52 protein-coding genes, 1 tRNA gene and 1 pseudogene (1 of these 54 running past the window's edge) are annotated in these 57,671 nt (G+C 37.4%); 16 read left to right on the top strand and 38 right to left on the bottom strand.

Annotated elements, in window-relative coordinates; all coding sequences use genetic code 11:
• Positions 1–280: 280 nt before the first annotated feature.
• Both BUA53_RS12125 and BUA53_RS12130 read right to left on the bottom strand, forming a co-directional pair.
• Positions 281–1,384: a DegT/DnrJ/EryC1/StrS family aminotransferase gene (locus BUA53_RS12125; RefSeq protein WP_072835654.1), complete on the bottom strand. Its 1,104-nt coding sequence runs from the start codon at positions 1,382–1,384 to the stop codon at positions 281–283.
• A 21-nt stretch (positions 1,385–1,405) separates the two neighbouring features.
• The gene (locus BUA53_RS12130) at positions 1,406–1,882 is read right to left on the bottom strand and encodes an acyltransferase (RefSeq protein ID WP_072835655.1); all 477 of its coding nucleotides are present in this window, start codon (positions 1,880–1,882) and stop codon (positions 1,406–1,408) included.
• 294 nt (positions 1,883–2,176) lie between these two features.
• Between BUA53_RS12130 and BUA53_RS12135 the strand changes: the two genes are divergently transcribed.
• The gene (locus tag BUA53_RS12135; RefSeq protein ID WP_072835656.1) at positions 2,177–3,661 is read left to right on the top strand and encodes a hypothetical protein; all 1,485 of its coding nucleotides are present in this window, start codon (positions 2,177–2,179) and stop codon (positions 3,659–3,661) included.
• 146 nt (positions 3,662–3,807) lie between these two features.
• Here the strand turns inward: BUA53_RS12135 and BUA53_RS12140 are convergent, their stop codons facing one another.
• From BUA53_RS12140 to BUA53_RS12220, 17 genes are all read right to left on the bottom strand, one after another.
• Positions 3,808–4,911, bottom strand: a complete 1,104-nt coding sequence (locus tag BUA53_RS12140; protein ID WP_072835657.1) for a Gfo/Idh/MocA family protein — start codon at positions 4,909–4,911, stop codon at positions 3,808–3,810.
• A 2-nt stretch (positions 4,912–4,913) separates the two neighbouring features.
• A complete protein-coding gene (locus BUA53_RS12145) occupies positions 4,914–5,978 on the bottom strand; it encodes a sugar transferase (protein ID WP_072835658.1) in 1,065 nt (354 codons plus the stop codon).
• A 177-nt stretch (positions 5,979–6,155) separates the two neighbouring features.
• Positions 6,156–7,463, bottom strand: a complete 1,308-nt coding sequence (locus BUA53_RS12150; RefSeq protein ID WP_072835659.1) for a nucleotide sugar dehydrogenase — start codon at positions 7,461–7,463, stop codon at positions 6,156–6,158.
• Positions 7,464–7,482: 19 nt separating this feature from the next.
• Complete coding sequence (locus BUA53_RS12155; protein WP_072835660.1) at positions 7,483–8,517, bottom strand: DUF354 domain-containing protein; 1,035 nt, start codon at positions 8,515–8,517, stop codon at positions 7,483–7,485.
• Positions 8,518–8,635: 118 nt separating this feature from the next.
• Positions 8,636–9,577, bottom strand: coding sequence for a glycosyltransferase family 4 protein (locus tag BUA53_RS12160; RefSeq protein ID WP_072835661.1), 942 nt, complete (start codon positions 9,575–9,577; stop codon positions 8,636–8,638).
• Between the two features lie 126 nt (positions 9,578–9,703).
• Positions 9,704–10,834: a hypothetical protein gene (locus BUA53_RS12165; RefSeq protein WP_072835662.1), complete on the bottom strand. Its 1,131-nt coding sequence runs from the start codon at positions 10,832–10,834 to the stop codon at positions 9,704–9,706.
• A gap of 66 nt (positions 10,835–10,900) precedes the next feature.
• Positions 10,901–12,019 (bottom strand): glycosyltransferase family 4 protein, encoded by a 1,119-nt coding sequence (locus tag BUA53_RS12170; protein WP_072835663.1) that lies wholly within the window; start codon positions 12,017–12,019, stop codon positions 10,901–10,903.
• A gap of 75 nt (positions 12,020–12,094) precedes the next feature.
• Entirely contained in the window at positions 12,095–13,207 is a 1,113-nt protein-coding gene (locus BUA53_RS12175; RefSeq protein WP_072835664.1) for a glycosyltransferase family 4 protein, read from the bottom strand.
• Between the two features lie 55 nt (positions 13,208–13,262).
• Positions 13,263–14,525: an O-antigen ligase family protein gene (locus tag BUA53_RS12180; protein WP_072835665.1), complete on the bottom strand. Its 1,263-nt coding sequence runs from the start codon at positions 14,523–14,525 to the stop codon at positions 13,263–13,265.
• Positions 14,526–14,602: 77 nt separating this feature from the next.
• Positions 14,603–15,412, bottom strand: coding sequence for a hypothetical protein (locus BUA53_RS12185; protein WP_072835666.1), 810 nt, complete (start codon positions 15,410–15,412; stop codon positions 14,603–14,605).
• Between the two features lie 42 nt (positions 15,413–15,454).
• A complete protein-coding gene (locus BUA53_RS12190) occupies positions 15,455–17,035 on the bottom strand; it encodes an MATE family efflux transporter (RefSeq protein ID WP_072835667.1) in 1,581 nt (526 codons plus the stop codon).
• Between the two features lie 125 nt (positions 17,036–17,160).
• A complete protein-coding gene (locus BUA53_RS12195; protein WP_072835668.1) occupies positions 17,161–18,714 on the bottom strand; it encodes a nucleoside/nucleotide kinase family protein in 1,554 nt (517 codons plus the stop codon).
• Between the two features lie 171 nt (positions 18,715–18,885).
• The gene (locus tag BUA53_RS12200; RefSeq protein ID WP_072835669.1) at positions 18,886–19,986 is read right to left on the bottom strand and encodes an NAD-dependent epimerase; all 1,101 of its coding nucleotides are present in this window, start codon (positions 19,984–19,986) and stop codon (positions 18,886–18,888) included.
• Positions 19,987–20,022: 36 nt separating this feature from the next.
• Positions 20,023–20,583, bottom strand: a complete 561-nt coding sequence (gene nusG, locus BUA53_RS12205; protein WP_072835670.1) for a transcription termination/antitermination protein NusG — start codon at positions 20,581–20,583, stop codon at positions 20,023–20,025.
• Between the two features lie 140 nt (positions 20,584–20,723).
• Positions 20,724–23,060, bottom strand: a complete 2,337-nt coding sequence (locus BUA53_RS12210; RefSeq protein WP_072835671.1) for a GumC family protein — start codon at positions 23,058–23,060, stop codon at positions 20,724–20,726.
• Between the two features lie 30 nt (positions 23,061–23,090).
• The gene (locus BUA53_RS12215) at positions 23,091–23,879 is read right to left on the bottom strand and encodes a polysaccharide biosynthesis/export family protein (protein ID WP_072835672.1); all 789 of its coding nucleotides are present in this window, start codon (positions 23,877–23,879) and stop codon (positions 23,091–23,093) included.
• Positions 23,880–24,177: 298 nt separating this feature from the next.
• Positions 24,178–25,371 carry a hypothetical protein gene (locus BUA53_RS12220; protein WP_139256419.1) on the bottom strand — a complete coding sequence of 398 codons (1,194 nt, stop codon included), beginning with the start codon at positions 25,369–25,371 and terminating at the stop codon, positions 24,178–24,180.
• A 463-nt stretch (positions 25,372–25,834) separates the two neighbouring features.
• Between BUA53_RS12220 and BUA53_RS21040 the strand changes: the two genes are divergently transcribed.
• The 4 genes and pseudogenes from BUA53_RS21040 to BUA53_RS12230 all read left to right on the top strand — a co-directional run bounded on the left by BUA53_RS21040 (position 25,835) and on the right by BUA53_RS12230 (position 28,733).
• Positions 25,835–27,220: a hypothetical protein gene (locus tag BUA53_RS21040; RefSeq protein ID WP_139256420.1), complete on the top strand. Its 1,386-nt coding sequence runs from the start codon at positions 25,835–25,837 to the stop codon at positions 27,218–27,220.
• A gap of 12 nt (positions 27,221–27,232) precedes the next feature.
• Positions 27,233–27,433 (top strand): annotated as a pseudogene (locus BUA53_RS21655) (alcohol dehydrogenase catalytic domain-containing protein); the annotation flags it as partial.
• A 156-nt stretch (positions 27,434–27,589) separates the two neighbouring features.
• A complete protein-coding gene (locus BUA53_RS21660; RefSeq protein ID WP_262494400.1) occupies positions 27,590–28,174 on the top strand; it encodes an MDR/zinc-dependent alcohol dehydrogenase-like family protein in 585 nt (194 codons plus the stop codon).
• A gap of 10 nt (positions 28,175–28,184) precedes the next feature.
• Positions 28,185–28,733, top strand: a complete 549-nt coding sequence (locus BUA53_RS12230) for a hypothetical protein (RefSeq protein ID WP_217652992.1) — start codon at positions 28,185–28,187, stop codon at positions 28,731–28,733.
• 97 nt (positions 28,734–28,830) lie between these two features.
• Here BUA53_RS12230 and BUA53_RS12235 read toward each other — a convergent pair whose 3' ends face one another.
• The 10 genes from BUA53_RS12235 to BUA53_RS12280 all read right to left on the bottom strand — a co-directional run bounded on the left by BUA53_RS12235 (position 28,831) and on the right by BUA53_RS12280 (position 37,966).
• Entirely contained in the window at positions 28,831–29,106 is a 276-nt protein-coding gene (locus BUA53_RS12235) for a c-type cytochrome (protein ID WP_072835674.1), read from the bottom strand.
• Positions 29,107–29,116: 10 nt separating this feature from the next.
• On the bottom strand, positions 29,117–30,244 hold the full coding sequence (locus BUA53_RS12240) for a hypothetical protein (RefSeq protein ID WP_072835675.1): 1,128 nt from the start codon (positions 30,242–30,244) through the stop codon (positions 29,117–29,119).
• Between the two features lie 2 nt (positions 30,245–30,246).
• Positions 30,247–30,651 (bottom strand): c-type cytochrome, encoded by a 405-nt coding sequence (locus tag BUA53_RS12245; RefSeq protein WP_072835676.1) that lies wholly within the window; start codon positions 30,649–30,651, stop codon positions 30,247–30,249.
• Between the two features lie 189 nt (positions 30,652–30,840).
• Positions 30,841–31,128 (bottom strand): T9SS type B sorting domain-containing protein, encoded by a 288-nt coding sequence (locus BUA53_RS12250; RefSeq protein ID WP_072835677.1) that lies wholly within the window; start codon positions 31,126–31,128, stop codon positions 30,841–30,843.
• Between the two features lie 24 nt (positions 31,129–31,152).
• Entirely contained in the window at positions 31,153–32,166 is a 1,014-nt protein-coding gene (locus BUA53_RS12255) for a hypothetical protein (protein ID WP_072835678.1), read from the bottom strand.
• Positions 32,159–34,696 (bottom strand): Hsp70 family protein, encoded by a 2,538-nt coding sequence (locus tag BUA53_RS12260; protein WP_072835679.1) that lies wholly within the window; start codon positions 34,694–34,696, stop codon positions 32,159–32,161. The genes BUA53_RS12255 and BUA53_RS12260 overlap by 8 nt, the downstream gene beginning before the upstream one ends.
• 3 nt (positions 34,697–34,699) lie before the next feature.
• Entirely contained in the window at positions 34,700–34,957 is a 258-nt protein-coding gene (locus BUA53_RS12265) for a hypothetical protein (RefSeq protein WP_175546072.1), read from the bottom strand.
• Between the two features lie 324 nt (positions 34,958–35,281).
• Complete coding sequence (locus tag BUA53_RS12270; protein ID WP_072835681.1) at positions 35,282–35,914, bottom strand: hypothetical protein; 633 nt, start codon at positions 35,912–35,914, stop codon at positions 35,282–35,284.
• A gap of 315 nt (positions 35,915–36,229) precedes the next feature.
• Positions 36,230–36,940: a LytR/AlgR family response regulator transcription factor gene (locus tag BUA53_RS12275; RefSeq protein WP_072835682.1), complete on the bottom strand. Its 711-nt coding sequence runs from the start codon at positions 36,938–36,940 to the stop codon at positions 36,230–36,232.
• Complete coding sequence (locus BUA53_RS12280) at positions 36,941–37,966, bottom strand: sensor histidine kinase (protein WP_072835683.1); 1,026 nt, start codon at positions 37,964–37,966, stop codon at positions 36,941–36,943.
• A gap of 165 nt (positions 37,967–38,131) precedes the next feature.
• On the opposite strand from BUA53_RS12280, the gene BUA53_RS12285 reads away from it, so the two are divergent.
• A complete protein-coding gene (locus BUA53_RS12285) occupies positions 38,132–40,528 on the top strand; it encodes an outer membrane beta-barrel protein (protein WP_072835684.1) in 2,397 nt (798 codons plus the stop codon).
• Positions 40,529–40,599: 71 nt separating this feature from the next.
• On the opposite strand, the gene BUA53_RS12290 is transcribed toward BUA53_RS12285, so the two are convergent.
• From BUA53_RS12290 to BUA53_RS12305, 4 genes are all read right to left on the bottom strand, one after another.
• Positions 40,600–41,325 (bottom strand): hypothetical protein, encoded by a 726-nt coding sequence (locus BUA53_RS12290; protein ID WP_072835685.1) that lies wholly within the window; start codon positions 41,323–41,325, stop codon positions 40,600–40,602.
• A gap of 69 nt (positions 41,326–41,394) precedes the next feature.
• Positions 41,395–42,066: a hypothetical protein gene (locus BUA53_RS12295; RefSeq protein ID WP_072835686.1), complete on the bottom strand. Its 672-nt coding sequence runs from the start codon at positions 42,064–42,066 to the stop codon at positions 41,395–41,397.
• A 710-nt stretch (positions 42,067–42,776) separates the two neighbouring features.
• Entirely contained in the window at positions 42,777–43,502 is a 726-nt protein-coding gene (locus BUA53_RS12300) for a hypothetical protein (protein WP_072835687.1), read from the bottom strand.
• Complete coding sequence (locus BUA53_RS12305; protein WP_072835688.1) at positions 43,486–44,124, bottom strand: RNA polymerase sigma factor; 639 nt, start codon at positions 44,122–44,124, stop codon at positions 43,486–43,488. The genes BUA53_RS12300 and BUA53_RS12305 overlap by 17 nt, the downstream gene beginning before the upstream one ends.
• Positions 44,125–44,252: 128 nt before the next feature.
• On the opposite strand from BUA53_RS12305, the gene BUA53_RS12310 reads away from it, so the two are divergent.
• From BUA53_RS12310 to BUA53_RS12325, 4 genes are read left to right on the top strand one after another with little or no spacing between them, the layout of a single operon-like run.
• A complete protein-coding gene (locus tag BUA53_RS12310; protein WP_072835689.1) occupies positions 44,253–44,588 on the top strand; it encodes a DUF2604 domain-containing protein in 336 nt (111 codons plus the stop codon).
• A 9-nt stretch (positions 44,589–44,597) separates the two neighbouring features.
• Complete coding sequence (locus tag BUA53_RS12315) at positions 44,598–45,167, top strand: putative metal-binding protein (RefSeq protein ID WP_072835690.1); 570 nt, start codon at positions 44,598–44,600, stop codon at positions 45,165–45,167.
• Positions 45,168–45,668 (top strand): MPN domain-containing protein, encoded by a 501-nt coding sequence (locus tag BUA53_RS12320; RefSeq protein ID WP_139256422.1) that lies wholly within the window; start codon positions 45,168–45,170, stop codon positions 45,666–45,668.
• Positions 45,668–47,200: an E2 ligase fold family C protein gene (locus tag BUA53_RS12325; RefSeq protein WP_072835691.1), complete on the top strand. Its 1,533-nt coding sequence runs from the start codon at positions 45,668–45,670 to the stop codon at positions 47,198–47,200. Before BUA53_RS12320 ends, BUA53_RS12325 begins: the two co-directional genes overlap by 1 nt.
• Before the next feature lie 773 nt (positions 47,201–47,973).
• Here the strand turns inward: BUA53_RS12325 and BUA53_RS12330 are convergent.
• From BUA53_RS12330 to BUA53_RS12340, 3 genes are all read right to left on the bottom strand, one after another.
• Positions 47,974–48,055, bottom strand: a tRNA-Leu gene (locus tag BUA53_RS12330).
• Positions 48,056–48,093: 38 nt separating this feature from the next.
• A complete protein-coding gene (locus BUA53_RS12335) occupies positions 48,094–49,023 on the bottom strand; it encodes a DMT family transporter (RefSeq protein WP_072835692.1) in 930 nt (309 codons plus the stop codon).
• A 33-nt stretch (positions 49,024–49,056) separates the two neighbouring features.
• Positions 49,057–49,869, bottom strand: coding sequence for a 2,3,4,5-tetrahydropyridine-2,6-dicarboxylate N-succinyltransferase (locus BUA53_RS12340; RefSeq protein ID WP_072835693.1), 813 nt, complete (start codon positions 49,867–49,869; stop codon positions 49,057–49,059).
• A gap of 66 nt (positions 49,870–49,935) precedes the next feature.
• Here BUA53_RS12340 and BUA53_RS12345 point away from each other — a divergent pair, with 66 nt between their 5' ends.
• The 5 genes from BUA53_RS12345 (at position 49,936) to miaA (ending at position 54,866) form a co-directional block, all read left to right on the top strand.
• Positions 49,936–51,075: a glycosyltransferase family 4 protein gene (locus tag BUA53_RS12345; protein WP_072835694.1), complete on the top strand. Its 1,140-nt coding sequence runs from the start codon at positions 49,936–49,938 to the stop codon at positions 51,073–51,075.
• On the top strand, positions 51,072–51,647 hold the full coding sequence (locus BUA53_RS12350) for an L-threonylcarbamoyladenylate synthase (protein ID WP_072835695.1): 576 nt from the start codon (positions 51,072–51,074) through the stop codon (positions 51,645–51,647). The genes BUA53_RS12345 and BUA53_RS12350 overlap by 4 nt, the downstream gene beginning before the upstream one ends.
• A gap of 203 nt (positions 51,648–51,850) precedes the next feature.
• The gene (locus BUA53_RS12355; RefSeq protein WP_072835696.1) at positions 51,851–53,272 is read left to right on the top strand and encodes a CCA tRNA nucleotidyltransferase; all 1,422 of its coding nucleotides are present in this window, start codon (positions 51,851–51,853) and stop codon (positions 53,270–53,272) included.
• A 45-nt stretch (positions 53,273–53,317) separates the two neighbouring features.
• Positions 53,318–53,887 (top strand): IS1096 element passenger TnpR family protein, encoded by a 570-nt coding sequence (locus BUA53_RS12360; protein WP_072835697.1) that lies wholly within the window; start codon positions 53,318–53,320, stop codon positions 53,885–53,887.
• Between the two features lie 67 nt (positions 53,888–53,954).
• The gene (miaA, locus tag BUA53_RS12365) at positions 53,955–54,866 is read left to right on the top strand and encodes a tRNA (adenosine(37)-N6)-dimethylallyltransferase MiaA (RefSeq protein ID WP_072835698.1); all 912 of its coding nucleotides are present in this window, start codon (positions 53,955–53,957) and stop codon (positions 54,864–54,866) included.
• Here the strand turns inward: miaA and BUA53_RS12370 are convergent.
• On the bottom strand, positions 54,839–56,623 hold the full coding sequence (locus tag BUA53_RS12370; protein WP_072835699.1) for an ATP-binding protein: 1,785 nt from the start codon (positions 56,621–56,623) through the stop codon (positions 54,839–54,841). The genes miaA and BUA53_RS12370 overlap by 28 nt on opposite strands.
• Positions 56,624–56,775: 152 nt before the next feature.
• On the opposite strand from BUA53_RS12370, the gene BUA53_RS12375 reads away from it, so the two are divergent.
• A complete protein-coding gene (locus BUA53_RS12375) occupies positions 56,776–57,648 on the top strand; it encodes a hypothetical protein (RefSeq protein ID WP_139256423.1) in 873 nt (290 codons plus the stop codon).
• Here the strand turns inward: BUA53_RS12375 and BUA53_RS12380 are convergent.
• Positions 57,645–57,671 carry the final stretch of an OmpP1/FadL family transporter gene (locus BUA53_RS12380; protein WP_072835701.1) on the bottom strand. The gene runs 1,515 nt beyond the window's last position, so only the last 27 of its 1,542 coding nucleotides appear in the window; its start codon lies beyond the right edge, outside the window; it ends in the stop codon at positions 57,645–57,647. The two genes, BUA53_RS12375 and BUA53_RS12380, sit on opposite strands and share 4 nt — an antisense overlap.

A 57,671-nucleotide genomic window follows, 5' to 3' on the forward strand; every position in this document is an offset into this window, starting at 1 on the left:
TGCATAGGTCCACACCTTTGACTGCGGATTGTCACTAGTATTAAATACTATGGGCAATGAAGTCAGGTTGGTTACAGATGAAAAACCAGGTTGAGCAAATATTCTATATGCTGTTAGGATGGCGCATAGAAAAAAGAGTGAAATGTTTTTCATAACAAGTTTTTATTAACAGAGATTCTGAGAAGTGATATAATCGAATGCAGAGACAAAGCATTCTTATTTAAACGGTATTACTCTGTTTATATTCAGCAGATTAATGTAGCAAAAAACAGTTCCTTTCTTATTTATAAAAACTAAGTATTGATTCAGCTATATAACTAATTTGATCGTATTTGAGTTCGGGGTAAAGCGGTAATGAAAGTATTTGTTCCTTATAATGATAACTTACCGGGAAGTCCTTGCGTTTGTGTTGCAAATAACTATATGCTTCTAAAAATGGCAACGGACTGGGATAATGAATTGCTGTTTCTATACCTTTTTTACTGAGGTAATTTTGTAAGTCATTTCTTTTTTTTACGCGAATTACATATAAATGGAATGAATGTACCGAATTGTCGCGTACTAATGGTGTTATTACATGATCGTTATTTTGAAAGATCTGAGAGTAGCAGGCAGCATTTTCTATTCTCTTTGCTGTCCATTCTTCAATATGATCAAGTTTAACTGAAAGAATTGCTGCCTGCAATCCATCCAGTCTCGAATTAATTCCTTCCATCTTATGTTTGTGTTTGACAAGGGCTCCATGGCGGGCAAACATTTTGCACTTCAGTGCCAGTTCGTCATCATCAGTAATTAAACCACCGGCATCACCATATGCTCCCAGATTTTTACCAGGATAAAAACTAAATGAGCCGGCAATTCCAAATGTTCCAGCTTTCTTGTTTTTGTATTTTGAAAAATGAGATTGAGCACAATCTTCAATTACATGCAAATTATACTTGTCTGCTATTGATTTTATCTTTTCAATTTCACACATTTGTCCGTAAAGGTGAACAGGTATGATTGCCTTGGTTCTTGATGTAATTTTTTCTTCGATCCTGGTTTCATCAATTGTATAGTAATCAGGATCAATATCAACAAAAACAGGTTTGGCTCCGCATTGTGTAATCGTTTCAGAAGTAGATATCCAGCTATTGGCAACGGTTATTACTTCATCACCTGGTCCAATACCCAATGATTTCATAATTATATAAAGCGAATCTGTGCCATTAGCTGTAGATACAAAATGTTTGACTCCATATTTCCTGGCGAACTTTTCTTCAAATTCAATAATATATTTACCACCAATAAAAGCCGTTTCCTCAATTACATTACCTATTGCAGTGTCAATAGAGACCTTCAAATTCTTATACTGAGTTTTTAGATCTACAAAGGGTATTGTCATAATGCTTGTATTTATTTGTTCTTAGAAACTTGTATTAATAGTTCTTAGAAATTTGGCTGGATTGCCAACATAGATGCCTGGCTTTTCAATATTCCTTGTTACCACTGCTCCCGCGCCAATGATTACATGATCGCAAATGATAACTGGTAAAATTGTTGCATTACTGCCAATGGAAACATGGTTTCCGATATGGGTTTCTTTCCATAGCTCTTTATTTCCCCCTGCAGGGCCCCCTTTTTGGAACAGGTCATTTATAAACATAACACCATGGCCAATGAAGCAATTATTACCAATGGTGATTAATTCACATATGAAAGTATGTGATTGTATTTTACAATTATTTCCAATGGATACGTTTTTTTGTATTTCCACAAATGGACCGATAAAACAATTATTACCGATAGTACAACCGTAGAGGTTAACAGGTTGCACAATATTTACATCTTTACCTAATTGAACATTATTGATTGATACAATTGATAACGCTGGACTTTCCATGAACCAAGAGTTGTAATGATTGTATAAATAACGGAACGGATTTTTCCTTTAGTTGATTAAAATCTATATTTTGAAATAATATTTATCCTAAACTGTTAATGTGGAAGCAGTTAGCGAAATACACGAATATTTTCAAGGGATGCTTTAAGGGAAATGGCACAATAGTTGAAAAGAAATGTGAAATTTAAAAAGTTGAGTCTGGTTTAACTTACCAGTCTAAAAAAACTAAGTAACTATTAAAAAAGAACTTCTGTTATTTATTAATTCCTATTAAAAATCTTAAAAGCATTTCCAATGAAAAACCTAACTGGGGTATTTTACACACCTAGCATTATGTCTATTAGCCTGATTGTACTTATTACTTTATTTTCTTGCAGCAAAACGGATACGCTGAGATCTGGAGAATCCGGGATGTCGCAAGAAAGTTTGATGAGTGCAAGTGCTTCGAGCAAAGCAAATTTATCTTCTTTAACTTTCACAGGAACGAAACTTGCTTTCCCCGAGGCAACGGGTTTTGCTAAAGAGTCAAGAGGCGCCTATGCAAAATATGAACAAACGGGCAATACAGCCGACCTTCCGAAAGTTTTGTATGTCGATAATTTAAATAATTCAGGAACGGGTTCATTGAGAACAGCTTTAACAGCAACCTATCCTCGGATTGTGATTTTTAGGGTAGGGGGCACCATTGCTTTATCCTCCACTATATCTATTACATCTCCTTATATAACAATTGCTGGATATACCGCTCCAGGTGGTGGAATATGTATAAAAGGAGCAACCATTTGGGTTATGACTTCTGAGGTTATTATAAGAAATATAAGAGTTAGAAATGGGGTTTGGGCAGCTCCCGATCATGGAACAGACGGGATAAGTATATCGGCACAAGGAACGAAGATTAAAAATGTAATAATTGATCATTGTTCTGTTTCATGGGCCTCCGATGAACAAATTGGTATAAACGGAACTAAAGGAGGAATTGAAAATGTTACTGTTCAAAACTCCATCCTTGCAGAAGGCTTTTTAGGACATGCATTTGGCATACTTTGTAATGGTAAATTAGGCGATACTTATCACATAACGAATGTAAGCATTCATAGGAACCTCTTTGTCAGTACAGAAGGCAGAACTCCAAGATTTGGTGAATATGTTACCGGGACTGTCATAAATAATCTGGTGCATAACTGGGGATCAAAAGCAAGTGAATATGTTGACGGCACAAAAGGCGATATTCTCTACAATAAATTTAAACCTGGCAAAAACACTTCTTCCGGTGGATTGAAGAAAACCATTGAAATCATATGGGATGGCTCTACCCAAAAATCGGCTGTATATGTTGCCGGAAATGGTAGCGTACCTCCCTTACTGTATGGATATCCCTCAGGATCAACACTTGCTAACTCGTTAGCTAACAGTGCTTATTACAATAGTTCAATTTATGGATTTACACCTATATCAGATTTGTCTTCCCTTGAAAGCAATTTACTGCCAACAGTTGGAGCTTTCCCCAGAGATGCTGCAGATGCCAGATTTGTCAGTCAATATATAAATGGTACTGGCTCGATTCCCACTTCTGCAGGCACATATCCTACATTGAAAAGTGCTGTTTATCCAGCCAATAATTCCGGAATACATACAGCATGGTTAGTGAAAAAAGGTTATGCAGCTAGCGAAACTGCTGCAAGTGCATTAACCCAGTCTTATCTGATTAATCCAGCTAACGGAAAGAACGGCTATTCAATTTTGGAAGAGTTTATGAATGATGCAGCTTTGTATAATTGATTAGTGAGTGCTACACTGCCAGTGGCAATTCAAGAATGATTTCGTATTGTAAATGTGAATAGTGTATTAGGATAATTATTTTAATGCACTATTCATTTTTCATTTTAAAAAAATATTTCTACTTATCATAACAACCAGTAATAAAATTATGGCCTAACTATTTTGACACTTGGTGTTTCTTTTAGGATATCAATACCAGATTTACCGAAGATCATTTTATGGTTGCTATTTAACATGAATTCTTCCCTTTCAATGCTAGCATATATTTTTTCAATAAAGTCAACAGTTTTTATTGCTTCATTACCATCGACTGCAATTGTTCCATTGCGATCAATTACATCAAGTACATTTTCTATTATCTTATCATGATTTGACATAGATCCCTGGTAGTCTCCATAGTTATTGGCGGGGTTTCCCATGGGAATATCATCTATTTTATAAAAATCAATGTTTTGGTATTCCAATTCATTTAAATATTGCCCACCAACTTTAATTGTACCTTTTTCCCCAAATAATGTAATGCTTCCTTCCATATTTTTATTAAAGGAATTGATAGTAAAATTCATAGTTCCTATTACACCTGATTCGAAACTGGCAATTGCTGTTATAGTGTCATCAAATTCTATTGTTTCCCGATGATGAAAATTATTTGCATATGCTCTTACAGCTTTGGGTTTTCCAAGAACCCACAAGAACAAATCAATAAAGTGAGAGAATTGAGTATATAAAATTCCTCCATCCAAATCTACTGTGCCTTTCCAATCTGAATTATTGAAGTATTTTTTGTCCCTGTTCCAGAAACAATTCAGCTGCGCAGAATATATTTTACCCAACAGGTTTCTATCCAGGACTTCTTTTAATTTAATAATTGGTGGATTAAATCTGTTTTGTTTAACAACAAATAGATGCCTGTGAAATTTTTTTGCCACAGAAATCATTTTGTGACAATCAATTGTTTTAAGCGCCATAGGTTTTTCAACAACAACATGCTTTCCTGCCTGCAGGCATTTTATTGCATGTTCACAATGAAACCCATTTGGAGAACAAATATTGATCACATCCGATTCAAAGTCGTTCTCTAATAAGTCATTAATAACATAAAATTTCTTAACATTCGGAAAGTCATTCGCAAAGCTTTCTAATGCTGCTGGGTTATTGTCGCATACAGCAACAAGTTCCCCATTTTTAATAATATGCTCAGCATGCCTATGGGCGATTCTTCCAGCCCCAATTAAACTAAACTTTACCATGATTAAGCGCTTTTAATTTTGTTAGTAATTATATTGCTAAAGGCTTTAAATAGGTAGTTTATATCTGTAGAGAAGGGATGTTTTTCTTTATCTTCTAAATATATTTTTTCTGATTCTATGTATTGCTTTACTTCCTGTTTAAGCAAGGCTACATACGGGGGGACACATCCTGGTTTGTACTTTAGCCTCTTTTCTTTTAAATCCTGGGGGTATTCTGCCAAAAACCTTGTACTTAATGGACGTACGCCAACTAAACCCATTTCACCTTTTATTACATTTATAAGCTGAGGTAGTTCATCTAACCAATACCTGCGCATAAATCTTCCCCAGGAAGTAATTCTGAAATCATGGGCAGGCTTTCCAATTTCTGAATAGCCATTTAGCTTTAAAATATAGTCTTGCAAATATTCAGCATAGGGATGCATCGTTCTAAATTTATACACACCGATCACTTTCCCATTCTTTCCGATTCGTGGCATTTTATATAAAAGGCTATAGCTTGGTTTCATATCAAAGCTTGGCTCTTTTATTTTTTTTGTCACGATATAAGTTAACCCATTAATGTTTTGATGGTCTACGATTTCAAAACCGCAACATACTATTCGTCCCAGTGCTTCTGCCTTAGAAAGTAATCTTCCTTTTCCTTTTGTAATGGCAAAGTATATTTTTTTAAGTCCCTTTATTTTCGGGCAAGCTCTCAGGAATATAAATTCCAGGGCGAAATATATGTTTCGGATAACCGGAACTTTATTAATAAACATTTTCTGTCTCCTGACGGTAAATGTCTCTACGCAAGCAATGAATATGTCACCATTTTTTAATTTGGCATTTACCCCATCAAAAAACTTATTGATATATCTTATATCGTTGATCCTGCTAAGGTTAACTATTGCGTTTACTTTTGGACTGTTCAATATTTTAGAAATATTCGTTGTCGAGATAAGCAGCGTGTTATCTGATCTTAAATCAACAAATTTTGAGATGTAAGTGTATTCTTCACATCCCCTGGACTGTGCAATCTTTATATTTTGATACTGGGTATGCGCAGTTGAATTCTGATAATTCATGAAACCTCATTAATTTTTAATTAATAAAGCAGATTTCAGGTTGATCTTTTTCGTAAGCGTATGCTTCAGTCTTTTTATAACCTTGTTTTAATAGGAAAAGGACAATATATAATGGTATACAAATAAGAGCTGATTATATTTGAGATACGAACTACAAAAGGAGAAGTGGGATTTTGATTACCAGCAAATGCCTTCATAATTAGGCAATGTTTCCATTTTATTTATTCTCATTAGATCTATGACGGTATGTTTTTTCTCTAATAAATGGTAATATGCATCTGCGTCAAAATCTCTGTGGTTTATTACAACAACATCATTTGATTTTATTGTCATTTCCAGATCATCGCTAATTAGTTTAGACAGGTGGGGCAGGCGCTCATTTATAAATGACTTGTTGGCACCGATTAATTTAGACAGGTGAACATTTTCATCATAAATTGTCAACCGATAACCTTTTCCGATCAACGTTTCTGCTAAATCTACACTAGGACTATAGCGTAAATCGTCTGTACCTTCTTTAAAACTTAACCCAATAAAGCAAATATTCTTTTTTCCCGTTTTCGTAATTAGATCATAAGCAACTCTTTTTTGATGTTCATTGGAAGCCTCTATACAAGCCAATATTGGGGTGGATACATAATGGTCATGTGCTATGGTAGCAAAACCTTTTAAGTCTTTGGGGAGACAGGAGCCACCATAAGCAAATCCAGGTTTAAAATAGGCACAGGAAATGTTAAGCTTGTTGTCTTTACAAAACAAATCCATTACTTTATGAGAATCTATTGAGAGTGCCTTGCACACATTTCCTACTTCATTAGAAAAAGCAATTTTTAAAGCATGAAAGGAATTGTTTACATATTTAATTACTTCCGCCACTTCAATATCAGTAACTTCAATAGGGGCATCAAGGCAACTGTACAATGAAGCGACTTTTTCTATAGCTAAATCATTGTCTCCGCCAATAACTGTAATGGCTGGGTGGTAATAATCGCTAACCGCAGACCCTTCTCTTAAAAATTCCGGATTGGAAACCACAGAAAAGTCTTCTCCTCTTTTTTTATTGGAGCGTTGTTCTATTATTTTTCCGATCTTTTGATTGGTGCCGGGCAATACTGTACTCCTGATAACCACAGTATGAAAACTGTTTTTTAAATTAATACAATCCCCGATTTCTTCAGCAGTTTTGTATATATATGATAAGTCTAAATGTCCATGATGTGAAGAAGGCGTCCCTACGCAAATAATGCTTAGCTCTGAATTCAATACGGCTTTTTTAGCGCAAACTGTAGCAGAAATATTTCCTTTTTCATATTCTTCTTTTATGATTGTGTCAATGCCCATTTCTAAAATGGTGGCTTGGCCTTTATTGATTTGATCAACCTTAAATGGATTTACATCAACACCAATTACCTGGTGACCGTTTTTGGCTAGGCAACCCAAACTGACACATCCTACATAACCTAATCCGAAAATTGAAATTCTCATAGCATCATGTTTAAATGGCTCATTTACTTCTTTTATATTTTTTTATGCTTTCTTTCATAAATAGTACCATATCATCCCATCTTTCTAAAAGTTGATTTCGAACTTTTATCTGTTTTAATTCATCGAATTTTTCATCTATTGTTTGATTGATAACAGGTAAAGCTGTTTTTCCAGGTAAGTGTTTTAAAAAACCAATCTTTACTAGAATTTCATTGGCTTTCATTTTCCTTATTCCGCAGTATATACTTGGCACACCCAACATAGCGCCTTCTCTGGCCATGCTATCTCCCGAAGAGATTACTAATTTTGAGTAGAAGATTAGGGAATGGATGTTTTCTACCGGTTCATCCAATATAAGCCAATGACTTGGAAATTGTTCAGCAAGACATTTATCTTCCAGTGATAAAACTACTTTACAACTAGTTGATATTTCTTTTGAAAAATTGCAAATGATGGCATTTGCCTGGTTAAAATAATTGAACGATTTATTACTGACTTCTCTTACAAAAAGATATTCATAAGGAATTAGTCCGTACTTAAGAGGAATATTTATATCAGGGTTAAATCTCTTTGGACTTAAATAGCTCCATTCTTTTAAGCAATTGAAAATTGATATCTTGCTATTGGCTTTAACAATAGGCGGGAAAAATAGTTGATCTGAAAACCTGGCATTTAGCTGGTTGATTCTCCTTCTTTCCGGATCATCGGAAAATTGTATTATAGGAGTTCCTGAAAATTTGCAGGCGAAGGCTAAAGGAATACTACTTACAGCTAAGCATAAATTGTACTTATTTTTCCTGATGAGATTAAAGAAAGCAAGGCTTCGTTTTATATTTCCATTCCAAAGTATAGACCATCTGCTACCATTGCTGCTTCCTACCGGAATGGTATTAAATCCCGTATATTCAGATTGTATTATTTTCGCCAGCCTGCCTCTTTTTAAATAGCAAATGGTTATGTCCCAGTCTTCCTGCATTAACTCCTTTGAAAGACCTTTAAAAAGATTTAATTGTGCAGGGTGCTTAATATCGATCAGAATTTTTTTTCCTGGCATACCATAAAGTTTTATTGCCTATCAAAAAGGCTTGTATGGCTTTGGTATTGATACCCATATTAGTAATTAGTCTACCGATGCTAGGTGTCAACGATTTGAAGTTGTTTAAACAAGGAATCTAACATTCATTTAAAACCTCGCTGTAGACGCCAAAAATCTTTTTAGAGATGATGTTGTTATCAAACTTCTCAATTACAGGAAATCTATTTTGAATTCTTGCATTAGCTTGAGAAAGGAATTTAAGGCAGCGGACATACTCAGTTACAGTTTTTTGGATTATATAGCAATTATCAACTCCTGAGCAAATTAATCTTACTTCTCCCACATCATTGGAAATAACAGGGAGTGAGTTTAATATGGCCTCTTTTATAACCTGGGGACTTCCTTCAGTAAAACTGCACATAAGCATGACATCAGCAGCCTGCATAATATTTGTCACCTCGTTGCGGGTAAAACCTTTCATTTCTATAAACCTGACCTTCCTTTTAGTAACATTTGAAAATGCTTCTATTACTTTAAATGCAAATTGAGGGTCTTTTACTTTTCTATGAAAACCTGCTGAAAAAAGAATTACAAAATCGTTCTTTTCCCATCCTTTTTCAATCCTCGTATTTTCCCTCGAATCTAATTTTATATTCGTCTCTATTCCGCAAGGAATTATCGAGTATTTCTTTTTAAAGTATTTCAACATTTTTTCTGACACTAAAATATTGTGCGAAGAAAACTGCGCTGCAAATAATGAATACTTCCGTTCCTTTGGTATATTGATATCACTTCCATGAAAAGTAATGATAATTTTAAGTTTTTTGAAAAACAGGTATTTATATAAAACTGCTACTAACGCCGATAGTCCACAGTGCACATGTATCAAGTCGACTCTATTTTTCCTGGTAAAATCAAACAATTTGATTACAGCTTTCAGGTAGCTACTAACCCCTCCGTGAGCTACCAAAAAATGACTGATTTCAACATTGTAATTTCTAACCAGTGCATCGGCCTGCTCTTTTACATAGGGATATGGGTAACCTGTGTTGGACCTGCTGACAAATACAATCTTCATTTCAGAAAAAATTTGTTTGCCTGTTATTTGTAAACTCTTTGATATAAAATTATTCAGGCTAACATCTCAGCGGTAAAAAAATAAATATGGAAGTGGCAAAATATCTGCTTTTAGATTTATTGGACCTTAATAGTAATTTACCCTTGATCCTGAAGATTCTTCAAGAAAGGCTAATACACGGGCATCAATTTCAAGGAATGACATTTTATATTCATGAATTGCTCTCTGCACAATAGGAATGTAGTTTGTTATATTGCCTAACACACAATCTATGGTTTCTGTCAGATTATTGCCATCCCAATCTACAGGGATATATGTTTTATAATTTTTATAGACATCTGGCCATGTTTCGATATGATCCATGTTGGGCTTAATAAGTACGCTATTGTTTATAATAGCCTCAAAATCTCTAAAGCAAATTTCACCCCATCCAAAAGGGCTTAATACTGCTGCAACATTTTTTATTTCCCTATTATAAGCCCGGGGACTAATGCTTCCCATAATCACTTTTTCATGCTGTTTGCATCTTTGTAAAAAGGTTTTTCTTTGGTAGTCAATTGTGTTTGGCAAAGAATTATTTCCAAAACGGGCATGAATTTTTATTAACCTATTATCATAATTTGTAGGCTGGTCCATTAACCTGATCATTTTATTATAGCTATGAACATACCATGGCTTTAAAAATCTGGAAAGCCCGTGTCTGGTTATTTCTCTTGCAAGGCGTATCAGGTTTAAATGAGGAACAGGGTATATTCCGCAACCTAAATTCCATGAAACTCTTAGTTTATTTAATACCGATGGATCGCTTGGAATATCCCTTATTTTTACCTTATCATCATTGATACCATAATTTTGATTATAATAGTTTGTAAACAATTGGTTGCCGTACATTGGTTTTAAATAGTTACATCTTTCTTTCAATAATTTTCCTTTGTAATATAAATCCACAAGATCCATGTATTCAAAATGAAGGCTGTCACTTCCTGCTCCATCATCCAGCATTATAACCCTGTCAAAGCGTTTTTTAAAGTCTTTAATTAGTTCTCTTTTTTTTTCGTCCTCGCCTATAAAACATCTATTTCCTTTAAAAACCCGAACCAGGATAGCGCATTTTCCTTCTGCATGCATGGCTTCTTTTGAATCCTTATTCAAAAAATTGATATGATTGCTGAATTTGGAAACTAACAAAGGAAACAATGTATAAAGAGATTCGATTTTAGAGTTTGAATGAACTACATATATATCGTTTTTTGGCATAAACCCAGTTAGCAAGATTATTCAAAACATATATTGGCCTGTTCAAAAAAATTGCTTTTTATCCTATCAGTTTAATGCATCTTCATAAACCCTTTCAAAAGCTTTACCCATACTTTCCAGGGAAAAAGACTCTTCAACTATTCTTTTACTTAATTTTCCAAATGCTTCATATTTTTCCCGGTTGTTAATCAGGCCAATGATCAAATCGGAGATTTCTTCTTCGGTTTGATTTATAATCAAGTAGCCGTTTTCGTTATTTCTTATAATTTCTTTTGTGCCCCCAGCTGCGGTAGCTATAACAGGCTTGGAGAGACTCATATATTCAATGATAGAATTGGAAATGCCTTCGCCATTTACAGAGAATAAAACACCAATTGTGCATGCATTTACAAGAGCTTCCACGTCATCAATTCTTTCCCGGATAAGAATTCTGGGATTTTGTGCGCTTAGCCGCAGCATTCTCTTATATTCAGCATCACTTTTTTCATATCCTCCTGCTCCTATAAATGTTATATCGTTTCTTAGTTTTGTAACATGATTTGCTACTCTTAAAAAAAGGTCATAGTCTTTATATGGTGTAAATGATGCTGCCATTAGTACAGCAAAAGGAGTATGTATATTATACTTAGCCTTTACTTGTTCAACATCTGGTAAATTGTTGAACCTATTCATATTAATACCATTATAAATCACCTTACTTTTATTTGCCGGTGGATTAAAGCTTTCCATACCGGCTTTGGAGTTGGAAAGGACAATCCTGGAAAAATAAAAATTAAGCTTGTCTATTAAATTTAAACGAAACCATTTTGGTCTTTTCGTTGGAGCTCCTGTAATTTGGCTATTAACCAGGGGTATTTTTTGCCAGACTACTGTCGGTAGAGTATAAAACGACTGCATGCGTCCCCAGGTATGAATGAGGTGAGGCTTAAAATGTTTGCAAACCTTGTAAAATTGAAAAAATACTGTAGGATCTTTTTTCTTCCATTTCTTTTTTAGGACCAGGTAAGGTATGTCTAATGTATAAAAACTCTGGTATTGAATTTCGTCCTTTGTTAATACTACTAAAAACTCAAAATCTGTTTTCTTTTTAAAATAAGTTAATAACTCTATTAACCTTCTTTCTTTTCCTCCGGAGCGCAAACTACCAATAAAAATTAGTACACGGATTTTAGTGTTTTTATGCATGGTTTAATAAATTTATCAGATCTTATTAAAAGCAACATATAATGAATGTCCTGCTGCAATTCAATAGTTTAACTGCTAATTCTTACTGAAAAAATTTATTAGTCTTTCTGACAAAATTCGGTAATCGTGTTGCTGAGCAACATAATCAAAAGCGTTGCATGACATTGCTTTATATGCTTCCGAGGTTAAGTGAAAATATTTTTTTTGCAGGTCCAAAGCGTCCTTGTAGACTATGCCAAGGTTATATTTTGTAATAATTGAATCAGGGTTCACGTTCTGACTTGATAGAATAGGTGTTCTGACTGACATAGCTTCGAGAAACGTATTGCTAAAACCTTCGTAATGCGAGGTATTTAATAAGAATTTTGCTTTTGATAAAAAAGGTAAGACCTGATCCCTGTGCAAAAATCCTATAAATTTTACATTGGGTAGTTGTTTAAGCTTATCCAGATAATACTGCGTTTCCTTGTCACAATTACCCAACTCTTGACCTGCAATTTGAAATTGCTCTTCTTTCAGCAAATAGGCGATCTCGTATAATTGTTGAATATTTTTCTGATATTGATAAAGGCCCAGCCAGGCTATATATTTCCTTGCCGAATCATCACTTGAATTAAAATCATTTTTCAGGAAGATTGGGTTAGGGATCTTAATGGCTACTTTCCCCGGAAATTCTTTTTTAATGATGCTTAACTGGTAATCATTTTGGCATAGAATACAATAAGTTGAGTTAATTCCCATCCTTTGAAAAAACCGGTGCATGATGGAATAATTCCTGTAAAAGCGGTTATCTAATAAATAATCATTAGAGATCCGCAAGATGTATTTAATATTTAATTGTCGGCAAATTAAACCTAGTAAAAATGAGGTCCACCCTGGAATCCCCTGGTAAAGGTAATCTGGGTGCGTGTGCTTTATTTTTTTGTAGATATATGGAAAACGATAATAGATCCATCTCAACCATCTGATGCCTTTTTGTTGGTCATACAATGGCACGAGATTAATATCATTGCATTCTTCCTTTAAAGGGCCATTATGTTTTATATTTGTCATTACATAAATATCCTGGCCTGCTTCTGAAAGACCTTTTATCCATCCGTAAGCTTGAACTGCTGCACCTCCGGAAGGTTTCTCCTCCTGTAACAGTAAGTTTATAATTTTATCGTCGTAAAATAAGAATCTTGCCATTGTTAAGAAAATTAGTAGCTTGTTTGTAATTGAACTGCCAAGCCTGTCTGGATAATTACCCAGTAAATGCAAGAGTTTTCCCTGTGTCCTCTACTTCTGCGTGATTAAATTCCTCTTTTGTTAAAGGCAGTTTGACTGCCAGAAATAAAAGTAGCATACATCCAATTTGTGTGTATCGGCCAGTTAAAGTGTATGCAACAAAGGTTATCAGGCCAAACAAGATAATTAACCTATCAGCCTTTGTTTCTGCAGATTTCAAAGAACTATAAAAAACATTAAGGATCATTAGCAAATAAAGGACGACACCTAAGATACCACTTGAGTGGGCTATGCTTGTTAAATCTCCATGAAGACTTCTGTCGTAAAATTTCCCATTGCCATAGTTACCTGCACTATTAAAAAGTCCAAAACCAAACCAGGGACTGTATCTTTTATAAATGAACATATCTTCATATAAAAGATTATATTCAAAAATCCTTTTTTCATCATCCAGGCGGCGCTCATCTAAATTTCTAAGCTCGTATCTTTCATTAAAAGTTGATACAAAGCCGGTTTTAAGTAACACAAATGCTCCTAACAAAATGGCTAATCCGCCAAAAGCTAAAGCTTTCTTTGCATTTTGACTCAGCAGGATCAGCATAGCAATGACCACGCCTAATACGCTTAGGCTTATGACTGAACGTCTCACAGAAAGACCTATAAATGATAAGGCGATTATAGCTGCAATTAAATAAAGAAGATTATTTGCTTTCAATCCATTAAGAAAAACAATAAAAATTGCAATGGCAAGTATGTTGAAATCTGTGGCATAAAGATTTCCATATAAAATACCACTGGTAATTCCATACATCGAATAAGCATTGTAGTGGAATAATGAAGATAGGACTACGTTTAATATAAAAATTATAAGTATGATAAATGCAGATTGAGACAATTCTATAAATATGATTTCTCTGGAATATTTTCTATATATAGAAGGAATAAGTGAAATTGTAATAAAAAGCCACATTACGTTAAACAGGTCTTGCCTGATCATTTGCAGATTTTCGGACTTGGTCATCAGAATAAAAAAATACACTAGGAGGTAAAAAGCAAACATGTTGTTTTTAAAGAAATCAATATTCTTCCTTATAAATTGTAATATCAGAATGGAGATGATCCCGTAATAAACAAATGTTGAGATAATATGGGTGGTAATGACAGTGTCTATAAAAAATAGCACTGGTAAGTAAACAATTCCCAACTCTTTTTTTATCACAAAGATGTAAATGGCAAATGCATAAAGGAAAACCTCTAACAATAAAAAGAAAGTATTCATTCTTTAAGGTTTAGAATAGATGATAAGCGTAAGTAAATAATTATATTAATGAAACTTTGGTGTTTCTTATAGGTGTTTTAACTCAACACAGAATTTATATAGCGAACATTTTCATCTATAGGTCTTTCTCCATCAATACAAAGTACTGGAATATTATTGCGGGTAAGTTTTTCAATAATAATGCTAAATAAATACTGCCATTTTTCAGTTTCTGCAATTAATTCATTCTTATCTTTTCTGAAATGAGAGGCAATGATTTTTTTGCGATTGCAAATCCGATCAATTATAATATTTGCATCAGTGGTATTAATGTAAATAACTGAAGAGGGTAATGGAATCAAATGTAAATATTCAGTAACTATTTCTGCCATCAACTTTTCATTGTCTTGAAGGAGAAAAGATTTTTGCAAAAAGCCTTCATCTATTATACATGGCTTGCTGCTTATGCTATCAAATATTGCCTGATACCTGCAAAAATCTTTAAATAAAAAATAAGCTGACCTGAAGGATTTACCAATTTCTTTATCCATGCAAGAATTTATTCCTGAAAGGTGATTCCAAAAAAATAGACCTAATTCTTTATGATCTTCTACGAATCGCAAGCCATAGTCTACCGGAATATCCCTGTTTCCATCTTTATTTGCAATCATATGGAATTGATATTGCAGCCAGATTTTAAATTCTGAAAGCTTTGGTTTGGGTGGGGCTAAAAGCCTGTTCTGATACACCCAATTTAAATTATTGTTCCAGGTTTTACATAATGACTTGTAAAATGTTGATTTGCCAATACCAGGTGGGCCTATAATTTCTATTGTCTTGGTTTTATGATTTATTGGCACTATTGGAGGCGACTTTAGATTCATTTTATGATTAGCAAGGCCAGGCATTTAGTTTCTTTTATTTAGAGATTTTTATCCAGCATAAAAAAGTTATTTCATTCTCATTAATTTAATCCGGGACAGGACATTCCAGGTTTCTTTTCTCATTGTTGGCTCCATACCCGTGAACCAAAATAAAACGGCGCTAAGAATTAAAGAAATACTGCCACCGCATAATAAATACAGCCAATTTGATATAAATATATATTGTCCCGCATAAGTTGCCAGGGTAAAAAACAGTATTAAAATCAACAAAGGCTGAATTAATTGCCTGGTGAAAACAGGGGTATCATCTTTCATTTGCTTTTTCAAAAGCCTTGGGAATCCAATAGTGTAGAACATCCTGCCAAGCAAGGTGCTTATACATAATCCTACTATATAAAATTTGTTTACAAGTAAGAATGATAACAATATAGTAAGGGCAGAAGCACAGGCAGATAGCAATACTTTACTTTTCATGTTCAATGTGGCACTAATAATAAAACTATCTAATTGAAAAAAAACAACCTGGATAGAGATAAGGAGTATCAAAAGGTTTTCTATATTACCTGCATAGTGCTTTGTACCTACCCATAAGTGGATAAATGATTTATTAAGAAGCAATATTGCTACGCCTACAGATACCGACAGGAGCCAAACTATAGAAATCATTACCCTTCTCGCTTTTTTAACCTTATCATATTCTCCTTTTCCAAAGAGGCTGCAAATACCTGGAGTCATTCCTGTGATAACTGCAACCAATGCACCTTGCACGGCCAGGGATGAAAACATGGTAAGTGCATACTTTGAAACATAAACTGTACCTGCTAAATAACCCAAAATAATTTTATCGCTACTTAAGAGAAACATCTTTATTGTTGTGAAGACCATAAACCAACCGCTTAGTTTACCGAAAGATTTCACTTTTGAAAGATTGGTTTTACCAAGTGAAAACCATGGAATATTTTTTTTAAGGATAATATAGAAGGAGTATCCGGTTACTATTGAAACAAGGATCTGAACGCAGGACAATCCGATTAACCCAAATCCCCTGGTGATAGCCAAAACTTTCAAAGCACCCCCAAGAACAATAATTGCCGCACGTAGACCCATCCGTTTATACCCTAGGTTCATTCCACCTAATATCGCTTCAAACAGACCAAAAAACTTGTTTATTATTAAACATGAGATTAACAAGGCACAGGTAATCCTTATTAAACTATAGTATTTTTCATCTGCCTGGGTAATATAAGGTGAATACCATGAAATGGCAGCTCCAATAATCAATGAAATAGGGAGCGTAATGGCTGTAACAATTAGAGCGGTTGTTATGTCAGTTTTAAATTCTTCTATCTCAGCTACATCTCTTTTATTTGCAAGAGTCCACTTTAATACCTGGGTTGCTCTTGTGTCAACTATCTTTGTATAGCCAGTCATTTGCCCTAACATCTGCCATACACCATACATTGAGCTCCCAAGGCCCCTCACTATAAAAGGATTAATGATAAATCCTGTTATCTGGGCTCCCGCATAATCAATTATACTGGATAAAGAATTAAGATAGGCACGTTGCTTAAGGTCTTCCTTTTTTTTTGGTTGCACTATTTTGTGAATGTCTTCCCCAGGTCGTAGAGCAATAGTTTCATTAATCATTTAAAATTTATCCTTTAACATTATATATAAAAAGAGTTATGGAATGTTTTAGGATAGGATTTTTTAAAATCGGTTTCATCTTAATGTGAGAGCGATAAAAGTTATTTGATATTTGTAAATTCAAGTCAGGGCAAAGCATTCCATATTTCTTTTTTAATTGTTGAAAGTAGTTTTTCAAGTGGTTGTGCAGCATCCATTGTAATCACCTTGCAACATTCTGCCCATTGTATTTTTTTTGTACTTTCAATCTTTGCCTCTAGTATTTGCATTGGTGTTCCATTTGGCTTGCGTTCATTTAGCAATCTGGCATCTGCAATTAATTTAAATAGAATATCAGGAGGATTATTAGTTGCGAATTGATATGATCTTGCTTCTTTCTTTGCAATAATTCTTAAAACCATATTTTTAGAAAAAGAAAGATGTTGGAGTAATGGGCCATCATTATAACCCATTATTTGATTTTGAGGAAATCTGTCACAAATAACCAGCATTCCATTTTTTTTTGCTGCTTGCATCAGCTTTAAATTCTTTCTCTTTTCGCTGGCTATAATAAGTGCATCAATAAATTTTAATACGCTTGATAGGAAGCCTTTTTTCTTTTCAGCTTGACTTTTCTTTGATTCCACCCTTTGTTTCGGGATTTTTGGACGTAGTATAGTTTTTTTTAGGTTAGCTATTATTTTTCGCATCCATGATCTGTGGCCGTCGCCACTTCCAAAGTATATATTGTAAACATCTATCTTTTTTCCAAACGCAGATTCGATATTGGCAATAATAGTTGACTTTCCTGATCCATCTGCGCCGACAACTGCCACAATAAGACCACCCCTGGGGTTGATGCGCTTCAAAATTATTGGAAGATGCAAAAGAGAGAAACACTTTTTATAAACTTTCAATAGGATCTCTCTTTGCCAACGTAATATATTAGCATGTAAAGAAGAAACTGATCTTTGATTTTTAAATTCCTTTTTTATGAAACCTGAAAGCTTTAAAATTTCCATTCGGTTAAAATCTTTCATAAGTATTTCATAGACAGGGAAGTAATCATAAAATATTTGTTTTAATACAGCTTTAATTTCCTCTTGTGTGCATCTTTGCTTTAGCCAATTGTATTCATTTAAAGTATTTCCTGTGTATAGTATTTCATTTGTTAAATACATTTTTAAAATATCCCTGTTCCTTAATTTTAAAGCCAGTCTGACATAAAGAAGTGTAAGCTCAAAAGCTGGTGCAATACGATAAATACCAAATGTTTTATCAAAAACACGGCTGCTCAGAATCGTATCCTCCAGGTTTAATTGATAACTTTTGAGGTAAACTTCCCCGAGAGTAAGCTTGAAATGGGCGTGCAGGTGAATGATTTTACCAGACGAAAAATCAAGCGCAATGAAATCTTCTATATCCTTGTAATGTTTTTGTTTGGGTGCCTTAAATAATTTAAATCCAAGCCTTTTTAAAAGCGGCATCAATATTTCTATTTGTTTCTGACTAAACAAAACATCTAAATCTGTATCTGCAGTCATGGAAGCATATAAGTGCTCATTACTTTTCCAATGGCAATATTTGATTCCATACTCATGAAGTGCATCAAAAAGCTTTTGGATCAATGCTAATTTCGACCCTGGTGTAATAGTTTCAATTTGCCTTTTTGAGGACGGCCCAGACGTCACTTTTTCCATTCAGTTATAATTTATTTATTATTTCATTCGTGTCCTATTTACGAAAAGAAAACTTCAGTTGTTGAATATTGAAAAGGCATAGAAGTTTAATGATCATAAAAAAGTAGTTCATACAATTTTATGTAATCCTTGAAATGCTATTTGCTACAGGATAATAATAATTTTTACTTATTATAGAGTAGTTATGTCTGTTTCCATACCTACGGTTTTTTTCACTTTTTTAATTCCATAATATTTTTTATACCAGGTAATAAAATTTTTTAGTCCAGATTGTATTGTGGTATCCGGCCTATAGTTAAATTGGCTCGCCAAATCATGAATATCGGCCCATGTAGCCGTAACATCGCCAGGCTGCATACCTTCTAGTTCAATAATTGCTTTTTTGCCAAGGTTTCTTTCAAGCTCGTGTATAAAACTCATCAAATCAACCGGTTTATTGTTACCTATATTATAAATGCGATAGGGTACACATGAACAAGAAGGATCAGGTTGTTTGCCGTTCCACTCAGAGGATTTATAAGCAGGTTTTTCCAATACTTTTATTACCCCTGCTACAACATCATCAATATAGGTAAAGTCCCTTTTCATTTTACCATTGTTAAATACATGGATAGGTTTGTTAGCCATGATAGCATTCGTAAAAATAAAACAGGCCATATCCGGTCGGCCCCACGGGCCATAGACAGTAAAAAATCGAAGTCCAGTAGTTGGTATGTTATATAGATAGCTATATGAATGAGCCATCAATTCATTTGCTTTTTTTGTGGCTGCATATAACGATACAGGATGATTTACATTATGCTTAACAGAAAAAGGTATTTGTTCATTTAAGCCATATACACTTGAAGAACTTGCATATATTAAATGGCTGATTTTATAATTTCGGCACACTTCCAACACATTTAAAAAGCCAACAAGATTAGATTGTACATATGCATCTGGATTAAGTATGGAATACCTGACTCCAGCCTGGGCAGCTAAATTAATAATGGCATCAAAATTAATTCTTTTGCAAATTGCCATTAGCTCCTGCTTGTCTTCAAGGTTTAACCTTACAAAACTATAATGATCATACTTGTTGCTATGTACTTCCTTATTCCAGCTAATTTTGATACGCTCAATGCCACTTTCAAGCAAACGATGGTATTTCAGGTTAATATCATAATACTCATTGATGTTATCAATGCCCAATACTTCATGCCCTTGTTTTAATAAGGCAATAGTTACATGAAAGCCAATGAATCCGGCGCTGCCTGTAATTAATATTTTCATTTGGAAATCACCCTATTTGGTGTGGTAAGAAAGGTATTACGAGTGAGTCTTATTAGCATCTGTTATTTTCGAGTATCTAATATGTGAATTGTTACTTTTTTTCACTACTTCAAGATTAGATTTCTCAACTTCTACAGTCATCATATAGCCCAGAGAAGGAAGGATTACTTTCACTTTGTTTTTCCTCACCTCCGAAATGCTTCCCTGGTATTGCATGAATGGACCCGAAGCAATGCGAACTACATCATTTATTCCTATATCTGTTCTTTCTAATTGAACATTCATATGTTCGCTCAAAAATTTTTTTATTGCTTCTATTTCTTCGTCTCTTATAACTGCAGGCTTATTAAGCCAATAAACAAATTTTATAACCCCATCAGTTTCCTTCACCTTAATCATTTCCTCAATAGCTATTTGTACAAATACATAACTTTTAAACAATGGTTCATGCACAATCTTTTTTCGATCGCTCCATTGGTGTGATACCCTGTTAAGAGGGCAATAAGTAACAACATCTTTCTGAACCAAGGCTCCGGCTATTTTTTTTTCCCATCGAGGCCTTGTATAAATAGCATACCATTTTTTACTAAGTATCATATGGAAAGCTTGAGAAGTGTTATTTTAAGTCAGGCTTCGCCCAACTCAGTTACATAGTATAACTGAAACAGATTTTTGTAAAACTTTTTTGGGAAACGATTTAGGATTTTTTTATAGGAATAGGTGCTGGAGAAAATGTTTTATGTATTGTTTACCATGCTTCCAACCTTGTAAGTTTTCTTTCCATAGATATTTTTGCTTCCATATCCAAATCCATATCCATAGTTTTTATTTAAAAAACCTCTGGGCTTAATACCATTGAAAATAATGGATATATTTTTCAGTGTACCACTCTTATTGCTTTCATCCAATGATTCTACCATGCCTTTTGTAGTAAGTCCGTGCCTTATCACAAACAAAGTGGAATCTGCGTATTCTGATAATATATAAGCATCTACAATTGGATCAATAGGGCTTGCATCCATAATAATAAAATCAAAGTTACTATCCAGATATTCAAACAAGTTTTCAAGGTCTGCATTTAGCAATAATTCTGTTGGATTAATTGTTGAAAAACCAACTGGTATGATATATAGCTCGTTATTACCCGTATGATAGATAATTTCATTTAGCGGTTGTTTGCTATTTTCCAGGAATTGGGATATACCTTTTTCTCCTGTTAGCTTATACAATGCTGAAGTTTTGGGATTGCGCAAATCAAAATCTAAAAGCAAAACTTTTTTTCCTGATCCTGCAAGGCTTAAAGCGAGATTATTGGATATAAAACTTTTCCCTTCACCCGCAATGCTTGACGTAATTAAGATCTTTTTATTTTTCTGATGCCTTCCATTTAAGCCACTTGAAATCCTGAGCTGGCGAAATTGTTCTATACAACCTAATTGCCTGTTATTGTTATTACTTAAAATTATCGGATTTCCACCCTTGATATTCATTACCTCACCGACTATAGGAATTGTAGTTAAGCTTTCAATATCAGAACGAAAAAGAATTTTATTGGTTAGATGTTCTCTTCCGCTAACTATACCAAACCCAATAAATAAGGCCAATGTAAGTGCCGTTAAATAAACGAGCATTTTTTTGGGACTTATGGGCTCAAGTGAAGCACTTGCGAAGTTAATTGTTTTGCTGTCAGGTATAACTGCCGTATAGGTTAATGCGGCTTCTTCTCTTTTTTGTAATAAAAACGAATATGCAACATTTTTAATAGTTTGCTGACGGCTTATATCTAATAGCTCTCTTTCTTTTTGAGGAATGGTCTGGAGCATAGAGACATACGTACTTGTTCCAGAGTTGAGATTAGCTTTACTTGCCTGTAAACTCATCCTTTGATTTTGTATATTCTCTAAAATTGCGGGGCGCATATTATCAATTTCCGCTTCCAAGGAAAACATTGCAGGGTTACCCCCAGGGATAGTTTTTTTTAACCGTTCATATTGCATTTGAGAATCGTATAGCTTTTGCAATAACGAAGAAAGAAGTGGATCTTTAACACCCACTACTGATGGCACTATGCCTATTTGATTATTTTTAGAAAGTACGTATTTTTCAACCTCATTCAGCATCGCCAGTTGCATGTTAATATCTGTCATTTTACGGTCATTATCGCCTACATTTTGTAAATAAAGCTTTCCTTGTTCGCTTAAATCAACAACACCTTTTTGATTTCTGAATTTTTGAAGGCGGTTCTCTATCGAATCCAGTTCTTTTGCCACGTTTGAAATACGTCCTTCTATAAATGAAAGTGTATTGGCTGCTAAAACATTTTTTTCCTTTGCTGCAGATCTATAATATGCCTGGATCAAAGTATTTAATATATTTTCACCTCTTTCAGGCACTTCATCCATTATTGCTAGGTCAATTACAGTTGATAACTTGCTGGCAGCAATGACACGTAGATTCGTAACAAGACTGTTAAGAACCATTTTGGGATTGTTTAAGGAAAAATATAGTGGGTTTGTAGAAGCTGTCTTTAAATTTAAATTTCTTGTAATCCTTGCTACACCAAATGGAGTAGATATCCACTTATTTAAAGAATACATTTTTCCTTCTATCGCCACCGTATTATTTCCCTTATTATAAACAAAGTCAATTCTATCTGTGTCCTGTATATTATTTGGATATTCTAATTCAATAGTAACTGGAGAAGAAGTGTAAGCGGACCGTGATACAATTGGACCATCTTCGAAGATTGGTGCATATAAATGCAAACTGTCTATTACCTCGTTCAGCAATTCACCTGACTGAATAACTTCAACTTCATTATCAACAGTTTTATTTGAAGTAATATTTAGTGCCTCCAGTATTTTTGATTCGTCAGCACCTTTTTTTTCGTCCTTTATAAGGATATTAGCTGAAATTTGATAAACTGGCTTCGCGATGTAATGCAAGTACATATAAGCGGCAGTGCCGGCCAGAATAAGCAATAATGCAAAAAGCGGCCAATAGGGCAAATACCTATACATGAATGCTTCAACCGCATTCTTTTCTTTTTCAGTAGCATGTCTTTTAGGTTCCATACTTCTATTAATTAATGAAAATGAATAAAATCATCTGGTTAGCCTGTCAATAACGATGGCAAAAAAGGATAAGCCACTTAACATGGCTGGCAGCCATTGCTTGGATGTACTGGTACTTGCAACCCTTGATTTATTAGGCGCTACATATACAATATCATTCGATTTTAAATAATAGTAAGGAGATGTAAGTAGCTCCTCATCGTTTAAATTAATTCTTTTGGCAATTCTTTTTCCTCCTCCCTCTTCTTCATGAATAATTAAAACATTATCACGTTGCGCATAAAGTGTAAGATCGCCAGCAATGCCTAAAGCTTCCAGCACAGTGATTTTTTCACCAGGTACATTAATCACTGTAGGGTGGGCTACTTCACCAAGCACAGTTACTTTATAATTTAAATAGCGGATATTAACAACAGGATCGTAAAGAAGGTTTTTTTCTATAAGTCCTTTGGTTATAACTTCCTTTAACTGTTTTTTTGTTAAACCTGAAGCTTTGAGGGTTCCTAACATTGGGAATTGAATGTTACCATCCTGATCTACTAAAAAACCAGACACTTGTGATACAGTGCCTGAATTTACAGGTCCTTGTGCAGATGATATTGTATATAAGTTAAACTGCTGATTTGCCTCAGCATTAATACTGCTAACAACAATACTCAACAAATCATTTTTTTGGATAACTGGCTCCAGGCTTTGCACTTTATATTGAATCTCTGCATCTGATAAACCATTAAAATAGGTTGCTTTCTTTGTATTAACACAAGAAAGAAAGATTGGCAAAATGAGCAGCAGTGGCAAATGAATTTTTGTAATAGTCATTTTGGTATGGTTAGTTTTGATGAGTAATAAATTTCCAATTAAATGGACACTTGATTAATCACTTCTATAATTTCAAAGTGTTAATTGGGCAATTTGATGCGCTTGTTCTTTCATACAGCACCACAATTGCCTAATAGCCCATTTTAGGGCACGGAGGTATTAAAATATCATAAGTGTTTTATTGCTAAACTATTAGAACAACTCTGCACTTTCTCATTTGATTCTATATTTAAAATTAAAATGCTATTTGATATTTGGTTTGCCCATTTTTGCCCAGAAATAGAGCAGTTAACTTTCGTTATATTTTAAAGCATTCTTCTTGCTTAACTACAAGTTTTTTAAACCCTGTTTGTTGAACCAGGTATTGTACTTGTTTTTGCAGGAATTCTTTTTTTTGAAAAGTTCCTTTTTGTAATAAGTATAAAATTGAATTAAAATGCCTCGAAAGAAAATAGAAATTTTCTGTATTTATGCTTCCGAGTATATCTTTTGCTTTTTCCCGCTTTCCAATGTTGGCCAATGCAATTGCCTGAAAAAGATAGATAGATTCAAATAACCTTAAATCAACATTAGGCGGAACATGATAATTCCTTTTCTTCAAGGCTTCGGTAATGTAAAAAAGTGCCTCTTCATATTGATTGGTAAGCACCAGTGCTTCTGATAAAACATATTCAAAATATGGAAAGTTTTGGTGAACAAACTTTGAATATCGTATGTTATCGTAAAATTCTCTTGTTTGTATTAAAATTGCTTCCGTTTCATTCGAGGATATCTCGCACTTATATAATTGCGTTGCAAAAAACCTGGCACTGATAAAAGGATGAATGTTTTCATCTACAGAATGTCGAAGTACTTCCTGGTAATGGTTTTCAACTCCTTCATCATTCATTGTAAGCCAACTTTGCAAACAAAGCAGAGAATGTCCTAATAACTGCGCTTCAACTGTTTTCTTTTCATTAAGGTAGTAGTGTAATCCCTTTCCATAAAATGAATTAAGCTTGTCAATGTTGATAAATTGCTCGTAATAAAATACCTGTCCACTGGCTGTTTTTGCAATTTCACGTTGGAATGTGTCAATCATTGCAGGCCAATGTTCAAGGTTATTTATTATTTTATGGATAAGCTGGATGTATGTGATGTCATTGGTACTTTTAACTTCAAAGTCTCTGAAAAGTAAAACCAAAAAATTCACAAAACTGTTGTCTTGATTTTCGTTATTGCAAGGTTTATTCTTTTTCGAATTTGTAAAATCACTAAATGAAGAATAGCCACAATATTTAGACAATAAATCTAAAGTAAATAGCGAAGGCTGATATTTACTTTTCATTAAATCAAAAAGTCGTCTTAAAGTATTTAAACTTGTGCTAGATTGTGTTTTTAGATAAATGTCATTGCACAATAAATTGCAGTCAGCAGCAGTTAAAATTTTCCTTCCGACAATTCGTTCTACTTCTTCCTTAAGCAAAGTCAAATCATAATAGTCGATACACATACGAAAAGTTTTTTAAACTCTGTGTGATCTTCATTTAGCTCGGACTATGTGAAATTGTGCTTAAGGTTTTTCAATTGATATTTACTTAGCCTAAATAAAAAAACCAGTATGTAGTTTAATAATGATCCTGGCAAAATGATAATGAAATTATATAGGGAGAATGAGTGGTTATTCGTAGCCTTGAATAATTTAAAGGTACATCAATTGCTTAATAGATAAAAAATATTTTATACATATTTTTTAAAAAGCATTGCAAAACTCATCTATTCTATGGATAGCTACCTTCATTCTTTTTTTACCAGCTATACTTATAATTTGATTTTGCCTAAATAGATTATTAATGCAAATTACTGAAGGGCTACTTAATCATTAAATGCACTCAACAAAATAGTGCGTATTGAATGCACTTCACATTTAATATTTTATATTTAATATAATAATTACTCCATCAAACTAACTGCAAATGGAAACAATTTGTATTCTTGGTGCAGGTACATACGGCTCGTATCTTGCAAATGCTATTTCGAAAAAATTTCCTCAGTCTATAATTAAGCTAGTAGAAGTTGGAGATAGTAAAACTAAAAATGAAGAAAAAGCAGGCTTTTTATCTTTCGTTAAATCCGGGTTTTATGATGGAATAAAGAAAGGCAGATATTTTGGACTAGGGGGAACTTCAGCACGATGGGCAGGACAATTATTATTTTTTTCGGAAAATGATTGTCCTGGCGATAAGAGAATGCAAGTTATTAAGCACGCCAATATCCATTATAAAGACCAAGTACTAAGGCATTTTTTTAAGAAAATTCCAGATTTAAAAGATTATGAAATTAAAAAAGGGTTGTTTTTTAAACAAGGAATTTGGCTGAAATTTAGCCAAAGAAATTTTTTTACTTATTTTAAAATAAAAGCGAAGCAAAATGTTCAGATAATAAAGGACACAAGGATAGTAAGGTTGAATGTTGATAACAGTCGCCTGGTAAGTGTGTCTATAAAAAACGGTTCCAAACATGAGGATTTGAAAGCTGACAAGTTTTACCTTACTTGTGGTGCTTTTGAAAGCCTCCGTTTACTTGGAGTATCGGGAATATATAATCTGGAAAAAACAACATTGGGCTTTCGTGATCGTATTAGCATGCGAGGCTTTACAGTACTTGGCACAAAAACCAAAATATTCGACGCTGACTTTCAACATAAGATTGTTAATAATTCTTTACTTACCTCTCGAATTATTGGTGACGTAAGTGGATCCTCCTTTTACATGAAGGCAATTTTTAATGGACAGTTCGCTATTTGGCGCCAATTCAAAAATATCTTCTCCTCAAAAAATTCCTTCTCTGTGAGGGAATTGCTAAAAGGGCTTGCCAGTATTCATCATGTTTTCCCATTTGCATTTAATTATTTATACCACAAAAAGCTTTATGTATATAAAACCTGGGAAATCTTTGTTGACATTGAGTTAGATGAAAATGATAATAAAATTAGTTTATCCAAGGAAACTGACAAATTTGGTGAGTTGGGCCTTGACATTTATTTTAATATTCCAGATTCAACCAAAGAAAAAATAAAAAAAGCCAAAGCAATTGTAAGGGATATTTTAATTCAAAATAACCTTAAATACAAAGAGACAGATGACACAATTGGCATTGATAATTTAAGAGATACGCTTCATCCATATAATCTATACAATTCGCAAAAAGAATTAACTTTTGAGGAAACATTTAACCCTGTTAGCAATTTATTTGTATTGCATACAGGAATACTAAGTCGGGTGGGTGGTATCAATCCAACGGCAACATTATTATGCCTTATTGAAAAGCATGTGACGGAAGATTTAATTCCGGGTAATTAAGTAGGAACAGGTGTACAAAAATTGAATGTAGGTGACCATGTAATGGTACCATTTAACATTGCCTGTGGAGCTTGTCCCTTTTGCCAGCAGGAGCTTTTTGGGAACTGCCATGAATCAAATTCTGAAGCAACTGCTGTGGGTGGCATCTTTGGCTATTCACATACAGCAGGGGGCTATGATGGAGGGCAAGCCGAATATGTCCGGGTGCCGTATGCTGATGTTGGCCCAACGATCATTCCTGAAGGTATGGACCTTGATGATGCTGTAATGCTTACAGACGTTACCCCCACTGGTTACCAGGCAGCAGAAATGGGAGGTATTCAAAAAGGCGATACTGTAGTAGTGTTTGGTGCCGGTCCGGTAGGTATTATGGCAGCTCGCTGCGCCTGGTTCTTTGGCGCTGGACGTGTGATCATCATTGACCACCTTGATTACCGCCTGGAATTTGCCAAAAGTTATGCCTACTGTGAAGCCTATAATTTTAAAGACATGGAAGACCCTGTTGTATTTTTAAAAAGAACAACCGGTTGGCTTGGTGCAGATGTATGTATTGATGCGGTAGGTTGTGAAGCGGCAGGCAATGTGGTTCAAAGCCTGGTAGGTCGGAAATTGCCGCTGACAGGTGGTTCAGCCACAGCTCTTCACTGGGCTATTAATTCAGTTAAAAAAGGTGGCATTGTTTCTATTGTGGGAGTGTATGGGCCATTAGACGCCCTGGTACCTATAGGTAATGTGGTGAATAAAGGAATTACCATTCGGGCGAACCAGGCATCTGTGAAACGTTTGATGCCGAAACTGATCGATCATGTTATGGCTGGGCGATTGAACCCAAAAGGTCTTATATCACATCGTATTCCATTGGAAGAAGTAGCTGAAGGCTATCATATTTTTTCAGCTAAACGTGACAATTGTATTAAACCAGTATTAATTCCTCCATCCGCATCGGCGGCATAAAAAGTATTATATGGAAAATAAAATTGAACCTGCAACAACAATTGAATCCACAATGGATAGGGAAATAGCCAACCAGTATAAGAATATTCCCGGTTGGGGTATGGATGCAGATCCTCTTAATAATCCAACCTATCCAATAAAACACTATAATGGTGCGGACCATGAACGGCTTAATTACCAAAAGCCAGAGCAACAGCCGGTAACTGTCGAAGTGCTTCAATCAATAGAGCGTCCTGGACTTAGCCGTGTATTTGGTACTTCAACACCTCCCCAGGGATTAAGTGGTGTCATTCGCCGTTTTGCTTTTCGCTATAGCGAATCTACTTATGCGCACTGGGTACCCCTGGTGATGGCTGATCGTATTGGGGTAGTGGAGGGCATCATTGATGACCTAAAGCATGGAATTGTTCCTAACATTTTTGCAGAAAAAGGTTGGAAGGCGGAATGGAAATACAACCGTAAAGGTTTAATTAAAAATGTTGCAACAGGTGTTGTGGTTGCTGCTGCTTTGGCTTTGTTATTAAAGAATATCAATAAAAGATCTGCCAAAGCCTTCTAACGAAATAAATAGTTTTTTAATTAGAGAATACCTGGCATCAATTTCAAATAAAAAGACCCCGCCCCAGGCAATAAGGCGGGGTCTTTTTATTGGGATATCAATTACCCGTTGATTTAAGGTATTCTATTATCTTTTTTTCTTCAGCGTCAGTAATGTTAGCCCTTACCTTCATATGCTTGCCAACAATATCCCAGTTAACCGCATTGAGTTCACCCGGCCCGGGAGCATTATGACAGCGACCACAGTTCTCACCCCACAGTTGAGTGCCTGTTTTATCATTTACCTTTTGGGAAACTGTGCAGCTATTTAGTAAAAACATGACAGAAATAAAACTCAACACCAATATAAAAGATAAGAGAATATATTTTTTCATTGCAATGATTTTAAAATCCAAAAACTACCTGTGCTATAAATAGGTTGGGCTCATCTTTCTCAGTCTGGTAGGTCAGTTTTAAAAGGCTGTTCCAGTGCAACCAATAATCCAGTGAAACTGCAAACTGGTGTGTATCACTGCCACCCCATGGGGCATCCGCCGGACGCTTAAACTCCGAGTATCTTGCTGCCAGCTCAAGATTGTGAATGAATGTATTATGCACATGTGATGGACGCAGGGTTGCCGTTGCATAAAAAGCTGAAGGTGAATTGGTAAAGCTGTAAAGACTGCTGTCTGCCTTATAATAGCTGACCTGGTCAGTCTTCTGGTGCTTCCATTCTCCAATTAACCTCAGGTCACTTTGTAAAGGAGTCAAATGTGTATAATAGTTCAGGTCAACCGCCTGCATGTTAAGGCTGACATTTTCAAAAGGACTACCCAGGTCCCCGGTTTTTTTCTTATGCTGGAATGAAAATCCCAGTTCCAGGCTTGAATTGGATAGGGGAAGAACTGCCAGCCTGCCACCAATGGCTTTACCGTTGTTATTGCCTATGTATCCTTCATAATCAAACTGGCCTGCATTTTCAGGATCTGTCAGTAGGATAGGTCCATTTGAAACATATACATCATAACTTATTTTTGAATCGCCTATACCAAATCCTCCCAATGCGCCAACACCTACTTCATTCATAGCCCCAATACCACCGTCGCCAAAGCCTACGGGATCAGTTGGAAAACGGTTGATAAAACCCTCACCCATCCGACCCCTGTAAGCACCAAACTTGGGCAAAAATCTTCCTGCATGTAGAGTAAGATATGGGTTGACGAAATAACACATATTAGCATATTCAAGACCTATGTCCAGTGATCCCTCGCCGGTTTCAAATTCAGGTTCGGCTTCTACAAAAAGCTTTTCTGATATCTGCCAGAGAAAAATGGGTTTGAAATTCAGATCACCAAACTGTTTTGTGTTTTTGTTGGAAGTATAGGTCATTTCTGCATTTCCAAAAACCGCAAAATTGTTTTGACCTGAATAGGAGGAAGAGGATTGAACCGGCTGGTTATTTTCTGTTGTATTTTGTGCCTGTAATAACTGGCTGATGAGCAAACCTGCTAATGGTAGCAATAACTTCTTCATGGCTAACTCTTTTTTTCTTTGGCTAAAGTGCGTATATAATTTACTACCTCCCAGCGCTGGGTGGGTGTTAATGTAGTTTTATAAGTAGGCATAGGCCTGTTGCCCTCAGTGATGATCCAGTATAATGCTCCATCTCTTTGTTTTTGCACAAAATCAGAGGTATGATCGGCAGGTGGTTTGGCAAGACCTGGTGCAGCAATGCCATCACCTTTTCCTTTATTGCCATGGCAGGTTACGCAAAACCTTGTATAGATCTTTTTGCCCTCTGTGATGGATGAAATATCTCCTTTAATAGGATTTGATATGGTATCCGCGTAGGCAGGAGTTGGAAATTTGCGCTGTGAATATGTTGTATTCAGGGAAATGGTAAATAGGAGCAGAGCAATGAAATTTTTATACGGAAGCATATAAAAAAATTTCGGTTAGCTCCTGTAAGGTATTTCAATTTCAAACTCAGGAAAATGATTAAAATCATTATATGCTATTGCATGAATTGAAAGCTGGACAGTAATGGGTGGGGAAAATTGGTTTTGTAAATAAAATTAACCGTGGCAGTTTCATTGCTTGCCACCCTAAGGAATTTCTCTAAACTGAAGCTATCGAATTAAAACAACTGTACCTTTTTTTACTTTTTCTTTTTCACCTTCCAACTGGTAATGGCATGTCCAGATGAAAACATTTATATCCTGTGTTTTCTGACGATAGGTTCCGTCCCAACCCTTGTTACGTTCCGATGTTTCATATACTATCTCACCCCACCTATTATAGATGGTTAATCTAAAGCTTTTTATATTACCAAAGACCATCGTTCTGAATACATCATTAAAGTTTCTAAGAGAAAAAAACAGTCCCTGGTAATCAAATATAAGTTTCCCTATGAGCATCTTTAAATAATGAACCTAAACATTTCAATGTAGCTCTTGCCTATGTAAATTCTGCAGAGTTGAGCTATCAATACTTACCTTACCACTATCTTTAACTTGCCTGGTTAAAGATTCCGTTTGGTAGATATTCATTTGCGTTTGAGGTGCTTTGTATTCATTAGTCGTATGCTCACAACCTCCTGAAGCCAGGGCTCTTATTACCATAATAATAATCCATACAACCCACCAGTAACCCCGAAAGTTTGAAGAGTTGGATGAACCTGTATACACAGAATGATTAGATACAATCGTTCCCCTAAGGTTTTCAGGTGTGTCTTCAAGTGTTACAAGTTGTTCACTCATCTGCCTGCAATCATTTCGATATTTTTTCTGTATGGCCACCCCAAGATTAACCAGTTGAACGATCAGCTCATTCTTAATATCATAAAATTCATCGGGTAGATTGTTAAACATTCCATGCCAGTCAGTATCAATCCACCAGGAGATTTTGGGCCGCATCATTTTATAGTTCTCAAGGTTGGTATTGCGAAGCAGCCTCAGATTTTCATCTAAGAAAATACGCAAGGGGCGAAAAGCTTCTTCCCGTTCCGGAGCTTGAAGTAATTCCTCTATACGCAATAATTCCCCCATTTCAGCCAGGTCACCTCCAGCGAGTAAAGTGCGTGATACGTAATTGAAAGGACCAACAATATAGGGTGATAAAAATTTATCAAATTCCCCATTGTTCCAAAATGGCCGAAAACCATCCCGGATGGTGGCAGCATTATATGTATTATTCTCAAGCAATTGCAATAGCTCTGGCACACTCCATATTTGTTTATGAAATGATAACCGTCCTGGAAAATCCGGATGCTCTATTTCTTCAAAAACATCCTGGCGGGTATAAGTATATCCATCTACTTCAATAAAACCCCCTTGCGCAATGCCGAATTCTGCCTGCAATTGCTTCCTTACCCTGGATAAATAAAAATCATTGCCAGTGGAAATATCACAGTAATTAAACAGCCTGATAATAGATATGTATTGCTTATTAGCCAATGCCTGTTCCTTTGAATGCCTGATTAATATTGTCTTTTATTGTTACCATGAGGTGTGTCAAACTGAAAACCTGCCGCCTGAATTCTGGATATTTTTCTTTTTCAAGTGATGCATCAGCCATTTTCATCAAAGACCGGGCAGCGGGATAGTCTTTGTAAGATTCAGCCGGAAGCTCCCTCCACATAATATACCGGCTGATAAGAAAGCTGGTGGTATTACAAAGTGCATCCCAATGCAGGTCATCAAGCTGTTTTAACTTGTTGGCTATAAACGAAACGTTTTTGGAGCGGATAAAAGAATTCTCGCTCTGCTCTATTTTTTGAAACTTCTTCAGCATTTCCTGCTTTTCAAAATCACAGGTGTTTATGGTTTCCATCACTCTTTCTTTGGCTTCAAAATATTCCTCCACCAGCATGGCTATTCTTTCATTGCCGCCCAGTTTATCCGATGCCTGTGAAACCCGCATGATTTTTTCAGCAATGACATATTTCTCATCCGATTTATCATTGCTCTTTAATTTGAACAATCGCTCTTTAACGGATTGCAGGTCTTCCAGTAATGCATTTGCTTTTATTTCCCAGGCGTCATTCTCATTATATTGAAATTGCCTTATGGTTTGTATAAGTTCATTTTCCAGTAAATTGTATTGTTCACGCAAGCGCTCCAGGTTGATCTGCTTCTCTGAGATAGAGAAAACGTTATTAAACTCCTGCTGCGTCATCACCAGGAAAATAGAAGTTTCCAATACCCTTGAATCCGTAATGTGAAGTTGGATCTCAATGTCAGAACCTTTGATCAGGTCAGTCTTCAAATCCTTGCCTGAAATTTCTATACATCCTATTGTTAAATTGGATGAAGGGCGTGCACTTTTATCCCCCTCCAGGATGTTTATTATGATAGCATCCTTTGAGCCTTTGCTTATCGTTTTGGAAATTTCCCGGTATATAGTTCTTTTTTGAGGCAATACAGAGTTGCGTTCAAAAATGGCTTCAAGCTTCGTAGTCTTATTTTCTACATCATCAATCTCTAAAGATATGTCATAAGGTAAAGGCTGACCTCCAATCGTATACTTGCCCTGCGTGATGCTTATTTCCCTGGAAAGAGATTTTATTTCTTCATACCTGTTATCATATACTGAAAGTGTAAAATGGTTGGTTACAGATGGAAGTAAAGGAAGAAACTCGGTTTTTTTGGCTTTCAAACCAACAAAACCAGAATCAAAGCCCCCATCCGCACGGATAATGCGGAAGAATTTATTTTCATAAGCACCTTCGCAAAACAGTAATAAGACTTCTTCTTTGTCACGACTTGATTTTGAGTAAGATGTTTCAATGTGCAGTTCGGGCTCAATAAAATCAACAGTGGAAAGAATTTCGCTGGCAATTGCTTCAGCGCTGATAATTTCATTTTGTCCTGAAGATTCATAGTATTTATTGGCTGCATACCAGGCAGCTCCAGCAACAATTGAAGTAGTAGGGTCAGAAGAAAAATTAAGGGGAATGCCTGTCTGCAAAGCCAGTTGCTCTCTCACCTGGGGCACATAGGTGCTGCCACCAACCAATACCAGCTGGTTAATATCTTTTGAAGATAGCCGGTTATTTTCCAATACATTTTTTACCAGCCTAACGGTTTCATTAATCAGGGGTAGAAATATTTCATCGGTCTTTTCCCTGGTTATTGGAATGGAAAACTCATATCGTTTGTTATTGAGTTCTGCACTGAACTCCACAAAAACTGACTTAGAGTAGGAGAGTTCTTTCTTCGCTTCTTCTGCATAATACAGGATCTCGTAATACAGTTTTTCATACTTGCCATGCTTCACTCTGAACTCTTCTTCAAAGTCTTCAATGCCTGTCCGGAGAATGATTTCGGGTACAATTATTTTTTCAATAATGGCAAAATCAAAATCAGCACCTCCCAGGAAATTATTTCCTTCATGATCCACAATTTTCAATTCCTGGTCTGTTGCCTGTACAAGGGCTGCGTCAAACGTACCCCCACCAAGATCATATACAAGCCAGTAGCCATCCTTTTGAAGGTCTTCAGGAAATTGATTGAAGAAAGCCAGGCTGGCAGCAATCGGTTCCTGTAAAAGAAAGATTTCTTTAAAGCCCGCCGCTTGCCCTGCTTTTAAAGTGGCGTTGCTCTGCATCGTATCAAAAGAGGCAGGAATTGTGATGACGCAGGCTTCCGGGGTTTCGCCTGTATAAATAAAATTTTTGAGTTCTTTCAATACCAGTTCTGATAACTGTACAGGAGTAATATTGTCATCAATATTTACGACATAATATCTTTCGTCAGTGCCCATCTTGCGTTTGAAGTTGCCAAACACATTGACAGGGTCCTTGGTCAAATATTCCCTTGCTTTATCACCTACCAGTATCCGCTCAGGGCGGTAGGCTACCACAGATGCTAATGTTTCTTTCTGTCCAACCGGATTTTTAAATACCACCACCTTATTGCCATCGTATTTGGCAATAAGTGAATTCGTGGTCCCCAGGTCGATGCCAAAGTTTACGGGCTTCATCATAGCTTAATTCTCCACAAGCACCACTCCCTTTTGCAGCAATAATACCTTTCCTTCTTTTTGCTGGTAAATAACAGGTTTGATGGTACGGCTTATTTTCAGTTTTGAACCAATACTGCCACTTATGCTGGCTTCATAATCTGTTCTTGTTTCGGAATAAGTTTCCCCGGTAGGGTCATGCACCAGGTAGCCTTCTTCTTCAAAAATGTTATGCAGGCGTTTAAAATTGCGATCAAAATCGATGGCAATGCCTTTTTCCTTCATTTTCGCCTGGATTTCAAATATTTGATTAATGATAGGGACAGGGTTTACCATCGTAAACAATTGATTGATAAGCTGTGAAAATAATACTCAGGTCTCAGAACGCAAATTTTCTCATTCAATAGTCTTCAGAAATCCCTTATTGGTATTGAACCTTCTTCCGAAAGCTAAAGAAATAACGAAAGGGCGCTGTTTGAAACAATTTGTAAGATGCTAAAAAACTTCATGGCTGGTAATGATAAAAAGTCGTTTACTATACCTTGTATTGCATAAAGCCAGCCTTGGCCTGATCAAATAGTTTCTGTCTGGTACAAAAAATAAATATGCTTACAGTTTCTTAAATGGAACCAGTACAGAAAGCCTTGTATTTTTTAAAATATTAGAGGAGTTGGAATAAGTATCAATTGGTTTCAAAATGATATCAAGATTGCCTTTAAGTTCTATAATAGCCGGACCGAAATTATATTGTGCCCCTGCACTCATATGAAATCCCCATAGAAACCGCTTTTCAGTATAGAAATTATCTTTATTCATATCGTCTTTATTGGAGTAGGCAGTTTTTTCCATTGCTAAGGCAAATCCCCCTCCAACAAAGGGTAAGAACTTCTTTTCTTTCACATCTCCGCCAAAAACAGTTTTGAAGCCTATTTGTGAATAAATGTATTTATAAGCCGCCAGTACATCTGGTTCTCTGGTGATATTGCCATTAGCATCAAAACTACTGGCGCCTTCTATTAATCTTGAATGCGTAAAATAGGATACATCCACAAAAACCGACTGGCGCATACCGTCATCAACGTATTCATATTTTATGTTTGGACACCATCCTTTAAATAGTTGCATGGAACCAGGAACATTGAATGTACCATAGCCGGCTCCTAAAATGGATTGGGCTGATGCAGCACTCGATAAGAAAAATAAAGCGGAAATAAGTAGCCCTAAGCGATTAAATTGTTTCATAGGATGCATAAGTATAAATCAAGTAAAGTTTGGATGTGCTGAGTATTGAAATAAAAATTATAGTTAGTGCCAGTACAGAAATGGAAAAGCCTAACTATAAGTTGCTAAAACTAATCCATCGACTAATTGCTGCAAGATTTAAATAAATGGAGATATTGCCAAACGGAAAAATACCAGGGAAAACCACGTGAAATGTCCTGGCATGCCACTACATACAATTTCAAATAAGGTTAGGGCTGAGGGGTGACCTTGCATGCAGCAATTTCATACAAATAGCTGCATCCTCATCACCAGGATAAATATATAGTTCCCCTCTTAACCAAATCTATTGGCATCAATAGAATTAAAGAAAACAGATTTATAGGTGTCACCAATTGGAATAATATGTTTCCCGATAAATATTCTGTTACGTTCTATGACCTCGATCTTATTCAGGGCAACAATAAAAGATTTATGTACCCTCATAAACAGGTTGGCTGGTAGTTCGTTTTCAAGGTTTTTCAAATTCTCCAGTACTATCAGCTTCTCGGTGTTGGTTTGCAGGCTTATATAATCCCTTAAACCTTCAATAAACAGGATGTCTTCCAAGGGAAGCCGCACTAAACGGTTGTCTGTTTTACAAAAAATAAAATCTTTTTGCTTAACCTCATTGGCAGGCGCTGCCTGCTTGGTAGAAAAGTAATCCCTTGCTTTTGATGCTGCTTTCAGGAACCTTTCATAAGTAATTGGTTTTAATAAATAATCCAGGACATTATGCTCATAACCGTCCAGGGCATATTCTCCATATGCCGTTGTCAAAATATACCTGCACTTTTCCCCGGCAATTTTCATCAATTGAATACCTGTTAATTCTTTCATTTGTATATCCGAAAAAACCAGGTCAACCTTATTTTCCTGCAGAAAATTAATTGCTTCAATGGGCCTTGTGGTACTAAAGATCAACTCCAGGAAGGGCGTTTTATTCACATAGTCCTCTATCAATGCCAGTGCCCAGGGCTCATCATCTATGACAATGCATTTTATCATTTATAAATTTATTTCAAGTTCTGCATGGTAATACGATCCGTCAATACCAGTGTTAAAACAATGGTTATCCGGATATAGTAAGTTTAATCTTCGCTTTAAATTGCTCAATCCCGTTCCGGTACTATCTGCATTATGGGTGTCATTTATTTTATTTCTGCAGCTATAGGTAAGTTTGTCCTCTTCAATCCTTAAATTGATTTCAATGGGCTGATGCTGTTCATCTGCAACACCATACTTGAATGCATTTTCAACAAAAGGAAGCAGGATAAAAGGAGCGATCTCCTTTCTTTTTGGGTCTCCGGTTATAGTCATATTTACCGCACCCCCGCCGGTATAACGCAATGCATTGAGATCAATTGAACTCCTCAAATACTCTATTTCCTTTTCCAGCTCCACTTTTTCCTTTGCCAGTTCTGTTGTCATGTAGCGCATTAGTTCGCCCAATTTTTGAATGGCCGGCAGGGCTTTTTCAGATTTATGGTATACCAGCGAATAAATATTATTGATGGTATTGAACAGGAAATGCGGGTTGATTTGCCCACGCAAAAAATTTATTTCAGCTTCTGCCTGTTGTTTTTGCAGTTCATTCCTGGCCTCGATTATTTTGGCATTATTCACCACCAACCAGATCAAAGAAGCGCTTATAATATATTTTCCACCAAAATAAATATTATCAAATACATAGTACACCAGGCTTGTACCGGCGGTGTAGTTTCTCAGTCCTAAAAAATGGGGGTATACCAGTTCTTCAACAAAGTAGCGGAGTATAATATAGATCAGCAATGAAATAATAGACCAGAGAACAACAGATCCTATTTGCCTTTTGCTTTTAAACAGCTTTGGCATTACCAGGAAGTATTGGAAATAAAAGGTTGTGGCACCAACTATAAATTGAGAAATAAATAATGGTTTAAACAGTTTCATCAATTCAACAGGTTCGCGCCGCAGGTACCAATAAACGAGAGGTGAGAATAGGAACCAGGTCCAATACACGATGTGTATTATTTTTTCATACCGTTTTGCCATTTGCTAAAATTATTCATTCTTTTTCTTGCCTTTATTTTAATCTGCAAACACCCTATTATCATCTGCAAAACCCTCAATTGCCTTTGTCGGACATAACCAGGTGTTTGCAGAAAAGGCAATAATTGTTTTTTTGAACTACGCTTCCTTTGGCAAAAATCAGCCAAAATGAAACTCCTGATCTTCATACTATTTACGTTCACCTGTTCTGCCATTTGTGCGCAGCAGGTATCTATTAGGGGCCAGGTACTGGACCCCGTTCAAAAGGGAATTAACGCAGCAAACATTATAATAAGTGACACTTCCTTTAAACCGGTTAAGGGAACCACTTCGGTTGCCGATGGTACATTTAATCTGGAAAAGCTCCACCCGGGTTCATACACGATTGCTATTACCTCAGTGGGTTACAATACTTCCAGTATAAAAGTAAACCTGCAAAAGGATACGGTTATTCATTTAACCCTTATTCCCTCGGCTAAATCACTAAAGGAGGTAGTAGTGACTTCTTCAAAAAAGCTTTTTGAAATGAAGCCGGATAAAATTGTAATGAATGTGGAGGGGAACGCACTGGCAGTGGGTAACAGCGTTTTTGATGTTATCCGTAAAGGGCCGGCTGTATCCGTAGATAAAGATGATAACCTTTTAATGAAGCGCGGGGCTGTTGCCATTTTCATAAATGGAAAACAAAGCTTTTTGTCAGGCACACAACTCACGGAATATTTAAAAAATCTCCCGTCCGAAACGGTGGCCTCCATAGAATTTATCACTAATCCCGGCAATAAATACCCGGCTGAAGGGAACAGTGGAATTATCAATATACGCTTGAAGAAGAATACCTTATTTGGAACAAATGGACAGGCATCTGTAGGCCTGGGCTATGGACGGTATCCCAAATGCAGAACTTCGCTTAACCTGAACCACCGGAGTAAAGTTCTGAACATCTTTGGTAGCAGCAATATCTCCTACAGTAGATCCTACAATGAATTAACTTATAACAGCAGGATCACTAATGGCACCGAAATAACCTACCAGGACAGGAATAATTATTGGAACCCAAGATCCTTGTGGCAGAGTTATAAGGCAGGGCTGGATTATAATATCAGTGAAAAAACTTTAGTAGGCGTTGTCCTCAACCTCGATAAGGAAAAAGATACAGTTGTAACCACAAATACATCTTCCTTTAGCGAATACCGGAAAGTATTGCAAAGGAGAATTGAAAGCGTAAAAAAGCAAAGAGAGCAATTGAATGCATGGAGTGCAAACATCAACTTTAAAAGAACCATGGATACATTAGGTACAGAGTGGACTGCAGATGTTGACTATTCAATGTATAACCGAAAAGAACATAGCCTTAACGAGAATGCTTTCCTGGATGAAAACAACCTGAAGTCGAGAAATGATTTTGTGTTTTTTAATCAGCAACCAGCCCGTGTTCAACTCATAGCTCTTAAATCTGATTATTCAAGGATCATAAGTAACACCGCAAAATTTGAATTTGGCTTTAAATTCAGCAAAGTAAATACTGACAATAACCTGGTTTCTGATACGCTTGCTTCCCGGGGTTGGGAACCAGATCTCAATGTATCAAACCATTTTTTATTAGATGAAGCAATAACAGCAGGTTATGTTATCTATTCTGGTAAGTTGAAGGAAATGGAATACCAATTCGGTTTGCGATCAGAGTATACAGCCACAAAAGGGAATTCTAAGACCTATGGCCAAATCACAAAGCGCAGTTATCTTGGTCTTTTCCCTACAGCTTTTGTAAGAAAAAAAATAAATGATAACAATGACCTTTCTTTCAGCTATGCCAGGAGGGTTAGCCGGCCAGGTTATAATAGCCTGAATCCATTTGTAAGTTACATTGACCCCTACACCAGGTTCGAAGGAAATCCACAATTGAATGCAGCTTATAGTAATAATTTTGAACTAAAGCATAGCTATAAGCAATGGCTTGTTTCTTCCTTTTCGTATTACTCAGTCACCGGTAATATTATTAATACAATTTTACAGGACAACATAACAAAGGTTATTGTTAACAAGTCCCAAAATGCAGGGAAGTCGTCAGCGTTCAGGTTTGATGTAATGGCATCAACTACCTGGAGATGGTGGTCGGCCTCTACCAATATAGGGCTAGGTTATAGTCATGGTGTTTCCACGCTTCCTGGTTATTCCTATGATTCAAAATCTTTTACGGGTGAGTTCTCCACCAATCATAGCTTCACCCTTCCCCGCAGTATTAAATTGATGCTGGATGGTTATTATAGTTTGCCGGAGGTAAGTGGATTGGCGCACCTGGAATCATCTTATGCTGTTAACCTGGGGGTACAGAAATCTTTCTGTGAAAATAAAGTCACGGTCAGGATAAATGCCAGCTCACTCTTTGGCCCCCACCAATACCGGGCACATTATTTAGGTAGCGGTTTAGATATACGCTGGGTTAATGAATGGGAGGGAAGACGCATCAACCTGAATATCAGCTACAAATTTGGAAATCAAAAACTAAAGGATTCCCGGAAAAAAAGGGATGCGCTGGAAGATGAGAAGGGTAGGGTTAATTTTTAAAACTTAGGTCGTCGTGCATAGGAAGAAAGTTGTTGACAGCAGGCTTTCTTCCTCCCGGACAAATAGTTTTTCTATTTGGAACCCCCGGTTAATTTTGTGATCATAGCGGTGATTACAGAGGCCAATACCAGTAAAATCCACCAGCTAATACGTTTGGTTTTGCTATCCAGGTTCTTGTTTTGCCGGATTTTGATAAAGCTCCAGGTCATAAGTCCAAGCAATGCAGTTCCTGCCAGGCCAACAACGACTTTATTACTGACAGTATAAACTACAAACATAAGTCCGGGTGCCAGGAGACCAATTAAAACCTGGTATTTCTCTTTGAAACTGGCAGCCGCTTTATTTGTTACCTGATGAATATCGTTTAACAGGCTTTCAAGTTGGGCGTAATTATCAATCTGTGCCGGAACAACAATAATGTCAGATGGATCTTTGCCCTTGATTAAAAAGCTTCCATTTTTCAGTTTTGCTATTTCCCTAATGTCACTGAAGTAAATGGAAATTGTGGGTGTGTTTAATTGTTCGCGTATAATCAGGTTATTGGTAATGTTCAATGTATAGCTATCAAGCAGCGATTTCTGCCTGTTTACTCCCCTGTAAATTCCAAACCCTACCGCCAGAAAGGCAAAAGGTATGATAAAGGGCAAAATATTAACGTTGTTAGCCTGGTTCTTTGAATTAATAGTGCTGATCAGAATTCCAACGATTACAGCTATCAGCATTAATGGAATTGTCCTGATAAGCATTTGCTTTCTGATAGCATTAAATCCTCCCGGTCTGATTGAAAAATTTTGCATAGTTGATTAAAGCTTACTGCCAAATGAGAACATCGGTATCTGTTTTTGTAATACGTATAAACTATTTGCCTATTCCCTTCTTACCCAATCGGCCTTGATCCTTTCTGTTGGCATTAGAAGTGTTGTCCTTAGGCCTTTAAATTCATCAACCACATGCCCTAAAAAGCAAATAGGTATCTCGTAGTCTTTGGGAAAGGTACCTGCAAACACCGCCTGCCATTTAAAATCTCCTGTTTCATGAATAAACAATTCCTTGTCCTCCTCACTAACAGGCTCGCTGATAATAAACGTTACTACTTCAGGCTTTTTCTTTTTTTGTTTTGCCTGCTTGTTAAAGGCCCTGTGCGCTGCTTCCCTCAGTAGTATAGGAAGGAGCAACTCAAAGTCTTCCTTACTTACTGACAGGCATTGGAGCGAGTCCAAATATTCAAAGAGCCTGCGCAGTACTTCTTCATCCTCCAGGTGCTGGTGAATCAGGGCAATACCTTTATTCCTGCAAAGACTGCAAAGTGTTTGGCTTTTAAAGGCAGGCAAGGCATAGCGGTACACGAGGGACCAAAGGGTATTGCTTGTTCCAAAGCGATCGGAGCTAGCCCGGGAGGGTGCAAAGGCTTTATCAGTCTTAAAACGATGGGTGTCTACCCCGGTTTTGGCGCGGGCACGGTATTCACCTTTCTCTTCATAAAAGCTCACATTATCTACAGTGCCTATTGCTTTTATGGAACTGGTTTGATTAGGCATAGGGTCGTTTTACCTGTAAATATTAAAATAATCATGCATTTATGCAAGTGTTCCAAGGGGTTTTTACCACAATCCTAGCTAAGAGCACCTTTAAAAGATTGGTTATCAAGGCTACTAACTTTATGGCAGCGGCATACCAACCCCCTGTTCTAGGCATGGATACTCCGTGCAAGCACGGAGTATCCATGCCATAGCTATGGTTGAAATAGGGAGGAGTTATGTAAGTAGAATGGAGTAAAGGGTAGGTGACTCTGCCTTTTGTAAAATGCAATTATTTCGGGATGTTTCCTCATCTCTTCTAATCCAATATTTTCTCATAATCTCACATTTCACAATATCTATGTTTCTTTTGAAAGGAAAATTGAATAAAGGATTTATTGTCATTGACCAGCATCCAAGCCAGCTATGGCATCCATTGTATTGTTTCCTGAATAATAAAACCATTGACAAGCATCTGCCCAGACTTTTTTTAATTCATTCCTCAGATTATTAAATTGATCCTAAACAGTTAGGCTTTTAGCTGACTAAGGAGGCCGTTCTCTTTGGGTAAGACCAAGTATTTTGGATCATGGAATAATTTAGTTAGAATAGTTTTTTATTTGGCAGTGGTGAAAGCATACACCTTCAAGATGTGGCACGCCTAGGACTGGATCCCTTACTTGCTGAGGTTCAATTTTTATTGTAAGAAGTGTGTCAAATGAAATTTACAATTATTGAACTTCAATAATAATAATATTTTTATCTTTAATCCACTGCCATACTAATGAAACATTTTGTTGCACAAACCTTCCTTTTTCTTTGGACCAAGCATAGAATTTAGAAAAAAGCAATTCTTCAGAAAAAGGTTCACTCTTCTCCAAGATTTCAAAATAACAGGCTGCAAGGGTGGCAGCTATTTCAGTAAAATCAGTTTTCTTATCCTTAAATAAATCAATAACGTATTGAATTGAATGAGCTGTTTGATCAAAGTATCTTTGGTAATAAGGCTTGTACTTTTCACATCCCTCCAGAGGGATATAAGTTGAACGGTATATAGAATCTTTCTTTTCTTTTTCTACTCGAAACCATTTTTGTTTTTGAAACTCTTTTTCTATGGAATGCATGAATTTATTATCAAAGGGGCCTGCTGCAAATTTCTCATATCGGTGCAGAGTATGGAGGTTAGCCACATGTTCACATAGATATACTAGTTTTTGAAATTTTACACGTCCAAAAGTAGGCTGTGCATGTAGGTCTGACGCAATTTTCGCGGCAAGCACGGCCCGTTTAAAATATTCAGCACTTTTCTCCGCTTTTTGTTTTTTTTGATACTCCTCCAATATCTCACGCTGTTTTAATTCTTCCACTGTACTTGGAGAAATTAAGCCTGCTAACATTAGTCCTTTCTCAAAATCTTCCATTGAGAAAGGACTACTTTCATTATTGGTAGATTTCATTTATGGCTTTTTTAATTTTTGAAATTGCACGTTCTCTTATTTTTCGAATAGTTGCCTTTTGAACACCCAAATCCTCAGACAGTTCCTCGGTAACCTCATCAGGTAAATAGCAGTAATGTTTTTTGTACTCCAGATCTTTCAGAACCACAGCTTGTTCTTTTTTGTTCAATTGGCTAAATATGTATTCGGCATTTTCTTTTATATTTTGAAGTTTTTCGGGATTCTGCTCAAACTGGTCCGTTTCAATAAGATCCTCAAAGTATGTCCTTCGGTGGACAGTTTGTAGATGATGATCGCGTACTTTTTTGCGGTGGTGGTCACGGAATAAGTTTGTGGCTATTTGATATAGATAGACTAGGATGGCTTTTTTGGGATCCTTAACGTCTTTTCGCTCTTTAAAGGTTCCCGATCTACGGGCATTTTCTAGGGTTTTATGCGCAATTTCCTGTCCAATGTGCAGATCCAGCTTTTTGATTTGGCACTTACGCTTACATTCCTGTTTTACATCGGGTAGGAAGCGCTTTACAAACTCAGTAAAGCACCGATCGTCACCTGGTTCGTTACACAAAGCAACAAATAAATCTACATCTGATAGCACTTTATACGGGGCCTGATCAATCAATGGTCTAAATATTATACTACAAAGCGTGACACTTTTGGCCTGTCACGCTTCCGCGTATTACTGATGTAGCAAGATATTTATTTGCTATTATATAAAAAAATAATATCACAAATTAAAATTTTAAAAGCATGAATGAACATGTACACAACAATGCTCCAGATCAAGGTGTTTCTAATTCTGGCAATGGTGGTGGTAGCGGCCATCCAAATCAAATCACGGTCAATATCCGCTATCAAAGCGAGACGGTGCAGGTGACCATCAATCAAAATGAATCCATTAACGCCTTGCTGGAACAGGCCATTAAAGCCACTGAAAATAATAGTGTTGATAAAGACAGGCTGCAATTAAAACTCGGTGGAACTGTGCTAGACCTAAAAAATAAGGTAAGCGATTACGCCATTCAAGAAGGTGTTACCCTGGTGCTCTCTTTAACTGCCGGAGGTGGTGGAAATTATAGCTTATAATAGCCGGTTATGAGTGATACACAATTTGTAGATCCGGTAGTGACTCAACAAAAATTCACAGAAGAATTAGAACGGTTTCGACAGCTTAAAGAAGAATACCGTAGTAAAGGGGTACTGCTTTTAGAAGAAGCGTACCCTAATCTTTATTTTGCCTTTACTGCTCCTTCTCTGAATCCAGTACCGATTGTCTTTGCAGTCTGTATCAATTTTATCAATTATGATGTAGAACCTCTTTCTGTACGGTTCGTGCATCCTGTTACCCTACAACACGTCCTCTTCACCCAAATGCAGACAAGGTTTTTTAGAAATATTAATGGACCGGCGCCGCAGGCATTACTTCAAGCACAGAGCGATCAAGTTCCTTTTTTTTGTATACCAGGTGTGCGCGAATACCACAAGCATACATTTCATAACGGAGACTCCTGGTTTTTATATAGAAAAAATGGCGGGGAGGGCTCTTTATGCTTTTTATTAGATAATCTGCAGCTTTATGGAACGAGCGCTATCAACTCCTATCTATTTCAATTTAATTTTCAAATGCCGAACATTAACCTTGGCATAAATCAATACCCAACTTAAATGAACAGTGAACCGATCGGCTTAATGCATATAAAGACTGTATTTATACCACAGGAGTTTGTTGATGCCATCTATAAAGAATTTCAAGTCACCGGTAGTAAAGGGTATGAACGACTGGCATTACTTGCTGGCAGCAAGAAGGGAAAAGAATTTATTGTAACCAATCTTATTTATCCGGCCCAAGAGCTTCACAGGAGTAGATTTGGTGTTTCTTTTTATGTATCTGGAGCGGAGCTAGGGCGTCTTTGGGACTGGCTCTATGGAAACAAACGCATCCTGATAGCGCAGGTACATTCTCATCCTACAGAAGCTTATCACTCAAAAGCTGATGATGATATGGCTATTATTACCACTTTTGGTGGCCTATCATTAGTCGTACCTGATTTTGGAAATAGTGATCAGAGCTTTGAAGGGAGTGCCATTTTCCGTCTCCAACCGGAAAGTGGATGGACTGAATTGACGAAAGAGCAGATCAATCATTTACTTAAAATTACCCAGTAATGGCCCTAGCCAATTTCTTTGATAAAATAAGCCTTGGAGCTGCCCAGCGTATTAAAAATTACGATCGCAGTTCCTTTGAAAATAAGTTACTAGCTACCCGCCTAGCAATTGTTTATAGCGACAATGCGGTACAGACTAATGAAGGAAAGTTTGCGCTCGATCTGGCGGTACGCATTTTAGCCCGTCTTTATCCAAATATTCAGTTTGTTGACCATTCATCAGACGGGTATGGCAGTACTATTACAAAAGAGCTCAAAGCCACATCCTTTCGCATCAATCCGGTTCTTAACGTAAATGAAGTCGAAGCGCCTGATATTACCCTCGTAATTGGCTCTGTTGATGACCGGCAAGTTGGAGGACAATGTTTTTTTACAGGGTCTTCTGGTTGGAAAGCCACCTTTTCAACTCAATCATCAATGAATTGTGCCGATACCCAAAACCCCTTTGGCGCAGCAGCTTCGGTTTGTATAGCAGCCGCTAATATCTTTCGCTTCCTTTTTGCTGAGGAGCTTGGTCACCCCTCCTTGGATAGGGAGGTCTGCTTTTCAGTGTTTTCCCAACAAATCAATGCAATAAATAAAGAGGAGCCCGCGCTGCCCGCTGATATAACCTTAGGTTTTACCTTGGTAGGCACAGGTGCTATTGGTAACTCAATTCTGTGGTGCTTGCTTCAGTTACCAACACTCAAAGGCTTTCTCAATCTAATCGATGACCAAGAAGTAAGCCTTACTAATTTACAGCGCTATGCATTAATGGAACAAGAACATGTACGCAAAAGCAAAGTAGTGGAGCTTGAAAAAATGTTTACTCGTTTTCCGAATCTTACTGTTAATCCTTTTTTAAATAAATGGCAGGAAATAATTGCTACTCTGCGACCAAATGACTTAGAGCTTATGGCAGTAGCTCTGGATTCTAAAGAGCAACGCCTGTTAATTCAAAGTACGCTGCCTAAAAAAATTATTAATGCCTGGACTTCTCAGCAGGACATTGGTGTATCCCGTCATTTCAACTTTGCTGAAAATGTTTGTCTTGCCTGTTTATATATTCCTAAACAAAAGCAAAAAAGTGAGTCTGTAAAAATCGCTGAATCCCTTAAACTTCCCGAAGAATTAGTCCGAAACTATATTGCCAATTCTATTATGGTAGATGAAGGGTTTATTTTCATGGTAGCCAAAAGTCTAAGCATTCCTGTAGATCAATTGCGTTCTTTAATTGGTAAACCTGTGCAGGTGTTTTACTCTGAAGGTATTTGTGGGGAACGGATCATAAGATCTAGTAGTGCCAGTGGCCATCAGGATCTAGAGGTGCCACTGGCCCATGAGTCGTTTTTGGCTGGTATATTAGCTGCCGCAGAAATCATTATAGAATCGGCGCAATTGCGTTTAAATAAAATTGAGCCGTTAACGAAAATAAACCTGCTTATGCCATTACATAATTTCTTAAAAGAAGATGAAGAAAAAAATTTACAAGCTCGTTGTATTTGCACCGAACCAATTTTTGTTAAACGTTTTAAGACAAAATGGAGTTTATAAAAATTTATACGTTTTAAGTAACAATAGTATTAAAACATTTAAAACTTTTAAAGTGCCGAAACATAATTATCAAGCAAGATTAGAAAAACTACGTTCTAGAAGAATAGATATCGTTCTAAATAAAGCTTTCTTAGCCGAATCATTTAATCGTTCTATTCTTCCTAGACTGTCCGCTATGTATTCGAAGCCATGAATGCGATCTTATCTTTTGGGACCTGAAATTATCCGTTTAAGTGTTGAAGTAGATAGGGGAAGATTAGTCTATCGAGAAAAAGGTAAAGATAGAAGTATGTCTTATAAGAGAGTAAAGAAATGGCTAATTTGAACTTCACACATGATAGACCACAAGTTCCAGGTTGGTTGTTTTAAATTTAATTAGTTGTCCCCTAAAAAAGATAAAACTATAGTCAAGCAATCGCCCAGGTACTTTTTTAATTCAAGCCTCAGAAATATTTCATGATCCAAAATAGTTGGTCTTACCCAAGGCCTTCGCGCCACTTCGTTTCGCTGGGCTTTTCTGTTTGTCCGTAGTTTGAAAGCATGCAGCAAATTATTTCAAGCTCAATTTTGTCAATGCATGCTTTCTCCACTCCCAAACATAAAAGCCCTCTCTTTTTATTGGATTATTTCATGATCCAGGAATATGTGGTCTTACCCAAAGACCTCGGCCTCCTTCGTCGGCCTCGGGGCTTTTTATTTGTTCCTGCCTGCGGACAAGCCCGCGCCAGTCCCAAATAAAAAGCCCCATCTCACTGCGTGAGACGGGGTCTTTGTGCCCGGGACTGGATTCGAACCAGCACACCTCGCGGCGCCGCCACCTGAAGACGGTGCGTCTACCAATTTCGCCACCCGGGCAGGGGAGTGCAAATATAGCTTTCCTGCCTAATCCAACATCAAACCACCTCCACTTTTTTCGTTTTTACAACCAATAATAATACACCAGCTAATACCAAAAGAGTACCTATGATCTGTAACAGGAATATTTTCTCGCCCAAAAAATAATGAGCTTGTAATATGGTTGATACCGGTCCTATGCTGGATATAATGGCCACCTTGGTTGACCCAACCTTTTTCATAGCATAGGATAACATATAAGTTGGTATCACGGTAGCTATTAAAGCCAGTGCAATACCATACCACCATAAGCTCATACCTGACTGCAATAAATCATATTGCCCACGGACCAGGTAATGAACAAACACACCAGCCGTTGAAGACAAAAGTGCATAGGAAGTAAATTTATTGGCGCCTATCCTTGGGATCATTTTGCCGCTTCCGGCTATATATACTGAATAGGTAATGGAGCAAAGAAAAACCAATAACGTTCCGAGGAAGAAATGAGGGTTAGAAGTATCTACATTCAGCTCACCATAATAGGCTATTCCAATTCCGATATAGGTAAGCACAAGTGCTGCTCCTTCATTACGCCGGATAGGCTCCTTGAATACAAAAGCATTGATCAAAACGGCAAACGATGGATACAGGAATAAAATAAGCCTCTCCAGTCCGGCAGATATATATTGCAACCCTATAAAATCAAAAAGACTGCTCAGGTAATAACCAAATAAACCAAGACCAATTGTATACATCCATTCCTTTCGTGACAATTGCACATTTTCCGGGTTTTTTGTAATAAGGATAGCAGCCAGAAGGTAAAAAGGTAAGGAGAACACCATGCGCAGGGTAAGCAGCGTCAGTGCATCAACCTTTACATCTGCAAATGCCAGCTTTACTATGATCGCTTTGGTGGAAAATAGAATCGCACCAAAAAAGGCTACCAATATTCCAATAAACCCTGCGGGCAGGTTTCCATCTTTATCCATACATAAAAAACCCCGCTGCTGCGGGGCCAATTATTAAACAGCTACATTAAAATCTCTTAAAGCATCATTGAGGCTCGTTTTCAGATCGGTGCTTTCTTTTCTTTTGCCAATGATCAGTGCACAACTCACATTGTATTCTCCGGCGGGGAATTTTTTATTATAACTTCCTGGTATCACCACGCTGCGTGCAGGCACCACACCTTTTGTTTCTACGGGCTCACTGCCGCTGACATCAATGATCTTTGTCGACTGCGTCAATACTACATTGGCACCCAGCACAGCTTCCTTCTCCACGCGAACACCTTCTACAACAATACACCTGCTGCCAATGAAACAACCATCTTCAATGATCACGGGAGAAGCCTGCAAAGGCTCCAGCACACCACCAATGCCTACACCACCACTCAGGTGCACACCTTTACCTATCTGCGCACAACTGCCTACAGTCGCCCAGGTATCCACCATTGTTCCTTCATCCACGTAAGCGCCAATATTTACATAGGAAGGCATCAACACCACATTCCTGGCCACATAGGCACCATAACGGGCCACGGCATGAGGCACAGCCCTGACACCCAGTTCCTTGTAATTCTTTTTCAACAGCATCTTATCGTAAAACTCAAATGGCTCCATACTCCATGTCTGCATCGGCTGGATGCCAAAATATAAGAGGATGGCCTGCTTCACCCACTCATTCACCTTCCAGCCATTCTCAGTTGGCTCCGCCACGCGTAACCTTCCTTTGTCCACTTCTTCTATCACCGCCCTTATGTCATCCTGTATGGCCTGGTAAGTCAGCATTTCACGCTTTTGCCATGCTTGTTCAATAGACTCTCTTAACTTCATCGAAATTTTTTTGCAAACTTAACTGAACTGGAGTAATTGCTCATTACAACCTTCTAATAAACAGGAATGAAAATTGGCTTTGACGGAAAGAGAGCTTTCCACAATACCACGGGGCTGGGAAATTATAGCCGCACCCTCATCAGGGGCCTGGCAACCTGGTACCCCGAACACGAGTATTACCTGTTCAATCCAAAACCTTCACGAAAATTTTCCAAACCGGTATTCCCGCAAGTTCATGAAGTATTGCCTGCAGGATTGATCAATAAAACCTTTTCTTCCGCCTGGCGAAGTAGTTGGGTTAAGAAAGACCTGGAGCAATTGGGTATTCAGTTATACCATGGCTTAAGCCATGAGATACCACACGGCATTCAGCATACCGCTATACGATCTGTGGTTACTATTCATGACCTTATCTTTGAAAGATACCCGGAACAATTTGGAAAGATCAATGTGCTGATATACCGCCACAAGTTTCAATACTCCTGCCGCAATGCCAACCACATTATAGCCATCAGTCAACAAACCAAACAGGATATTATAGACTGGTATGGCATAAGCGAAGAAAAGATTGATGTATGTTATCAAAGTTGCGATCCTGTTTTTGCCGAGGTCATCGCAGAATCAGAAAAGCAACGTACCAGGAAGCGATATAACCTGCCGCAGCAGTTTTTCCTGTATGTGGGTTCCATTATTGAACGAAAAAATTTGCTGGGCATATGCCAGGCAATGTATATTAATGGTAATAGTTCTCTGCCATTGGTAGTGATAGGAGATGGACGTGCCTATAAGCAAAAGGTAAAGGAATATATACATGAAAAAGGGTTGTCATCGCAGGTCATTTTTCTTTCAGAAACCCAGCCAATAGGTAAAGACACGAGAGAACTGGCTACTATTTACCAGTTGTCCACGGCCCTTGTTTATCCTTCCTGTTTTGAAGGTTTTGGCATACCGGTATTGGAAGCCATGTGGTCTGGAGTTCCCGTGATCACCTCCTCGGTTTCCTGTCTTCCGGAAACAGGAGGCGAAGCAGCATTGTATGTCGATCCTTCCAATCCTGAATCAATGGCTGGTGCCATGAAACGCATCCAGGATAATGAAGATTTGCGTAGGGAAATGATCATCCTTGGCCACCGCCAGGCAGAAAATTTTACACTGGAAAAATGCACCGATGAAATTATGCGGGTGTATAAAAAATTGATGAAATGACTAAAGCATTTGAAAAAGATATTGAAGAAAGCCTTCGCATAATGAAAGAAGGTGGTGTGATCCTTTATCCCACAGATACTATCTGGGGATTGGGATGTGATGCCACGAATTCCGAAGCTGTAAAAAGGATCTATAATATTAAAAAGCGGGATGATTCCAAAAGCATGATCATACTGGTTGCAGATGAAAGGGAATTAATGCAGTATGTGGCGGCCCCCGATCCACAGGTTTTTGACTTCATTCAAGAACAAACCAGGCCCACCACCATCATTTTTGATCATGCCATTGGGCTGCCCGATAACCTGGTGGCAGAGGATGGGTCCATAGCCATACGCCTGGTACAGGATGAGTTTTGCCGGCATTTGATAAAGCGTTTACGCCATCCCGTTGTTTCGACTTCGGCTAACATTAGTGGTCAGTCATCACCACAATCTTTCAATGATATTGCCCCGGAGATAAAAACTGCCGTTGATTATATTGTTGATTGGAGACAGAAGGATACCAGGCCCACCCAACCTTCCCGCATTATCAAATGGATGGGAAATGGTGAATTTAATGTGATCCGGGAATGAGGAAAAGATTTGGACCCGTAATATTGATAAGGGTAGCTAGTTTGTTTCAATAGATTAATATACTAACCGATCCATCTTTCTAATCAACCTTTCAACTTTTCAACCTTTCAACCTTTCAACATTTCAACACGTCAACTTTCAATTCCCAGCCTTACAACTAGTCTATTGTTCCACCAATTACCCATTACAATATCTTTGCGCCGATGGATATTCAATGCAGTGATAAAGAATTGGAGATATTAAAAAAGGTGGCACAGGCCGCGGCGGCCTTGAACTATCCCTGTTATTTAATTGGCGGATTTGTACGGGACAAGATCCTTGACCGGCCAACTAAGGATGCAGATTTTGTCTGTGCCGGCGATGGATTGGAACTGGCCAGGGTAGCAGCTTCTCTTTTCAAACCACTTCCTAAAGTTTCCTATTTTAAAAATTTTGGTACGGCACAATTTAAAATGCCTGATGGCTTTGACCTGGAGTTTGTAGGCGCCCGGCGGGAAAGCTACCGTTCCCATTCACGCAAACCTGATGTAGAAGCAGGTACACTGGAAGAGGATCAGAACCGTAGGGATTTTACCATCAATGCTTTAGCCATAAGCCTGAACCAGGACAATTTTGGTACGCTGATCGATCCTTTTCATGGCTTGGAGGATATGAAGCAGGGTTTGATACGTACGCCAATGGATCCTGCTCAAACCTTCAGTGATGATCCCTTGCGGATGATGAGGGCAATTCGCTTTGCCACACAATTACATTTCCGTATTTATCCTGAGACCTTCCATGCCATTAAGAAAAATGCGGAACGCATCAGCATTGTTTCCCAGGAGCGCATCACTGATGAACTGAACAAGATCATCATGACGCCTAAGCCATCCATAGGATTTAAATTATTAATGGAAAGCAACCTGTTGTCCATGATATTCCCACAAATGGTAGAATTGGCAGGAGCTGAATTTATAGAAGGCAAGGGGCATAAAGATAATTTTTACCATACACTGCAGGTACTGGATAATGTAGCAGAGAAATCTGACAACCTCTGGTTGCGTTGGGCTGCTATCTTGCATGATATAGCCAAACCTGCCACCAAGCGGTTTGAAGATGGCTTTGGTTGGACCTTCCACGGGCATGAAGTGGTAGGGGGCAGGATGGTGCCTAAGATCTTTAATAAACTGAAGCTTCCCTTAGGCGAACCCATGAAATACGTCAAAAAGCTGGTAGAGTTGCACCTGCGTCCTATCTCTTTAACCAAAGAAAATATTACCGACTCCGCAGTACGTCGCCTGCTTTTCGATGCAGGTGAAGAAATAGAAGACCTGATGATCCTGTGCAACAGTGATATTACTTCAAAGAATAAGGTCAAGGTGAAGAGATACATTGAGAATTTTGAAATGGTGCGCAAGCGATGCAAGGAAGTGGAGGAAAAGGATCATATACGGCAATGGCAACCACCTATTACTGGTGAGATCATTATGGAAACTTTCGGCATTTCCCCTTCAAAACCTGTTGGTATCATTAAGGATGCCATTAAGGATGCTATACTTGATGGCGAAATACCCAATGAATATGAAAAGGCCTATCAATTCATGTTGCAGAAGGGTGCCGAGTGTGGTTTAGTTCCGGTTAAATAAGCCGTTTTGGCTATATTTGGGGTTTATTGAATGTGAAATCACACTATGGCTATACTGAAATTCAGAGTATATTTTGAAGAAGACGACAGCGTATACCGGGATATTGCTATCAGGCATAAACAGAGTTTTTTAAACCTGCATGAAGCTATTCTAAAAGCTTTTGAATTCGATTCTAAACACCAGGCAACATTCTACCGCAGCAATGACCAGTGGCAGCGGGGAAGAGAGATCACCCTTGAACCTTATGACAAACAATACCGGGCTGCTCCCTTATTAATGAAGGAGACAACCATTGGTTCAGAAATAAAAGATACCAACCAGCGTTTTATCTATACTTATGATTTCACAAAAGGGTGGACCTTCCTGATTGAATTGATCAATGTATCAAAGGAAGAGAATCCCAAGCTTACTTATCCTGCCATGGTACGCAAGGAAGGTATTGCACCCAGTCAGTATGGAACCAAAAGTCTGCTTGGTGAACGCTTTGCCGATGTAGAAGAAAAGTATGACCTGACCAAGGGTGCTGAAGGATTTGGTGAAGAAGGAGAGGAGGGCGTTGATGACCAGGAAGCAAGTGCAGATGATACGGGTACAGACACAGGTGATGAATTTTAAGTCCTTTAATAAAATCTGAACATTTTATAATAACTCTGTCAGTGGCAGGGTTATTCTTTTATAGACCATGGCAACAAAGAACAAAACGCTTATTGTTATTGCAGGTCCTACGGCAGTTGGTAAAACTGCTGTTGCTATTGACATCGCCCGCCATTTGCAAACAGAGATCATTTCAGCCGACAGCCGCCAATGCTACCGCGAATTGAATATTGGTGTGGCCCGTCCCTCGGAAGAGGAATTGTCTGCAGTGAAACATCATTTCATTGCCTCGCACTCCATACATGAAAAAGTAAACGCTGTAACATTTGAGCAATATGCGCTTGCTGCCCTTGACAACATATACCGGGACCGTGATATTGCAGTGGTAGTGGGCGGTACAGGCCTCTACATAAAGGCCTTGCTGGAAGGTATGGATGAAATACCTGGAGTGCCGGAGATATTGCATAATGAATTGATCCATGAATACAATAAAAATGGACTTGAGTGGTTGCAGGACCAGGTTAGGACATTAGATCCTGCATTTTATGAAAAGGGAGAGATTCAAAACCCACAGCGTTTATTGCGTGCACTGGAAGTATGGAAGGCAACTGGCAGGTCGCTCATGGATTTTCGCAAAGGAGAAAAAACACCCCGTTACTTCGACGTCATTAAGATTGGCCTGCAATTACCCCAGGCAGACCTGCACCATAATATTAATAAAAGGGTGGAGGCAATGATGGAACATGGATTGTTGGAGGAAGTGCGGTTGCTGATACCATGGCAACACCTGAATGCGCTGCAAACTGTTGGATATAGAGAACTTTTTGATCATTTCAATGGTGAAATTTCATTGACTGGAGCTATCGAACGGATAAAGATCTCAACCCGGCAATATGCAAAGCGGCAGCTTACATGGTTTAGAAAAGACAATGAGTATCATTGGTGTTTACCTGGCGTTACCCATGTACAGAGCTATTTGCGAAGCATTTCGGTCTCCTGAAGATTATCCTGCACTTCATTGTCTTCCCTTTTGTGCAGTTTTTGATTTTGTGGAACAATTATATAGAAACAGGCACCCTTATTTTCTTCAGCTTTCGCATAGATCAATCCATTATGATTCTCTATTACTTTTTTACAAAGAGCCAATCCAATTCCGGATCCCGGGTACGCCTGCCTGTCATTCAATCTTTTGAACAAGCCGAATATCTGGTCTGAATATTCAGAACTGAATCCAATACCATTATCCTGGAATTTGATCTCATAATAGGTTGATTCCCCGGGTAGCCCACGCGCTCCTTTTTCAATATCATTCAATTCTTTACTGGTGATCATAATTTGTGGAGAAACTCCTTCCCGGGCAAACTTGAATGAATTGTTGACAAGGTTGTAAAACAACTGGGTCATTTGAAGCGGAATAGCTTCAATTATGGGTAGGGTATTTGATTCAATGCTTCCTCCTGTCTGGCTGATAGTCAGATCAAAATCCGAACGCACTCCTTCCAGTATCTTATTAAGGTCTGTCTGTTCATAAAGATCCTCTTTTCGCATGCTGGAGAAGCTTAAAATATCCCTGATCAAAACAGACATGCGTTCTGCTGACCGCATGATCTTGTCCAGCTGTATCTTCCCTTTTTCATCCAGGTGTTCCGATTGAGTTTCCTGGAGGTAACTTCCAAAGGCTCTTATCTTTCGCAAAGGCTCCTGCAGGTCATGACTGGCTACATAGGCATATTGCTCCAGCTCCTTATTCGAGCGCTCCAGTTGAGTAATGTTGTCCTTTAGTTCTTCCTCATACTTTTTGAGCTGGGTAATATCCTGGAACGAAGCTGTTAGTCCATCACCCATTTTTACAAGCGATACCAGTAACCATCGTTGCGTTTGACCATCTTCAAAATAGGCTTCAAAAACAGAGGATTGACCTGATTCCACAACTTCTACGTATTGCTCAAATAGGTTTATATCTTTTACCGAAGTACGAAATGCTTTAATATTATTTCCCATCACTTTGCTGGCATTAATGCCTATCAGTGTTTCTATTGCCTTGTTGGCAAAAGCCAGGCTGAAATCTGTGATAACACCGTCCTTTCTTAAAGCCTTATAATTGACTATTCCATTTTGAGAGGTATTCAGAACAGATTCAAGAAATCCTTCCAGCCATAGTCTCTTTTGAGAAAGAAATAATGTAGAAATAAAAGTGGAGATAATAATGGTAACGGCCAGTAGTGCAAAGACAACGCTTACTATATTGTTGGCGCGCATCGAATCTTTCAGCTTTGCATTCCTGCTTACCAGCAATTCATTTTCATGGGCAACACCCCTGTTGATGATCTCGTGAATATCAAATAAATAATCCAGGCGCCAGGCTTCCCCGGATTGAATGATCTCGGCGATGTTCTTCTGTAATATGGTGTATATCTGCCCGCTGATCATGGTTGATAAGGAATCTACCAGCCGCGTTTGTTCCTTGTTATCCTTAACAAGGATTTTTAGTTCCGCCAGTTCACCATTGATCTGTAAACCCTCATTCTTATACAGCTTATAGAAATTATTCTCAGGTATAGAGTCGTAAGTGGGACTGTAGATCTCAGCGCTTTTAAAATGATTGGAAAGCCGTTCAAATAAGGTTATAACATTCCGCGTATGATTGACCGCATTATTATATTCCTTCATGTTATCAAAACTCATGCGGTTTAAAATGATCACCACTATCAACAATATGAATGAAATACCAAAAGCATAAAAAGTTCTTTTACTCATTTGCTGACGCTTCTTTAGATCTTAAACCAAGAGGATAAATACAAAGGGAAATATTTTAGTATTTCAATAGCCTGGAAACCTTAAACCAATAAAATTATGTAAAGAACGGTTGTAAGTTTCATGGTAATGAGGTTTCTTTATCTTTTTATTCTATGAAACAACTAATCCTTACTACTTGTCTTTATCTCTTTTCCCTGTGTGTCTATTCACAGGATTCAACTTCTCTTAGCAAAATGCAGGCCGGCATCCAATTGAACACCATACCTTACCTGTCCGTCAATAATTCAGATACATTTTACAGTAATTCCCTGGTGGTGGCACCATTTATACGTTATTATTACCAGGGGTTTGGAGTGAAATATGCGCCCTATTTTATCACTGGTGGCAGCAAGCCGGGTATCTACATGCAAACGGTTACTGCAGGCTACGAGCAATACAATAAGGAACATATCAACCTTGACCTTTCCTATACCCATTTTTTCTTTTCCGGCAATAGTACCATTCCTTACACACCATTAAATAATGAACTCTATGGTTTTATTAGTTTAAAAAAACCATGGCTGGCACCTTTATTAAGCGTTGACCTTGGCTTTGGTAAAGATGAATCAGGCCAGGAACAGGCAGGTCTTAATGCTGCTGCAGGCCTCAGTCATAGCTTTACCAGTAATGGCACGCATTTGTTTTCCTCTATTGAAATTGATCCCTCCCTGTTGGTAAATGGATCAGCCAATGATTTTTATTCTTTTCTTACTTCTTCTAAATACATCACCCATAATAAAAATTATGGAAACTACATAAAGACCAATGGACGGGCCAGAAGACAGACTGGAGGTGGTTCTACGGGCTCACAATCAACAACAAAGGCAGGTAGCCCGTTTGTATTCAGTAATATGGAGTTGAATGTCTATTCAGATCTTACAGCACACCATTTCGAGATCATACCTGTTGCCAGCTTGTATTTTCCCTTAGAAAAAACATTACCGGTTTCAGGTTACTGGGAATTGAAACTGGCCTATGATTTTTAAAACTTGAAGCCTACCGTACCAAC

The sequence above is a fragment of the Flavisolibacter ginsengisoli DSM 18119 genome, assembly GCF_900129295.1.
GTDB lineage: Bacteria > Bacteroidota > Bacteroidia > Chitinophagales > Chitinophagaceae > Flavisolibacter > Flavisolibacter ginsengisoli.

Bases quoted from the DNA above. Each gene is read 5' to 3' on its own strand.
- BUA53_RS21040 (WP_139256420.1), top strand. From the start codon at position 25,835: ATGGAAACAATTTGTATTCTTGGTGCAGGTACATACGGCTCGTATCTT.
- BUA53_RS12210 (WP_072835671.1), bottom strand. From the start codon at position 23,060: ATGGAACCTAAAAGACATGCTACTGAAAAAGAAAAGAATGCGGTTGAA.
- BUA53_RS12135 (WP_072835656.1), top strand. From the start codon at position 2,177: ATGAAAAACCTAACTGGGGTATTTTACACACCTAGCATTATGTCTATT.
- BUA53_RS12200 (WP_072835669.1), bottom strand. From the start codon at position 19,986: ATGAAAATATTAATTACAGGCAGCGCCGGATTCATTGGCTTTCATGTA.
- BUA53_RS12175 (WP_072835664.1), bottom strand. From the start codon at position 13,207: ATGGCAAGATTCTTATTTTACGACGATAAAATTATAAACTTACTGTTA.
- BUA53_RS12195 (WP_072835668.1), bottom strand. From the start codon at position 18,714: ATGGAAAAAGTGACGTCTGGGCCGTCCTCAAAAAGGCAAATTGAAACT.
- miaA (WP_072835698.1), top strand. From the start codon at position 53,955: ATGGCAACAAAGAACAAAACGCTTATTGTTATTGCAGGTCCTACGGCA.
- BUA53_RS12140 (WP_072835657.1), bottom strand. From the start codon at position 4,911: ATGGTAAAGTTTAGTTTAATTGGGGCTGGAAGAATCGCCCATAGGCAT.
- BUA53_RS12145 (WP_072835658.1), bottom strand. From the start codon at position 5,978: ATGAATTATCAGAATTCAACTGCGCATACCCAGTATCAAAATATAAAG.
- BUA53_RS12275 (WP_072835682.1), bottom strand. From the start codon at position 36,940: ATGATAAAATGCATTGTCATAGATGATGAGCCCTGGGCACTGGCATTG.
- BUA53_RS12360 (WP_072835697.1), top strand. From the start codon at position 53,318: ATGGCTATACTGAAATTCAGAGTATATTTTGAAGAAGACGACAGCGTA.
- BUA53_RS12265 (WP_175546072.1), bottom strand. From the start codon at position 34,957: ATGAAGGAAAAAGGCATTGCCATCGATTTTGATCGCAATTTTAAACGC.
- nusG (WP_072835670.1), bottom strand. From the start codon at position 20,583: ATGATACTTAGTAAAAAATGGTATGCTATTTATACAAGGCCTCGATGG.
- BUA53_RS12295 (WP_072835686.1), bottom strand. From the start codon at position 42,066: ATGCCTAATCAAACCAGTTCCATAAAAGCAATAGGCACTGTAGATAAT.
- BUA53_RS12235 (WP_072835674.1), bottom strand. From the start codon at position 29,106: ATGAAAAAATATATTCTCTTATCTTTTATATTGGTGTTGAGTTTTATT.
- BUA53_RS12300 (WP_072835687.1), bottom strand. From the start codon at position 43,502: ATGAAATCTACCAATAATGAAAGTAGTCCTTTCTCAATGGAAGATTTT.
- BUA53_RS12270 (WP_072835681.1), bottom strand. From the start codon at position 35,914: ATGAAACAATTTAATCGCTTAGGGCTACTTATTTCCGCTTTATTTTTC.
- BUA53_RS12250 (WP_072835677.1), bottom strand. From the start codon at position 31,128: ATGCTCATAGGGAAACTTATATTTGATTACCAGGGACTGTTTTTTTCT.
- BUA53_RS12280 (WP_072835683.1), bottom strand. From the start codon at position 37,966: ATGGCAAAACGGTATGAAAAAATAATACACATCGTGTATTGGACCTGG.
- BUA53_RS12315 (WP_072835690.1), top strand. From the start codon at position 44,598: ATGAGTGATACACAATTTGTAGATCCGGTAGTGACTCAACAAAAATTC.
- BUA53_RS12340 (WP_072835693.1), bottom strand. From the start codon at position 49,869: ATGAAGTTAAGAGAGTCTATTGAACAAGCATGGCAAAAGCGTGAAATG.
- BUA53_RS12335 (WP_072835692.1), bottom strand. From the start codon at position 49,023: ATGGATAAAGATGGAAACCTGCCCGCAGGGTTTATTGGAATATTGGTA.
- BUA53_RS12245 (WP_072835676.1), bottom strand. From the start codon at position 30,651: ATGCTTCCGTATAAAAATTTCATTGCTCTGCTCCTATTTACCATTTCC.
- BUA53_RS12345 (WP_072835694.1), top strand. From the start codon at position 49,936: ATGAAAATTGGCTTTGACGGAAAGAGAGCTTTCCACAATACCACGGGG.
- BUA53_RS12170 (WP_072835663.1), bottom strand. From the start codon at position 12,019: ATGCATAAAAACACTAAAATCCGTGTACTAATTTTTATTGGTAGTTTG.
- BUA53_RS12130 (WP_072835655.1), bottom strand. From the start codon at position 1,882: ATGGAAAGTCCAGCGTTATCAATTGTATCAATCAATAATGTTCAATTA.
- BUA53_RS12285 (WP_072835684.1), top strand. From the start codon at position 38,132: ATGAAACTCCTGATCTTCATACTATTTACGTTCACCTGTTCTGCCATT.
- BUA53_RS12125 (WP_072835654.1), bottom strand. From the start codon at position 1,384: ATGACAATACCCTTTGTAGATCTAAAAACTCAGTATAAGAATTTGAAG.
- BUA53_RS12240 (WP_072835675.1), bottom strand. From the start codon at position 30,244: ATGAAGAAGTTATTGCTACCATTAGCAGGTTTGCTCATCAGCCAGTTA.
- BUA53_RS12155 (WP_072835660.1), bottom strand. From the start codon at position 8,517: ATGCCAGGAAAAAAAATTCTGATCGATATTAAGCACCCTGCACAATTA.
- BUA53_RS12230 (WP_217652992.1), top strand. From the start codon at position 28,185: ATGGAAAATAAAATTGAACCTGCAACAACAATTGAATCCACAATGGAT.
- BUA53_RS12260 (WP_072835679.1), bottom strand. From the start codon at position 34,696: ATGATGAAGCCCGTAAACTTTGGCATCGACCTGGGGACCACGAATTCA.
- BUA53_RS12215 (WP_072835672.1), bottom strand. From the start codon at position 23,879: ATGACTATTACAAAAATTCATTTGCCACTGCTGCTCATTTTGCCAATC.
- BUA53_RS12290 (WP_072835685.1), bottom strand. From the start codon at position 41,325: ATGCAAAATTTTTCAATCAGACCGGGAGGATTTAATGCTATCAGAAAG.
- BUA53_RS12180 (WP_072835665.1), bottom strand. From the start codon at position 14,525: ATGAATACTTTCTTTTTATTGTTAGAGGTTTTCCTTTATGCATTTGCC.
- BUA53_RS12190 (WP_072835667.1), bottom strand. From the start codon at position 17,035: ATGATTAATGAAACTATTGCTCTACGACCTGGGGAAGACATTCACAAA.
- BUA53_RS12370 (WP_072835699.1), bottom strand. From the start codon at position 56,623: ATGAGTAAAAGAACTTTTTATGCTTTTGGTATTTCATTCATATTGTTG.
- BUA53_RS12375 (WP_139256423.1), top strand. From the start codon at position 56,776: ATGAAACAACTAATCCTTACTACTTGTCTTTATCTCTTTTCCCTGTGT.
- BUA53_RS12320 (WP_139256422.1), top strand. From the start codon at position 45,168: ATGAACAGTGAACCGATCGGCTTAATGCATATAAAGACTGTATTTATA.
- BUA53_RS12220 (WP_139256419.1), bottom strand. From the start codon at position 25,371: ATGTGTATCGACTATTATGATTTGACTTTGCTTAAGGAAGAAGTAGAA.
- BUA53_RS12165 (WP_072835662.1), bottom strand. From the start codon at position 10,834: ATGCCAAAAAACGATATATATGTAGTTCATTCAAACTCTAAAATCGAA.
- BUA53_RS12160 (WP_072835661.1), bottom strand. From the start codon at position 9,577: ATGAAGATTGTATTTGTCAGCAGGTCCAACACAGGTTACCCATATCCC.
- BUA53_RS12310 (WP_072835689.1), top strand. From the start codon at position 44,253: ATGAATGAACATGTACACAACAATGCTCCAGATCAAGGTGTTTCTAAT.
- BUA53_RS12185 (WP_072835666.1), bottom strand. From the start codon at position 15,412: ATGCCTGGCCTTGCTAATCATAAAATGAATCTAAAGTCGCCTCCAATA.
- BUA53_RS12350 (WP_072835695.1), top strand. From the start codon at position 51,072: ATGACTAAAGCATTTGAAAAAGATATTGAAGAAAGCCTTCGCATAATG.
- BUA53_RS12355 (WP_072835696.1), top strand. From the start codon at position 51,851: ATGGATATTCAATGCAGTGATAAAGAATTGGAGATATTAAAAAAGGTG.
- BUA53_RS12150 (WP_072835659.1), bottom strand. From the start codon at position 7,463: ATGAGAATTTCAATTTTCGGATTAGGTTATGTAGGATGTGTCAGTTTG.
- BUA53_RS21660 (WP_262494400.1), top strand. From the start codon at position 27,590: ATGGCAGCTCGCTGCGCCTGGTTCTTTGGCGCTGGACGTGTGATCATC.
- BUA53_RS12325 (WP_072835691.1), top strand. From the start codon at position 45,668: ATGGCCCTAGCCAATTTCTTTGATAAAATAAGCCTTGGAGCTGCCCAG.